Origin of the sequence: Pararhodonellum marinum (assembly GCF_015354735.1) — a bacterium.
Taxonomy (GTDB): Bacteria; Bacteroidota; Bacteroidia; order Cytophagales; family Cyclobacteriaceae; genus Pararhodonellum; species Pararhodonellum marinum.
In genome coordinates this window covers 461,372-519,042 of the sequence record NZ_JACEFJ010000001.1, presented here as the reverse complement: position 1 = coordinate 519,042, position 57,671 = coordinate 461,372, and the positions used below count along the sequence as shown (strand labels likewise).

Genomic DNA, 57,671 nt, shown 5'->3' with positions numbered 1-57,671 from the left:
TTCGTATGTGATGCTATCCAAAGTGGGTGGTTCCAACACAGTTCCACTACCTTCAAAAACATCCTCCTGGGTTTCCACTACCAATCTATAACGTTCACCTATTTTAGCCGTCTGATTGTTGAGCGGTAGATAAACTTTTCTCGGTTCAAAAAAAGCAAATTCTATTTCCTGACCTGTTTCTTCGTTGAAAATGGAAACCTTCGCATCTTCAATCTTGGTAAAAGCGGTGGTGTCATAATAATCCCTGGACTGGATAATCCTAACCTGATTCATGGAAGCATTGTCTGTCCAAGTGGCCTCTATCACCGTTATCGGATCTACCCTACTCAGGTCTAGGAAGACCTCTTCCTGACAGGCAGTTAAGGCAAGCAAGGCAATGATAAGGTATTTGAGGTGCTTTGACATGGCTTAAAAGGTAAAATTATAACTAACCGCAGGTACTATAGAAAACAAATAGGTCATCACTACGCCCGGTCTTCTGCTTTCCACAGGAATCCCCGCTGATTGGTCAAAATTGATCTGATCGTTAAGGATATCGGTAAACTGAAAACTGAAGGGATTTTTTCTTCCATAAAGATTGTACACACTGAGGTTCCAGCTTCCTTTCCACTTTCTTCCCTTCTCCCTGTTTTTCAGATTGACCGAGGCATCCATCCGGTGATAGTCAGGAAACCTGTCTTCATTTCTCAAAGGACCATAGACAGGCAGCTTTTGATTATCCACCTCATAGGTGCCCTTTGGAAAAGTCACCGCCACTCCAGTGGTATAGATGAAATTGACCGAAGCGGACAACCTTTTGTTGAATTCATGGGTGACCACAACAGCCACATCATGGGGTCTATCAAATCGGGGATTATAAGGCAAGCCCTCGCTGATGCCCTCGATCTTTCTGAATACCCGGCTGTAGGTATAACTCAGCCATCCGGTAGTTTTGCCCAAGTTTCTTCTCAGCAAAAATTCAGCCCCGTAAGCCCAGCCATCACCGGTAAGGATTTCAGTCTCCAGATTATCTGTAAAGAGCATATTCGCCCCCTGCCTAAGGTCAATCAAATTTCTGAAATCCTTGTAATAACCCTCCACTGAAAGTTCCCAGAGGTTGTTTTGAAAATTTTTGAAAAGCCCTGCCGAAAACTGGTCACTTCGGATGGGCTTGATATAAGTGCCAGCCGGCACCCAGCGATCAATGGGCAATCCTGCCGAACTGTTGGTGGCTACCTGCACATACTGAAAATTACGGTTGTATGCGGCCTTAAATGAAAAGTCCTCTCTAAACAGGTACCTCAGCGCAATCCTAGGCTCAAGGCCCTGGTAAAATTTCATGGTTTGGAATCGATTGAAACTCAGGGTATCGAGAATGGGCCCTCCCGGTTCAGGATTGTCGTTTTCGTAAATATAGTCAATGCCCCTACCGATTTGCTGGTATAGTCCCAACCGCAAGCCCGCTTCCATGGAAGTTTTGGAATTGAGATCAAAGGTGGCGGCGACGAAAAAATTGTTTTGAAACCCAGTCCTTGGATTGGACTCAATAGGTTCAATGGCGCTATTTGGATCCGGTCTGAAATCAATGGCTGCAAAATGATACAGTTGGGAATGGATACCCGTATTGATCCTCAGGTTTTCCCTTGGCATCAGGATGAGCTCTCCCCTGATTCCGGTTTCTGAAAGCGTATTGTCCCACCTGAATCCGGTATCCTCATCATCAAACCTCAGGTCATATTTGTACCTGCTGTGATAGGCACTTACATCCAGATAAGTCCGATCATTGATATTCCTTTTCCAAACCAAGGAGTTGACAAAATTCTGCCACCCGAAACCAAATTGCTCACTGAGACCGAGAAAATCCCTTCCGAAGTAAGTCGAAAAGGTGATTTTGTCCTTTTCACTGGGCCTAAACATAAACTTACTGCTCAGGTCATAAAAATAAAGGTTGTTCTGATTGAGGTCCTCATCTCCTGAAAGCCTCAGAAAAACATCGGCATAGGTTCGTCTCGCCGAAAGAAAATAAGAAGAATTGTCCGAAAGCGGCCCATCCAAGCTCAGCCTGCTGCTGATGGTGCCTATGCCCCCTTCCCCTCTCAACTTCTCGGTGTTACCTTCCTTGAAAGTGACATCGATAAGGGAAGAAAGTCTGCCACCGTATTGCGCAGGAATATTGCCTTTATATAGGTCCACATTTTCCAAAGCATCAGAATTGAACACTGAAAAGAATCCAAAAAAGTGTGAGGGGTTATACACTGGCGCACCATCGATCTGAAGGAGATTTTGGTCCGCAGAGCCACCACGAACAAATAAACCTGTGGTCCCCTCTCCGGCTGACTGAACACCGGGAAGCAATTGAAGCCCCCTCAGTAAATCCACTTCACCAAAAAGAGCCGGGATGGTTTTGAGGGTGGCGATGGGCAGTTTGTCCTTGCCGATTTCCATGCTTTTCACGTTTTGGTCCGGACTTCTTTCGGAGATGACGATCTCGTCCAGAGACATGGCCTCTGCAGACAGGAAAAATCGAAGTTCTTTGTTCAGGTCTTTTGGTCCAATGCTGCGGATTATCGTTTCAAAGCCAAGGTAGGTGATCGAGAGGTTTTGGGGCAGTCCTAATTCCGGACTGAGACTAAATCGGCCATCTACATCCGTCACGGTTCCTTTTTCCCTGTTGGCTTCCCAGAAAACATTGGCGCCAGGCAAAGGCAGACCGGATTCCCTTTCGATGACCACTCCGGTAACCATTGTCTGTTGCCCAAATACAGGCGGAATCTTGATCAGAATACCCAAGACCAAAAAAAAGACAGACAATTTCATGCGCATAAAAGGAAGGATTTCTTCATGGTATTACGGTAGCAACAGCCCTAAGTTTTCCATATTTTTAAAACTAACAGCAAAACAATCAGATTCGTTGTTCATCCACAAGAAATAAGCGAACATTAATCCCGACATTTTTAAATAATTCTTTTTTGTTAATTTCGTTTTCATTTAAAATCTCTAATTTCAAGCCATGATTTGGGCATATCCTGACGGAAAATTAATCAGTATCCTTGCAGTGGTTTTTACCCTGCTCTATTTTATCTATCTCTACCGGTTTTGGTTGATCAACCAAAAGCTTAAGGTCAAAAAACACCGGCTGATCATGAAAATGGTTTTGAGGACCATTTACTTTGCCTTGTTTTTGGTGGCCATGATGGGGCCTTCCATTGGTGGGGCGACCAAAGAAATCAAACAGGAAGGAAAGGACATTTTCATTGCGATAGACCTATCCCAATCGATGAACGCCACGGATATTGGACCAAGCAGATTGCAGAGAATCAAACTGGAACTTAAAAACCTGATCCGAAATTTTGCCACTGACCGGATCGGGCTGATCATCTTCAGTTCTGAGGCTTTTATCCAATGTCCCCTGACTTACGACCAAAATGTCATCAACCTGCACCTTGATGGGCTCAACAGCAACTTGGTACCCAACCAAGGAACAGACATTTCGGCCCCGCTTAATCTGGCCCTTCAGAAATTCCAAGCAGAAACCAATCAGGAACAAACCTCCAAATCCATTCTGCTGATCAGTGACGGGGAAGATTTTGGAGACAACATCTCGGGAATCATTGGCAGACTTACTGACGCGGGCGTCCGGGTATTTAGCTTGGGTGTGGGCACGGCAGAAGGGTCCACCATTCCCCGAGGCAACGGTTTGATCATTGATCCCCGAACCAACCAACCGGCCATTACTGTGCTGGATCCCTCCAACCTGAAATCCATCGCCACCCGCACTGACGGACAATATTTTGAACTGAGCGACCGGGATCAGCAAATTCCGGAATTGATCACTGCTCTTGAAAATTTAGAGGGCAGTGTGATGGGCACAAGGACTATTGAAGCATCCGCCAACAAATATTTCTACTTCCTTTTGGCCGGTTTGGTACTTGGGTTGCTGGATATGGTATTACCTTTGAAAACCATCAGCATGTAAGGCAAAAAAGACATTATGGCAAGTTTTAAAACTTTTCTATTTATTCTTCTTTTACTTCCAGCTTCCTGGACACAGATAGGAAACAGGAACAAGGCGATATCCCAAGCCGCTGAATATTACAATAAAACCGATTATGAAGCTTCGGTCAGGCAACACCTCGCACTGATTACCGAACATCAGGTAACCGGGCCAAGGGTAAATTACAATCTTGCCTTAAGCTACCATTACAACGGTCAGCAGGAAGAAGCTTCCAAACAATACACCTCCCTTGTTGCATCGGCGAATCCGGTTATCCCATCCTTTGCTTCCAATCAGTTGGGTACGATTCAGGGGTATGGCAACAAATACAAGGAGGCATTGGCTTCATTTAAGCAAGCACTGATCAAAAACCCAAACAATGAGGAGGCCAGATACAATTACGAATTGTTGGCCCGATGGCTGGAAGAAAACCCAGATCAGAAGGAAGAAAGCCAGGATAAGGATCAAAGTGAAAAACAAGAACCTTCTGACTATGCCAAAAGGATGAAAGCCCAAGCAGATGAGATGGTGGATCAGTTCAGGTTTGAGGAGGCATTTGACCTGATGAACAGGGCCTTGGAGATCGATGAAACTGTTTCCGCCTATCAGGAGTTTATCAATAACCTAGGAGATGTCTATGAAATCAACCGCAATTAAAATTTTTACATTCGCATGTATTTTGGGACTTTCCCTCGGGTTTTCTCATCTGGGAATGAGTCAGACCGCAGGGGATTACTTCAACCGATCTGCTAAACAGTATGTCAACAATGACCGGGCCGGAGCTGGTCAATTGCTTGCCGAAGGCCTGCAAAGGTACCCCAATGACCCCAAGCTGAATGCTTTGCTGGAAAAATTAAATGAAGAGGAAGAGCAGGATCAGCAAGATCAGCAACAGGAAGACCAACAGCAAGAGCAACAGGACCAAGAACAGCAGGATCAGGATAGCTCAGAAAGCAAAGACGGAGAAGGAGATGAGCAAACAGACGAAGATCAGGCCAGCAAGTCGGATGAGATGGAGGAAAAAAGCGGGGACCCGACCCAGGAGGAACTGGAAAACCCGGGAGATCTAGAAAGTGACCTGAGTGACCGTGAAAAAGCCATGGAGGAGCTTCGGCAAAAATTACAGGAAATGAACATTACTCCCGAACAGGCCACACAGATCCTGGATGCCATGGAGGATGCCGAGCGGCGTTTTATCCAACAAAACCAAAAGAAACCAACCAAAAGACAAGAAAGAGGATTGCCTGACTGGTAAGAAAAAACCTCTGATTGAACCATTTAACAGATAAACCCAATGAAAGAAGTCTATATTGTTTCCGCTGTAAGAACCCCTCTAGGCAGTTTTGGAGGAAATTTATCCAGCCTCACGGCCGTCGAACTTGGCAGTGTTGCCATCAAGGGGGCTTTGAAAAAAGCCAACATCCAAGCCGATCAGGTAGAAGAAGTCCTTATGGGCAACGTCATATCCGCCAATCTCGGTCAAGCGCCTGCCCGTCAGGCTGCCATCGGGGCAGGAATCGGCTATCAGGTCCCATGCACCACAGTCAATAAAGTATGCTCCTCGGGCATGAAAGCAGTCATGTTCGGCGCGCAATCCATCATGACAGGGCAGAACAGCATCATCGTAGCAGGTGGCATGGAAAGCATGTCCAATGTACCTTTCTATGTGCCAAAGGCCCGTTTTGGCTACAAATACGGCAATGCCGAGTTGATAGATGGGCTGGTCAAAGACGGGCTTTTTGAAGTCTACAACAAATTTCCCATGGGCAATTGTGCGGACCATACCGCCAAAGAAATGAACATTTCCAGAGAGGAACAGGATGCTTATGCCATCCAATCCTACACCCGGTCTGCGGAAGCCTGGAAAAACGGAGATTTCAAAGAAGAGGTCATTCCCGTAGAGATAAAGGGCAGAAAAGGAGACATCACCACCATAGCAGAAGATGAAGAATTTAAAAACGTCATCTTCGACAAGATACCATCACTCAGACCAGTATTTGACAAGGAGGGCACGGTGACCGCTGCCAATGCCTCCACCATGAACGATGGGGCATCTGCCTTGGTGCTGGTCAGCAAAGAAAAAGCCGAGGAGTTGGGATTGAAGCCTTTGGCGGTAATCCGGGGTTTTGCGGACGCGGCACAAGACCCACTTTGGTTTACAACTGCTCCTTCCCTTGCCATTCCCAAAGCATTGAAAAATGCTGGTGTAGATGCCTCTCAGGTAGATTTCTATGAAATCAACGAGGCATTTGCAGCCGTTGCCATCGCCAACCAAAGGAACTTGGATCTGGATCCTGAGAAATTGAATGTGTATGGGGGAGCCGTTTCTTTGGGACATCCCTTGGGTGCTTCAGGTGCCAGGATCATCACCACCCTACATTCTGTCCTTTCCCAGAAAAAGGGCAAAATAGGCGTTGCCGGCATCTGTAACGGAGGTGGTGGCGCCTCAGCGATTGTGATTGAAAAACTATAGACAACACAACTACCTGCCCTGAATCAGGGCAGGTCATAACCATTTACTATGCAGCAAAAGGCAGGTATACTAGGGATGCTGATGATGATGATCAGTCCTTTACTTTGGGGGCAGGATAAAGTAACCACCTACCATGATGCCGAGGAGACCATCGTCAAAGAAAGCTATTCCCGTGTAAACAATCAGCCACATGGCGAATATGCCCTTTATTACGAAGATGGCACCTTGGCCCAAACAGGCCGTTTTGTATCCGGAAAAAAAGAAGGTCGGTTTGTGGATTTCTTTCCAGCAAGTACTGATACTTTAAAAATCACCACCTACCAAAACAACCTGAAAGAAGGTCCTTCGCATACCTTTTTCCGCAATGGACAGGTTTCCCAAGAGGTCAACTATGTGGCCAACCAACTGCAAGGGTGGATTCGCCAATTTGATGAGGCAGGTAACCTGATCAAAGAGACTCAGTTTGAAGCTGATCAGCCCCATGGAGAGAGCATCAGTTACCATGAAAACGGTGAGATTCAGGAAAAATCCCAATATCAAAATGGGCTGCTCCACGGCAGTCTCAAGCGATACTTCGACTCAGGGAAACTGGAAGGGGAAGCCAATTATGAACAGGGGGAATTGGATGGGCTGTTTGTAACCTACTATCCCGACGGAAGCGTGGCGAGCCGACAGGAATATAAAAACGGCACCAAGGAAGGCCCCTTGGTGAGTTACCATGAAAATGGAGAACTTCAGAAAAAAGGACAATATAGAAAGGGCAGAGAAAATGGTGAATTCATTGAATACTACGACAACAAACAGGTTTTCAGAAAGGTAAATTTTAAAAACGGTACTGTACAGGGTAAGATCGAAACGTTTTATGCGAGCGGTAAGCCTCTTGAACAAATGCAATATGACAACAAAGGCCGTTTGATAAAGATTGAGACTTTTTATGAAAGTGGACAGCGCAAACAGTTTATTCCCTTTGTGGAAGGGAGGGAACATGGAGAGGCCATTTTTTACCATGAAAATGGAAAAATCAAAGAGAAAACCAGCTTTCAAAATGGACTGAAGTCCGGCCTAACGGAAAAGTTTGATGAATCTGGGATCAGAACCCACAGCCATGCCTACCGGGAGGGCATGCTTACCGGACCAACCATCACCTACTATCCCAACGGAAAACCGCAGAACAGTACTTATTTCGTAAGAGGAAAAAAAGAAGGCACTTATCAGGAATTTGATAGGGAAGGCAAAGTAATCCGCAGCGGCAAATACAGCAACAATCTTCAGGTGGGTGATTGGATCAGCTTTGATGGAGAAGGAGAAATCATCAACCGAGAGGTATACCGTTCCGGTGAGAAATTAGATAAATAAATCTCCTCAATGAAATGATAAACTATTCCTTTTCCTATTTTTGCCAGATACACTTACAATAATGGACACCGCCATCAAGGAAACACATTTCAACTTCCCCAATCAAAAAGGTTTTTACAAAGGTAAAGTGAGGGATGTTTATATTTTCGAGGACAAATTAGCCGTGGTGGCCACGGATAGGATCTCTGCATTTGATGTGGTGCTTCCACAGCCCATCCCTTTCAAAGGACAGGTACTCAATCTGATCGCAGCCAAATTTCTGCAGGAAACAGCCGATGTGGTACCCAATTGGGTAGAAAGCATCCCTGACCCCAATGTAACCATCGGTAAAAAATGTGATCCCTTCAAGGTGGAAATGGTTATCAGGGGATACTTGGCCGGACACGCCTTCAGGGAATACCAAGCTGGTAAGAGGTTCCTCTGTGGTGTGCCCTTGCCTGATGGATTGAAAGAAAATGACCGTCTCCCCGCTCCTATCATTACTCCGACCACCAAAGCGGATGAAGGACATGATGAGGACATTTCCAGAGAAGATATCCTAGAAAAAGGGATTGTCAGTGAAAATGACTATCTCATTCTGGAAAAATATACGCAGGCACTCTTCAAAAAAGGAACCCAACTTGCTGCGGAGAAAGGCTTGATCCTGGTAGATACGAAATATGAGTTTGGCAAATATGGAGACCAAATTCTTCTTATAGATGAAATACATACTCCGGATTCCTCCCGTTATTTTTATGCAGAAGGCTATGAAGACAAGCAGGCAGCGGGTCTTCCCCAAAAGCAGCTTTCAAAGGAATTTGTCCGCCAATGGCTGATTTCCAATGGCTTCCAAGGCAAAGAAGGGCAAAGCATCCCAGAAATGCATGCCCAAATCGTCGAAGAGATCTCTGAGCGATACTTGGAACTGTATGAAAAAATAACCGGAGAGTCCTTTAAAAAACCTGACAATTCACAGATGACGGCCAGGATAGAAAAAGCGATCTTGGACAAGCTTTAAAACCCGGCCGTTGAAAACAATTCTTTACTAATTATATTTATACATTAAGACCGTTATGAAATACACCGTAGATAAAAAAGAGCAATACGTCATATTCACACCAATGGAAGAGAAATTGGATTCTTCCCTTTCTCCCGTACTGAAATCTGAACTGTTGACCGTACTGGCAGAAGGATACCAGAACCTGATCTTGGACATGGCAAATGTGAAATATGCAGATTCCAGTGGGTTGAGTGCTTTACTGACCGGACATAGAGAATACAGCCGAAGTGGTGGTATTTTTATCATTTCCTCGGCACAGGATCATGTCAAAAAGTTGGTTCAGATATCTATGCTTGACAAGGTACTCAACATCGTCGATAACCTTGAAGAAGCCGCAGAGGCCATCTTTATCCACGAAATTGAAAACGGATCCGCGGAGGAGGAAGAAGAGGATTGATTTTGGATTTTGATGTGACCATCTTGGGTTCCAATTCGGCTGCCCCGGCCCACGACAGGAATCAGACCTCCCAGGTTGTCAATTTGGGCAGAAATTCCATCATGATCGATTGTGGCGAAGGTGCTCAGATTCAGATGAGGAGATTTCACCTCAAATCTTTCAAAATTTCCCACATATTTATCTCCCATCTTCATGCGGATCATTATTTGGGTTTGATGGGCATGCTGTTTACCTACCATCTGCATAAAAGAAAATCACCCTTGACCATCTTTGGTCCGAGAGGACTGGATGAAATCATCACGGTTCAACTGAAACATACGCAGACAGCGCTCAGCTATCCAGTCAATTTTGTGTGCACCCAGCATGAAAAATGGGATTTGGTTTTGGATCTTGATGGCTTTGAGGTGTTCAGTTTCCCGCTGAAACACAGACTGCCCTGCACCGGTTTTTACATCAAAGAAAAACAAAGACCCAATAACCTGATTAAGGAGAAATTACAGGAACATGACCTGAATCTCTCTCAAATCAATACCTTGAAATCCGGTAAACATGTGTTGGATGAGTCGGGTGATGTCCTTTTCAGCTTAGAGGAATTTACATATCCTCCACCTAACCGAAGGACCTATGCCTACTGTTCTGATACGGTGTATGATCCTGAATTGGTGGAAATCGTCAAAGGCGTGGACTTGCTTTACCATGAAGCCACATTCATGAATGTAGAGGAAAAAAGGGCCACTGAAACTTTGCATAGCACGGCTGCACAAGCTGCGACCATTGCCAAGCAAGCACAGGTCAAAAAACTGTTACTGGGACACTACTCTACCCGATACCACGACCTTAACCCGCTCCTGAATGAAGCAAAGGGAATATTTGATGAAAGTTATCTCAGCATAGAAGGGGAAACCTACCCCATCCATTAAATGTATGGCAAAAATATCGGCATTCCAGTCCAAAAAGACCAACCTCTTTATCATTTTGAGCGGTATTTTTCTTACCAATGCCATCCTCGCAGAAATCATTGGAGTAAAGATTTTCTCCGGAGAATTAACGCTGGGTTTGGAACCGGCCGGTTGGACCTTCTTTGGAGATTATGTGTTGGATTTTAACCTGACTGCAGGCGCGGTGATTTGGCCGGTGGTGTTTATCACTACAGACATCATCAATGAGTATTATGGCAAAAAAGGGGTTCGTAAAATCAGTTTTATCACGGCCTTTTTCATTGCTTATGTCTTTTTTGTCATTGCCTTTGTCACCCCACTCCCCCCTGCCCCGTTTTGGCTGGAGGTAAACACGCCGGATGCGGCAGGAAATCCCTTCAACATTGATTATGCTTTCAATATCATTTTCAGGCAGGGACTGGGCATCATCATCGGATCCCTGACTGCTTTCCTGATTGGCCAATTGGTGGATGTCTATGTCTTCCAAAAACTGCGGAAGATCACAGGCCCCAAAATGATTTGGTTACGTGCCACCGGTTCTACCTTGGTCTCCCAGTTCATTGATTCTTTTGTGGTGCTTGGGATTGCTTTTTACATTTTTGGCAACTGGTCCTGGGCACAAGTCGTCTCTGTGGGCATCATCAATTACATTTACAAATTTTCCATGGCCATTCTGCTTACCCCACTGCTTTACCTTGGCCACGCCCTGATCGATAATTACCTCGGCAAAGAAATTGCCCTCAAAATGACCGAGGAAGCTATGGAAGATACTTCGTTTTTATAGCGATCGTTTTCACAGGCCTTCAGCCATTCTAAATTCATTATTCGACATTCATCATTCTAAATTCCCAAATCGTAAATCAAAACTCGTAAATCGTATTTCCATTCGTTTCGGCAACAAAATTATCCTCCGATGGAGATCTGGGGCCGAAACGGGGAGAATGGGGGCTTTTTGTTCCAGGGTTGCGCTCCGCTTACCCAGGACTACCCATATTTTGCCCCTACGGGGCTGGTTTTAGGGCCATATTCGGTGATAGCTAAAAATGATGTCCAGTTGTCCGATTTTCCGAAAACACGAAGACTCTCTCCTTTGGCGGGCAGGCTTCGATCCGCTCAGAGTGAGGGTAAAAGGGCGGCAGTTTTCCAAATGGCGAAGATCTTTCTCATGTCCGATTTTCCCAACTTTCAGCTTCAGGCTTTGAGCTCCTTATGCTTTCACCTTTGAGCTTTTTCTTTGTTGTCCGCTTGTCACCTTGAAATACTGACCCTATTCTAAATTCATTATTCGATATTCGACATTCATCATTCTAAATTCACCATTCCCAACCCGTAAATCGTAAGTCCCAATTCGTAAATCATAAACCAATGTCATAGGAATTCAGCCATTCTAAATTCATTATTCGACATTCATCATTCTAAATTCCCAAATCGTAAATCAAAACTCGTAAATCGTATTTCCATTCGTTTCGGCAACAAAATTATCCTCCGATGGAGATCTGGGGCCGAAACGGGGAGAATGGGGGCTTTTTGTTCCGGGGTTGCGCTCCGCTTACCCAGGACTACCCATATTTTGCCCCTACGGGGCTGGTTTTAGGGCCATATTGGGTGATTGCTAAAAATGATGTCCAGTTGTCCGATTTTCCGAAAACACGAAGACTCTCCCCTTTGGCGGGCAGGCTTTCGCTCCGCTAAGAGTGACGGTAAAAGGGCGGCAGTTTTCCAAATGGCGAAGATCTTTCTCATGTCCGATTTTCCCAACTTTCAGCTTCAGGCTTTGAGCTCCTAATGCTTTCACCTTTGAGCTTCTAGCTTTGAGCTTTTTCTTTGTTGTCCGCTTGTCATCTTGAAATACTGATCCTATTTTAAACTCACAATTCGACATTCATCATTCATCATTCAAGACCCGTAAATCCCAAATCGTAACTCGTAACTCGTAAATCAAAAATCCTTCCTCATTCCCCATCGCTGCGCGATCGCACTTCCTACAATCAATTGCAACGCATGGTAAATCATCAAAGGCAACAAAATCACCCCGAGAACCACGGGATCAGGAAACATCACCCTGCCCATCACGGCACCTTGGACCAGTGATTTCTTGGAACCGCAAAAGACCAGCGTAATGAGATCCTCTCGCTTGAAAGCAAAGGCTTTGGCCAATAAATACATGACCATAAACATAAACAAGAACAATAGCAGCATCGAGAAGCCCAGTGAAATCAACTGAAAGGCACTTTGTCCTTCAAACATTTTCTGTTCAAAGGATTCCGAAAAAGCAGAGAATACGATCAACAGAATGATGGCTTGGTCAAAATTCTTAAGAGACCGGCTGTGTTTACCAACCCAACTCCCCAGGTATTGGTGAAAGTAAAGGCCAACCAAAACCGGAAGTAGAATCTGTAAAATCAGTTTGACAAAGGTAGGGCCCAAATCAAAGGCTACGGCACTCTCAGGCAACATCAAGTCCATCCAAACCGGTGTGATAAAGATGCCGATGATACTTGAAATACTGGCATTGAAGATGGCGGCAGGCATATTTCCACCTGCCATGGAGACCAAGACCACGGAAGAAGAAACCGTAGAAGGCAGGGCTGCCAGATAAAAAGTCCCCAACCACAAATAAGAAGTTTCATCTCCCCAAAGGGCATAAAGTAGCCATACCAATAATGGAAAAAGTAGAAAAGTAGTCGCCTGCACAGTGACATGCAATCTCCAGTTGGATAGCCCTGCGAGCAATTGCTTTGGGTCAAGTTTGACCCCATAAAAAAAGAAAATCACCGAAATGCCTATACCGGTAATCAACTTCAAGGGCAATACGCTTTGGTCAGAGCCCCATTCCGGAAACCAGTAAGCCAGAAAAATCATGGCAATAAGCAACAGGAAAAAGGTATTTAAACCTACCTTTTGTAGAGGCTTCGGAATGAGGTTCATAGCACCTGTGAATTGTATCTTTTCAGGTTGTCACAGATGATGGCCGTGGCGACAGCGACATTGAGTGATTCAGCCTGTCCATATCTGGGAATGGTGATCTTCTTCGAAATATAAGCTTCCAAGTGAGGAGAAATGCCATGCGATTCACTGCCCATCACCAGCAATCCACCAGATGGCAGCGAAAGGCCATGAATGGACTCACCCCCCAAAAATGCACCATAAATTTCTCCCGGAAAGTTTTTAAGATAAGCTGCCAATTCGGTATAAAACACCTTGACTCTGGTAAAACTACCCATGCTTGCCTGCAAGACCTTGGGATTGTAAAAATCTGCCGTCCCTTCCGAAAGGATCAGGTTTTGGATCCCATACCAGTCTGCGATCCGGATAATGGTGCCCAGATTGCCGGGATCTCTCACTTCATCCAATGCCAGTACCCATTCGGTATGAACATAAGGAGGATTTTCATTGGATTTGATTTGGGCCACTGCCAGTGCACTGTCATTGCTTTGAAATCCTCCGCAGCTCTCCAGCACTTTGGGGCTGACCAGGAATTGTTCTCCTCCAAATCTCACCAGCTCCTCAGACTGCTCCTTCTGAAATTTCTCCGTATACAAAAGATGTGTTACTTTGTAATCAGATCGCAATAATTCCGTTACATTCTTGGTCCCCTCCACAAAAAACGAATTTTCTTGCCTTCGGAATTTTTTCTGTTGCAAGGATTTAATAAACTTAAGCGTATTTTTGCTGGGCATTGATTTTAGGTTTGACAGTGAATAAAGCCAAATATATAAACTTTCTTATTTTCCTGCTTTTCATGACTGGCTGTTCTTTGACCAAGGGACTTAATGAGGATCAATATCTGGTGTACGATGTCAACATGGAAGGGGTGGAAAAAAGCAATCGGGAAGGCGTCCGAAACCTGATTATCCAAAAACCGAACACCAGAATCCCCGTCATCAATTTTTCCATTGGTACCTTCATTTACAATATCGGGGAAAGTGTATATGACAGCCTCAAACTGGCCAAAAGGCTGGAGGAATACAAGTCGGAAAAAGATGGGCTCGGACAAAGCATAGACCAAAGCCCCAACAGCAAAAAGCTCAGAAGACGAATCACCAAAGTAGAATCCAAAATCGAGGACCTGAACAAAAAACTGGAATATGGCAACTGGGCGATGAGAACCGGTAATCCCAAGGTGATTTATGACAGCCTAAAAACAATAGAGTCCGAAAACCAAATAGAATTCTACCTTAGAAACCAGGGATATTTTGACGCATTTGTGGAAACGGAAGTGGAAAGGCGTAACCAAAAAGCCTCCATCACTTATGTGATCAAAGAGAATGAACCCTACCTGATCGACTCCATGTACACCCGCTCAGAGAATCAGGAAATTTACCGGATACTGGAAGCGCATAATAACAACAGCCTGATCAAAAAAGGGAATCGGTACATTCAGGCTGAACTCACTAAGGAACGGCAGCGAATCGAAGACCTTTTAAAGGAAAATGGCTTCTACACCTTTTCCAAATCCTATATCGAGTACAATGTCTACAAGGACACTGTGACCAGAAGACTTGAGATCGAGCAGATCATCAACAGGCCTAGCCAAGGAGATGACCACCAAACTTACCGTCTGGATTCTATTTTTTTTACGATCAACTCCCCCAGTTCAGTCATTGAGGACGAGGAGGTGGGGGCCTATTTCGATGAAAAAAACTTTATTTTTTACAGAGATGTATATTCAGAAAGAATCATCAATTCCAGGATTTTTCTCCAACCTGGAGACCTCTATAACAAAACCAATATTTTGGAAACCCAAAGGCAGCTGGCCAATCTGGACCTTTTCAGATTTGTAAACATTACCTTTGATACCTTAGGCAATACCATCAAAACCAGGATATTTACCCAACCCAACCAAAAGTATCAGATCACCAACCTGCTGGGAGCAAGTATTACCGAACAGCTGCCGGGACCGTTTTTCAGTCACTCGCTGAAAAACAGAAACCTGTTCAGAGGGGCGGAGATCTTTGAATTGAATTTTAGAGCTGGATTGGAAGGGGTGGTTTCGGCCACATCCGAAGGAGGCGTATTTCGTAGCCGGGAGCTCAGCCTGTCTGGATCAGTGATTTTTCCCCAGTTTCTGATTCCCTTTTCCAGTGGTTCCCTGAAGCGCTTTGGCCGGTACAACCCACGGACCAGAACCCTGGTCGGTTACAATTACATCAACCGGCCTGAATACATCCGTGAAAGTGTCAATAGCCTGATCTCTTATAACTGGAACACGCGAAACCTCAGACAACAGTATACCTTTAACCTGCTGGATGCCAATTTTATCCGTTCCAATTTGGATCCTGCCTTTGAGGATCTGCTCACGGCACTGCAGGCACAGGGCAACAACCTGATCAATTCTTTCCTGCCTTCCTATGTGAGCAGCATATCGGGACAAGTGATCATCAATTTCAACCAATATGGCATGTTCCAGAAAAACAGGGCTTCCCTGCTTCGTTTGTTTCTGGAAAGCGGGGGAACTACCTTGGGTCTGTTGTCCACTGAATTTATAGAACAGAGGAGTTTGGCTTACTTTCAGTTTGTGAAAATGCAGGCGGATTACCGACGGTACATTCCCTTAGGCAAGAAAAACACCTTCGCACACCGACTCAACTTCGGCGTGGCCAGGCCTTACGGGGTAAGCAACGGGATTTTACCCTATGAAAAATACTTCTTTGCCGGAGGTAGTACAAGTATCAGGGCTTGGTTGCCCAGGCGACTGGGTCCGGGTTCTTTTACGCCGGCAGTCCGGGAAGACGGCACCTTTGATTATAGATTTGAGCAGCCGGGAGATATCCTTTTGGAGGCCATGTTTGAATACAGACAAAAACTCTTCGGCTATTTTGATGGGGCTGTTTTTGTGGATGCCGGTAACATTTGGACCTTTCCGGGTGGAACTTCCAGAGAAGGCGGGGAGTTCAGGGTAGACCGATTCTACAAAGAAATTGCCGTGGGTACCGGTGTGGGGGTCAGGATGGATTTTGAATTTCTGGTCATCAGGCTGGACATGGGTATCAAAGCCTATGACCCTGCGAGGCCTGAGGGAGAACGGTGGATTTTGGATAACTTATCCTTCAACAGACCATTGGGAGAGCGCGGGCAGACTGTTTTTAATGTGGGTATAGGCTATCCGTTTTAATAAAAGAGGATATCATCACAATTATTGTAACATGGACAAAAATCAGATCGCGGAAACCTTCAAAAACATACAGGACCACATTTGCCAGGCCTTGGAAAAAGCGGATGGAAAGGGGGTTTTTCAGGAAGACCTCTGGGATAGGGCTGAAGGAGGTGGAGGAAGAACCCGGATCTTGACCCATGGTCAGGTGATCGAAAAAGGAGGTGTGGCATTTTCGGCCGTGCATGGGCCTACTCCTGAAAAAATCCTGCAGAAACTGGGATTGAAAAAGGCTGATTTCTTTGCCACTGGCGTGTCCATAGTCATCCATCCCGAAAGCCCCATGGTGCCCATCATCCACATGAACATCCGCTATTTTGAAATGAGTGACGGAACCTATTGGTTTGGAGGGGGGATAGACCTTACGCCCCACTACATCGATGCGGAGGATGCGGCCCATTTTCACCAAGCTGTCAAAAACACCTGTGATGCCTTTGATCCGGCTTTTTACCCTAAATTCAAAAAATGGGCGGATGATTATTTTTATATCCGCCACCGCCAAGAAACCCGGGGAGTGGGAGGTATTTTCTTTGACCGGCTCGTAGCCACGGACGAGATGCCTTTTGAGCGCCTTTTCGAATTTGTCCAATCGATTGGTACCCTTTTTCCCAAAGTCTATACCCACCTGATGCAAAAGAACAAGGACCTGCCTTACGGAGAAAATGAAAAAGCCTGGCAGCAACTTAGAAGGGGTAGGTACGTGGAATTCAACCTGGTCTGGGATGCGGGGACCAAGTTTGGTCTAGACACCAATGGCCGTACGGAAAGCATCCTGATGAGCATGCCTCCACTGGCTAAGTGGACGTACATGCATGAGGCAGCGCCGGGAACAGCTGAAGCCTTTACCCTAGCGCATCTCAAAAAAGATATCAATTGGATCTAGCTTATGATCGAAACCTTAAAATCATGGGATGAGGACCTGTTTTTGTGGCTGAACAGCTTCCATTCGGAAAGCTTGGATGCCATCGTATTCCAGGCCACCCAAACCATCACCTGGGTTCCCCTGTATCTCTTCTTGGCTTACCTGATGGTGCGGCAATTTGGCCTCCAAAGCATCTGGCTGCTTCTGGGTCTGGCTTTGACCGTTTTGATCGCAGATCAGGGGACTTCGAGCTTTATGAAACCTTTTTTTGGCCGACTGAGGCCCTGTCAGGATGATCGGTGGATGGACCTGATTCATAATTATGGCCGCTGTGGGGGAATGTACGGTTTTGCCTCCTCCCATGCGGCCAATTCCTTTGGTGTGGCCACTTTTGTCTTTTTGGCCATCGGGCAGTTTTATGTGCAGCTAAAATGGCTATTTCTTTGGGCCCTCCTCTTCTCCTATACCCGCATTTACCTGGGTGTACATTATCCCGCCGATGTTTTCGTCGGTGCGCTCGTGGGGATTTTGGCAGGGTTTTTCGCCTTTTGGCTCCAACAGCTGGCGCAGGCGGCTTTCTATAAGTACCGAAGCCAAAATAAAAATTGATGAAATACCAAATAAATGCATATTTTTGTAGATGATGGTCATTTAATTTTATTTCGTAACAATTCTTTTGATTAAATCTGACTTTGCATGCACCTGAAAACCGAAGACATCACCCGATTGGAAATTGAGTTTGACTCTGGCACCGTTCCCCCACCCTACAGCCATCAGTTCAAGATCAAGATGAATTTTTCCAGAAATTTCATCAATACCCAGTTTGATATGCATTATACCTCAAGGGAGGAGCTTGAGGAGGAGGAAATCCTGGAAGAAGGATTTACGATGGATGACGATTATGCCTTTATCGGTGAATTACCCAACGTATGGGAACAGCCCATGAAGGACCTGTATGCCCGTTCCAAGTGGACCCTGAAAAAAAGCCTGGATGAGAACGGCGGCATCAAGATCCTGGCCAAGGATCTCCACGGCAAAATCGAAAGGAGCATCCCTTCCAATCAGAAAGAATGGGAAACCATGGCGCAGGAATTTATTCAGGCCATTTTTGAAATCAACAAAAAAGAGGCCCCTTTGAGCGTTAAATTCAGTCAAAATAGCTCAGAGGCTCAGGATCTGTACGAATTGACCATGAAATTCTCCCTGAGAAAAGCCGAACTGCAGGTCAACGGCAAACTAAAAATCGTGGATTGGGAGGAAGCCAAAGAACTGCTTAGCTTCGTTTATCTGCCGGATTATGACTATGATCAGGCCTCAGAAAAAACACCTACCAAACGAGGTGATTTTATCGATACCGGTGACGGCCTTTGGTACGAATTGGGAAAAGGGGTGGTCAACATTGACGACAGCTTTGATGCCCTGTCAAAAATCAGGTCTGGTTTTTCCAATCTGGCCACGTCTTAACCTTAAATTGCTTGCCTTAAATCATTTTTGTGTTGGCTGATGGGTAGGATTTTTTTCTCACTGATCAGGTTAATGCTTCATTCCTGTATTATCTGAAACCTTCAGCTCCCAACATTGGTATAGGTATTAACGTCAAGCCCAATTAATTTTAATACCATGTCACTGCGGCTATTTCTTTTATCATGGAGTGCATTTATTTTGATCGTTGCTGGTAGTCTTCCCGCGCAGGGGCAGGTCCTAGAGGGCCATGTCTACGATGAAAAAACGGAACAGCCCATCCCTTTTGTCAACCTTCAGGTCATCGGCCAAAATCCCACAAGGGGCACGGTGTCGGATATCCGGGGCTGGTACAGACTTGCCCTGAAAGAAGGGGATGAGCGCATCATCGTCTCTCATGTGAGTTTTGAAAAAAGGGTTTTTGAGATTAAACAGCTTCAAAATCGGCAGGACATCTACTTGGAGGCCACCTTGGTCAATCTGGGGGAGGTCACTGTGCTGCCCGGGGAAAATCCGGCCATCCCAATCATCAAAAAAACCATTGCCAACAAAGAGAAAAATGACCCCGATCAGTTGTCCTCCTATCAATACCAAACCTACAACAAAACGGTCATGACCCTGGATGGGGTGAATGAAAACCGGGATTATGAGGACACCACCTTCCATTTTCTGGAAGGGGGACATATTTTTATCGCCGAGAGTCACTCTGAAGTCCGCTACAAAAGGCCCGGAAGGAGAAACGAATCCATCAAAGCTTCCAAAATATCGGGCATTGAAAACCCCATGGTGGCCTTGGCTTCCAGCGGCTTTCAGCCCTTTTCCTTTTACACGCCCCACCTGTCCATTTTGGAAGTCCCCTTTGTCAACCCCTTATCCAACGATGGGCTTCGGAAATATGATTACTACCTGGAAGACAGCATCGTCAATGACACCCATACCACCTACATCATCCAATATCTCCCTAAACCGGGTAAGGTCCATCAGTTGCTGGAAGGCTTGATCTACATTTCAAACCAACAATATGCCATCGAAAACATGACGCTAAGGGGTGCGGACAAGACTTCTTCCCTACGGTTTGAATTGCAGCAAAAAAACGAATGGAACGGAATACACTGGTTTCCATCCCAACTCTACACCAGCATCCTCAGCACGGAAAACGATGTGGAAGGGTTTCTTATGCTGATCAAAAACCAGACTTTCCTGTCTCAGGTGCAGATAAACAACCTGGAAAACAAGGACAAGTTAAGCCCCATCAACATTTCGTTTGATATCAAGCACAAGGATGTGGATTGGGAAAAGTTAAGGCTGGATTCCCTCACCTTCAGGGAATATCGAACTTATGAAAGGTTTGATGAAATGGACGAAAAAGACAAAAGAAGGCTGAAGTGGGCCACGAGATTGGTCGGTCAAATGGTGATGGGCAGGTTTGCCATCGGACCCGTAGACTTGCTCCCCAACCGGCTGCTTCGGTTCAACCGCTACGAAAGGTTTGCTCTGGGGCTCGGCCTTTCGACCAACGAAAAGGTCTCGGAATTCTTTACCCTGGATGGCTATTTTCGCTATGGTTTTGGGGACAATGCCTGGAAGTACGGCGGGCAACTGGCTTTGCATCTGGAAAAAAAGTACGATACCGAACTAAGGTTTCAGTACAGTCAGGACCTTTCAGAACCCGGAACCACCCAGCTGAGGCTGCCCCAATCCTTCAGTACCGTGGGGGAAGGTTTCAGGAGGTTTCTGGCCAACCGGATGGACAGTGTGCAAAGGATGGCCGTAGAAATTGCCCACCGCCCGTTTTTGGGGGCTCAACTGGCGGTTTTCAGCTCCCGAGAAAATCGAAACACCATCCTGAACTTTGCCCAAGAAGTGCCTACGGATGACTTTCCGCTTGGCTTTGTGTCCTCCGAAGTCGGATTGCATTTCCGATGGGCAGGCAATGAAAACCTTTCCCGAATCGGCAAAGGAGTGATCAGCTGGTCGAGCAGCTATCCCGTCGTGGGCCTGAGGGTTTCCAGGGCCATTCCGGATTTCTTGGGAGGGGAAATGGATTATCTGAACTCTGAATTCAAATTTCACCACCTTTGGCACAAAGGCAATTCGTCCAATCAGTTTACCATGGCCCTGCACGGCATCTGGGGAAACAACCTGCCCCTATCCTACCTCAACACAGGCTATGGCATCAACCTGATCGGAAACAATCCCTTTGACTTTGGCTTTAGCTTTCCCGGATTTTTGCAGACCATGAACATCTATGAATTTCTATCAGACCGAAGTGCCTTCCTTAGCTACGCGCACCTCACCGGTCCGCTGTTCAATGCCAATTTGGGAAAAGTGGCCATCTTAAGCCCCCAATTGAAGTTTGTCCAAAGCTTCGCCATAGGCAGCCTCTCCGAACCCGAGCGGTATGATTTTGTGAGTTTTAATACGATGGAAAGGGGTTTTTGGGAAACGGGGGTGGAACTCACCAATCTGCTTAAGTTTAGGTCCGGATTTCAGCGGCAGGGATGGGGGATTGGATTGTATTATCGTTATGGCCCTTATGCCCACCCCAGGAATCAGGATAATTTTTCTATCACCTTGTCCAGTTCGGTTAGTTTTTAGGTTTCGATTTTTTTTAAACCATATAAAGAATATAAGGGCATAGTAGTTTTTGTATTTCGAACTTATTCAAAAATTCATCATTCAACATTCCCAACCCGTAAATCGTAAATCCCAAATCTTTCAGCTTTCGCCAAAAAAGATCCGCAGAAATGTCTCAAAAATCTAACTTATATATTCTTAAATCCCTTATATGGTTTTATATTTTTCACCATATAAAGAATATAAGGGCATAGGAGTTTTAGTCTTTCGAACTTATTCAAAAATTCATCATTCAACATTCCCAACCCGTAAACCGTAAATCCCAAATCTTTCAGCTTTAGCCAAAAAAGATCCGTAGAAATGCCTCAAAAATCTAACTTATAGATCCTTAAATCCCTTATATGGTTTTATATTTTTCACCATATAAGGGATATAAGGGCATAGGAGTTTTTGTATTTCGAACTTATTCAAAAATTCATCATTCAACATTCCCAACCCGTAAATCGTAAATCCCAAATCTTTCAGCTTTCGCCAAAACAGATCCGCAGAAATGCCTCAAAAATCTAACTTATAGATCCTTAAATCCCTTATATGGTTTTATATTTTTCACCATATAAGGGATATAAGGGCATAGTAGTTTTTGTATTTCGAACTTATTCAAAAATTCATCATTCAACATTCCCAACCCATAAATCGTAAATCCAAATCTTCCAGCTTTCGCCAAAAAAGATCCTCAGAAATGCCTCAAAAATCTAACTTAAATATTCTTAAATCCCTTATATGGTTTTAATTTTTATTACCATAAAAGGGATATTTGGGCATCTCTCCGGAACAACGAAGACGCTTCGCTCCCCTCAGAGTGACTATAAAAAGGGCATCTTCCATCTCCCGACTTCCCCTCCTAACTTCCGTCTTCTACAAAAAATTCAAACCTATTATCAGCCAACTTATACATTTTAATCAATCATTGATCTATTTTTTAACCAACTATATAAATTTTTACACTTTTTTCAATAAAAATGGTTTAAATTTAATGCATAGGAAATCTGATATACGATCATGAAAAATCTGAATAGAAGAAAATGGATCAAGTCCAGCCTGTTGGGGATGGGAGGACTGTCTTTGTTGACCAAAGGCTTTGCGGATTCCATGGAAACGGCCGCCCTGTCCAAAATAAGCAGCCAAAGCCGCTTGGTGGAACTTAATCCAGGGCACTTCAACAAAGTACCCATGCGGGCAAGGCTTTTGGCCAATGAAAATCCATTTGGTCCCTCCGAAAAAGCCCAAAAAGCCATCGCAGCTGCTGTGGCTGAAGGCAACCGGTATGGGCATGGGGATGCGGCCTATCTGATTGACCTGATCGCAGAGAAGGAAGGCGTAAGCAAAGATTGCATCATGCTGGGACCAGGTTCCACAGATCTGCTGGAAAAAACAGCCATCGCCCTCTGCAGAAAGGGTGGACAGGTGATCTCCGCCGATCCTTCCTACATGTCCCTTGTCAATACTGCGCAGGCCGTGGGGGCTACCTGGCAGGCAGTTCCTTTGTTGGAAGACCACAGCCATGACCTGCAGGGGATGAAAGCCGCCATCACCTCAGACACGAGGTTGATTTATGTCTGCAACCCCAACAACCCCATGGGTTCGGTCACAGATGCGGTGGCCTTAAGGAGTTTTTGTAAAAGCGCCTCCCAAAAATCACCTGTTTTTGTGGATGAGGCCTACCTGGAATTTATGGACAATCCCATGGAACAGTCCATGGTGGATTTGGTTGCCAAGGGGCATGATGTCATTGTGGCCCGGACTTTCTCCAAAATCCATGGCATGGCAGGCCTGAGGATTGGCTATATGGTGGCGACACCGGAAAGGGTTGCCTCGGTCACCCAATTGGTCAGAAGCACCATGGGGCTCTGTGTCACCTCGCTGAAAGGTGCCATTGCCAGTTATCAGGATGAGGCCTTTGTGGCCAACTGCCGAGAGTGGAACAGAACTTCCCGAGCCTACACCTCCGAACAACTGCATGCGCTGGGATTTCAGGAGATCCCTTCCCATACCAGTTTTATGATTTTCCCCATCCAAACAGCCGGGAAGGCCTTTGCCCAAACCATGATGGATCAGGGAGTCGGCATCAGGGTCTATGAGATCGATGATCAGGACTGGTGTAGGGTCAGCATGGGCACTCTGAAAGAGATGCAATATTTTATCGAAGCCCTTAAGACCACACAGGCCTAAAATTACCCGCCCAAAACTGCCTTTTGAACTTAATCAATGGAATCCCTATGCATATGGCCGTTCAAAAGACGCTTGCTTTACTTTTACTTTTGGTGATTGGATTGCTGTTGCGCAAAAAGCTCAGTGATCCCGCACAGCTCAAAGGGCTGAAAACCCTGATCCTGACCGTGGCCTTGCCTGCCATCATTTTTGTGGCCCTACTCAAGGCGGAGGTACATGACGACCTTTTCTATTTGCCGCTGATGGCCCTGGCTTTCAATGGCCTGCTGTACCTGATTCTCCGTTTAATCCTGCCCTTTTTTGGCTTAGAAAAGGACCATCCCAAGTACCGGACCTACCTTTTGCTCTTCCCCTCACTGGCTCCCGGGCTGTCCTGCTTTCCCTTTTTGATCGAATACCTGGGAGATGATGCTTTGGCCTGGGGGGCTTTGGCAGATATCGGCAACAAGGTCTTTGTCCTGATCATGGCCTACCTGCTTGCCATGAGTTGGTTTCTGAAAAACCACCCCGGACTAAAAACCGGAAAAACCGAAAAGATGAAATCCCTGATGCTCAGTCTGATCAACGAACCCATCAACCTGGTCATTTTCCTGGCTTTGGTCTTGCTGACTTTGGGGATCCATATGGATGACCTCCCTCCTTTTCTTTCTGCTGCCATCCTAAACCTAAGTTATCTGATGACCCCTTTGGTACTGATTTATATCGGCTTGGCGGTGGTGTTCAACTGGAAACAGATCGGGAAAATCACCGGTTTGCTGCTGGTTCGCTCCGGTTTGACCTTTTGGATCAGCGCGGCATTTATCCTGCTGATGCCCGGATTGCCGGCTGCCGGGATCTTGCTTTTGGTGGTCTTTCCTCAGAGTGCGATCAGCTTTTGGCCCTTTGCCCATATGTCGGCCATAGCCGGATTGGAAAAAAAGCTGGGCACTGCCAAAAACAAAAGCACCTTTGATCTGGAACTGGCGGTCAATATGCTGGCCGTTTCCCTGCCCTTTTCCACGCTGATCATGCTGTTGGTTTTTTCATTTGGCGAAACCTTTGCCTCTCCCACCCTGCTGGTGGGGGTGGGATTTGTGATGTTGTTGCTGGGCACTTTGTCCATTCTAATCAGATGGCTGCAATCGGGCATTCCCGAAGTCCTGCGCAGAGTAAATGGGCTTTAACCAAAATAGAGGCCTAAAAATCTTTCTTACATCTCCTTAAATCCCTTATATGGTTTTAATTTTTTTTACCATATAAGGGATATAAGGGCATAGGAGTTTTAAGGGATAAAATCAGGCATCTCTCCGAAATTTCGAAGACTCCCTCCTTTGGCGGGCAGGCTCCGCACAGAATGACGATAATAGGGCGGCAGTTTTCCACATTTCCAAGAATTGGATCAAAGACCGGATTTTTAATGGCTTTCTTGAATTGATTTTTGAATTCATGTTTCCTCTTACTTTTTGGCTTGACCCAAAAAGTAACAAAAAAGTCAAGCCGGGAAAAAACCTTCAGCCCACAAGGCCCAACGCACCCTCGGTTTTCCGGCGACCCACCGCGCAGTCTGAAGAACGATCTTTCTCTCGACCTAATTCATCATTCGTCATTCGTTGAGCCTACCAAAGCCCGCCTGTACATTCGGGCAGGCCCGCCTGACTTTCGGGCAGGCATCTCTCCGAAATTTCGGGCAGGCAACTCTCCGAAATTTCGAAGACTCCCTCCTTTGGCGGGCAGGCTCCGCTCAGAATGACGATAATAGGGCGGCAGTTTTCCACATTTCCAAGAATTGGATCAAAGACCGGATTTTTAATGGCTTTCTTGAATTGATTTTTGAATTCATGTTTCCTCTTACTTTTTGGCTTGACCCAAAAAGTAACAAAAAAGTCAAGCCGGGAAAAAACCTTCAGCCCACAAGGCCCAACGCACCCTCGGTTTTCCGGCGACCCACCGCGCAGTCTGTAGAACGATCTTTCTCTCGACCTAATTCATCATTCGTCACTCGTTGAGCCTACCAAAGCCCGCCTGTACATTCGGGCAGGCATCTCTCCGAAATTTCGTAGACTCCTGACTCCGGCAGGCAGGCTTCGCTCCGCTCAGAGTGACGGTAAAAGGGAGGCAGTTTTCCAAATGGCGAAGATCTTTCTCATGTCCGATTTTCCCAACTTTCAGCTTCAGGCTTTGAGCTCTTCTGGCTTTCACCTTTGAGGTTCGGGCTTTCAGCATTTTCTGTTCTTCTGTATTTCAGTGCTCTGTTTTCCCAACTCTACCTTCAACATCCTTATATCCCTTATATGGTTTATACTATTTCAACTTTACAATATCCCTCCTCAGTTCCACGATCATGTTGGAAATGTCTTCGAGGGTGACGGGGTTGATTTTGTCTTTTGGGTTGGGGAAGTCGGTGCTGATAAAGGCCTTGGCTTCCCAGATTTCCATGACCTCCTCACCCCTGATTTCATAGGGTTTGTACAGTTCGTTGTCAGAGACGAGGTAGAGCTTGCCGTTTTCGTCTAGGTAATTGAATACCCGCTTGTAGACCACCCCTTCCGAGGCGGTGACCAGGACATAGGTTTTTCCGCTTTTTATGGCTTTGAGCTGATCCACATAGGCGCCGATGATGATGGTACCCGCCACAAGGGGCAACATGCTGTCCCCCGAGATCTCAAACGCCCGATACGTGGCCGAGCGCGAGAGGTGGGGCAGGTTAAACTGCGGCAGGGACTCCATGTACTCCGGATCGGCAAAACCGTTGAGGTAACCTGCGGAGGCTTTTTGCTTGACAAAGGTGATGTTTTCCTCCCCCTCCTGATCCACCGAAACGGTCAGCACCCGGATGTCTTTGTCCTGCACCACCTTGCGGCCGGACTTTTCGATGTCATGGTGGAGGAGTTCGTCTATGCTAATGGAAAACAGCTGGCCCAACAGCTTCAGGGTGGAGAGCTTGGGTTCTGACCGGCCGTCCTCATAGGCCGAGATCATGGTCCGTTGCACGGCCAGCTGATCCGCAAGGTCCTGCTGGGTCCAGCCCTTTTGTTTTCTTAGGAATCGAAGATTATGGTCTAGAAACATGGCAGATGGCTTAAGCAGTGTAAAGGTAAAAATTATGGTCATCCTTCAGAGGAGTTTTCACCGAAAAGGGATTCAAGCCATGGTAAGCATGCATTCTTTTTTCCATCCTTTCCCTGATTTCCGAGATAATCTCCCCTACCGTTTTGGGTTCCTGCACGAGCAGGTACCCGTATTGGGGTCTTTGCTCGTCCTCCACAAAAAACTTCACCTGACAATTCCCTGACGGCAATTGCTTGGCACTTAACCTGATATTGATTTCCTTTTCCATAGCTGTTTTCTTAACGGAAATGAAGATACAAATGTTTATCAAATAAACCAATGGAAGTTGGTGAAATAAACATTATTGTGACGTAGGTTGTCGGAGTTTGTTCTTAGGTTGTAGTTTTTGTGGTGCAAATGAAGCATTTTTGCCAAGAATCTGTGGTAAAATGGTTAAAAAAGGCTGTCGCTTTTAGTTATTGTACTTTACTATGATAAAAATTTGACTTACTTTAGGTTTTGGGTAAGTCTGATTAAAAAAGGTAACTACACCAAATCGAGGGACGAGTACGGAAAGGAAATTGGTATTAAAACTACTCAAGTCGAGGTATCCGGCTCAAACCATTTTTCACGACCTGTATCTGAAAATGAATGAAAGTCAATTTTCCCAAATTGATCTGATTCTTGCCACTAAAGTTGGCCTAATTGTCTTTGAAGTAAAAAAATACAGCGGATGGATATATGGAACGGGATATCAGCCCAAATGGACACAGGTGTTGGCTTTCGGAAAAGAAAAATATCGATTTTACAATCCTGTTGTACAAAATAAAAAGCATATCCAAAATTTAAAGAAACTGTTGAGTCCTTATCAAATTCCTATTTTTTCCGTGGTCGTATTTTATGGAGATTGTGTGTTTAAAGACCTGAGTTTTATCCCCAGTGGAACATTTGTGGTCAAATCAGAGAGGATTCTGGACGTGCTTAAAAAAATAGAAACAGAAAATATCCCGGCACCCTATACGCAGCAGAATAAAAGTAAGATAGTTAGGGTATTAAAACTAGCTGTTCAAAACGGAGAAAGCAGAGAAATCCAAGCAAAGCATAAAGCCAACATCAAAGAAATGCTTGGAATGGAAAGGATCTTGAGGTAAACAAGATGCATAATCATAAATCCTTTTAAATTTATATGGTTCTTACCCATAAAACCCGATCAATTATCTTTAAAACAAAAAAATCGCCAGTTGAATTTATTAATTGATCCGAAAACACTATAATTGAAAGAATCAAAAAAATAGGATATGGAATCAGATATTTTTTTATTGATCATTTTTGCGGTCATCGGTTTCTTTTGGTTGTTGCCTGTATTGATCATCATCAGTTCAAGCAAGACAAGGGGTGGTGAAAAATTGGCCTGGGTCTTGGCCGTGATTTTTATTTCATGGTTTGCCTGGGTTTTTTACCTGTTGCTGGCACCGCTTAAAAAGTGACTTTATTGGAAGCCTCGATGGAAAGGAATTATTGGGTCCTATTCATAAATGAATTAAGTATTTATTCCGACCTATCTTGACCATCCTGTTCTGGTGATTTTGACCACCTGTTCCGATGATGTTGACCTACCCTTTTCAGTCCAAAATCATCTTCGACGGATAAAATTCCAGTGATCCTGAAACTGTCAATCCGGCCATCCTGACCGCCCCACCAAGTGGTCAACATGGCCAGAATGACAATCCTGACCACTTGTGTTTTTTTGGCATGGACAAAAAGAAGGATGCGGAGAACAGGCGTAATTTTATACGCATTTTGTGCGGATATTATTTTTCATTATGCTGTTTTACTTCAGAAGTTGAGGTAAATTCAATCATCAAAAAGGGAATAGACCATTTGTCTGAATTTCCAGTCAGTGGATTCTGAACCGCCTAAGGTTTGTTTCATCAGAATCCCTATCACCTTTTCCTGTGGATCGGCAAAATACTGGGTGTTGAATGCTCCGCCCCATTCAAAGGTGCCGGCGCTGCCAAGGCCCCCTATGGCAGCAGTTTTATCCGTGCTGACCGCAAATCCCAGTCCATGGTATTTTCCTTCGTTGGCATCCAATTCGACCATTTGGTATCCCATCATGGTTTCTATGGTTTTCCTGCTCAAGATCCGGATGCCATTGTATTCGCCCCCATTGAGGTACATCTGCAAAAACTTCGCATAGTCCATCGCAGTGCCGCTCAGTCCTCCTCCTCCGGAATAATGGGTTTTTGCCCCCGTTATTGCATAGTTGATGTCCCAACCTATATTGGGAGTGGATTTGACCCAAGCGCCGTTTTCCGGGAGATGGAGGGCTACCATCCGGGAAGCTTTATGGTCAGGCAAGTAAAAATAGGTGTCACCCATGCCCAAAGGTTTGAAGATCCTTTCCTGAAAAAAGCTGTCCAACGACATCCCGGATACGATTTCCACCAGGTAACCCAACACATCGATACTCATGGAATAGATAAAGCTCCCTCCCGGATCCTGATGGAGCGGCATTTTTGCCAGATTCCTGATGTTCCGCTCATTGTTCATCCCCTCGGTGTCGAAGGCTTCCACAATTCCTGCCTTGAGGTAAATCATCCTCATGCGCTCATCCCTGTCAATCCCCCCGTACCCGATGCCTGCACTATGGGTAAGCAAATGTCTGATGCTGATCTCCCGTTTGGCAGGAACTGTGGTATAGGTGGTGTCAGCGAACCGGAAGTTCTGGAGCACCTGAGGGTTTTTGAATTCGGGGATATATTTGGAAATGGGGTCGTCCAAGGTGAATTTGCCCTCCTCCCATAGCATCATGACCGCGGTGGAAGTGATGGCTTTGGTCTGGGAAGCGATTCTGAAGATGGCGTCCTTGGACATGTTCTTCCCGCTTTCCACATCCGCTTTTCCTTTGGCAGCGTGGTACACCACTTTACCGTTTCGCACAATCAGGGCTACCGCACCCGGAATTTCACCCGATGCAACCGATTCCTCCAACATGGCATCGAGTTTTTTCAGTCTGTCAGGAGAGATGCCCACGCTTTGGGGACTGGCTTCGGACAAGGGTGGTGATTTTTTTTGGGAGGGGGTTTGGGCAAAGGTTAAATTGATCAGTAAAAGCAGGATGGTGGAAAAACAAACTCGGATCATTTGTACTTGGAAAGATAGGTGGACACTATTTTTTTTCCAATGAATTTAAATAAAAATATTGTCAATTCCTTCCTCAAAATGAGGGGAAGTGAAAACGGGGAAAAAATGGGGGAATCTGATCACTCACATTGGAAAAAATATAACTTCACCCATAAATAAACAGGTTAAACTATTTTTTCAACCAAGCGACTTTTTGTTCTGATTGGTGGGATTTCCCGATAATGTCTCCGTACAGTTCAGGTCTACGGGCTTTGAGATACCGGCTACCACCTGCTTCAGTAAGTTTGAAAGGAAACAGTTCTGCCGTGACGAAAGAATCTTCAAAACTCCTGCATTCTGCCAAAATGTCCCCAAAAGGATCAATGATCATGGAGCAACCGTTTTTGAGCTGATCATCATCCATTCCGATCGGGTTGGAAAATATGGCATAAACGGCATTGTCATAGGCCCGTGAAGGGAGCCATTTCATCAACCAATCCCTTCCCTTCATGCCATCAAACTCCAACCGGAGTGCAGTGGGATCCTGCTGCCTGTTTTCCCATAGCTTAGGGTCAACAAATCCCGCTCCCGGTCTGCTGGAAGGGGTACACATGGTCACATGGGGCATAAAAATGATGTCAGCACCCATCAACTTGGTGGCCCTGACATTCTCGATGATGTTGTTGTCGTAACAAATCAAGATCCCGCACTTCCATCCAAAAAGCTCAAATACACAATAGGCATTCCCGGGAAGAATATGGGGGTTGATAAAGGGATGAAGCTTTCGGTATTTGGCTATCAGACCTTCTTTGCCGACACAGACATAGGCTTTGTAAATATGGTCTGATTCATCTTTTTCAAACAATCCCGCCAGAATAACGATGTCATATTGCTTTGAAATGGCTATCAATCTTTGGATGCTCTCCCCATCGGGAATTGATTCAGCTATTCCTAACAATTCTTCACCGGACAGTTTCCGGGCAAATGAATACCCCGTAATCGAGCATTCGTGGAAAGAGATTACCTGAGACCCTTCTGCTGCCGCCTTTGCGGCCAACTTTTCAATCACCCCAAGGTTGTGATTTTTATCCCCACTGTGGTTCTCAAACTGCGCGGAAGAAACTTTGATAGGTTGCATGGATTTTAATTTTTACCCAAGATATTCATTAGGATGGGGTAAGCAAAGCAGGAATGCTTTTAACGGTAAGATTTCCGTATTGACCCATTTCAACAACCGAAGCTATCCCAAATTTGACAGGATAATCAAAGCCGCTTGCTATTGACTTTCCATAAATCAAAAAAAGCTCGCTGCCGAGGCAACAAGCTTTTATACAAATCGGTAAAACATTTAAACTACCTTAACATGATGCTTTTGATGTTTACGAATTCTTTCAATCCGAAGCCGCCGTGTTCACGGCCATAGCCCGAATTTTTTACTCCACCGAAGGGCATGGCAGGATCAGCAAGTCCAAAGGTATTGATAAACACCATTCCGGTATCAAAGTGTTGCTCTGCCATTTTGATGGTGCCTTCCTCATCTTTGGAAAAGATGCCTCCACCCAGTCCGTACCGGCTGTCATTGGCGATGCGCATGGCATCTTCGTTGTCCTTGGCTTTGATCAAGGAAGCTACCGGGCCAAAAAATTCATCCTCATAGGCAGGCTGTCCGGGCTGCACATTTTCCAAAACCGTGGCGGGATAGAAAAACCCTTCCCCTTCGGGAATTTTCCCTCCGCAAGCGATCCTCGCGCCCTTCTCCACGCTTTGTACTACCTGCTCGTGCAAGTCATCGCGAAGGGTTTTGCGTGCCAGAGGACCCAATTCAGTACTTTCGTCATTGGGATCGCCCATTTTTACTGCACACATCGCCTTCACAAATTTCTCCCGATACGCGTCGTACACTTTCTCAGTCACTATAAATCGCTTTGCAGCAATGCAGGTTTCGCCATTGTTGTAGATGCGGCCTTTTACAGAGGTTTCTACAGCCAAATCAATGTCCGCATCTTCAAAAACCAGGTAAGCATCATTGCTACCCAACTCCAAAACCGATTTTTTCAACTCAGCGCCAGCCAACTGTCCTATATGCCTTCCTATATCGGGACCTCCAGTGAAAGTAACTGCCCTTACCAGTTTGTGTTTGATCACCTCATCGGACTGCTCATGACTGATCACCAATACTGTAAACAAGCCTTCCGAGAGACCGGCCTTTTGGTAAATGCGCTCCAACATCTTACCCGAACCGGTTACATTGGAGCCGTGCTTCAATAAAACCGCATTGCCTGCCATCAGACTTGCTATGGAGTATCTTACCACCTGATAGCTCGGATAATTCCAGGGCTGAATGCCATAAATTACTCCGAGGGGAGCGTATGAAACCCGGCCTCTTACGCCATTGACCATTTCCCTTTCCTCGGTTTTCAAATCCTTCGGTCCCATCTCAGCGGTGTATTCGCAGATGGCCACACACAAATCCACCTCTTGCCTGCTTTGCACCAGGGTCTTCCCCATCTCATCGGTCATCAATTGAGACAACTCTTCTTTGGCTTTAAGCATTTCTTTTCCAATGGCTCTGATTTTTTCAGCCCGATCTTCCAGAGATACTTCCCTCCATGACTGAAAGGCTTGATGGCATTTTGATATGGCCTCCTGCATTTCTTCGTTGGTCATGTATTCAAAGTGGTCGAGACTTTTACCTGTTGTGGGATTGATGGTCTCTATGGTTTCTTTGGTTCCTACTTCGCTCATTTTATTGCTGTTTTTAGGGTACTTACTAATTATTTTTGTTCTGTTGGCATGAGGTACACATCATTGATATTTACCCGGTCGTGCTGGTTTAAGGCAAAGAAAATGGCGTCGGCGACATCCTCTGCCTCAAGCGTGGTCATTTCCTTCATTCCTGCAAGTTTCTTTTTGACATCATCATCGGTGATTGTTTCAAACAAGCTGGTGTCCACGGCACCAGGCTCTATGGAGGTCACGTTGATTCCGTAGGTCGGCGCCAACTCCTGTCTCAGCCCATCAGAAAACATTTTTACGGCTACCTTGGTGGCACTGTACACGGCCCCTCCAGGAAAGTATCGGTGGGCTGCCGAAGAAGATATGTTTATGATGTGACCGCTTTTATTCTTGCGCATCGTGGGCAATACCGCTGCCACCCCGTTGAGTACGCCTTTGATGTTGACGTCGACCATTTTCTCCCATTCATCGGTCTTGAGTTTTTCGATGTAAGAAAGGGGCATAAGTCCGGCATTGTTAATCAAGGCATCGATGGACCCGAATTGATCCAGAGTTTGAGAAACGGCTTTTTCAAGATCAGCGGGTTTGGTCACGTCCGTTTTTACGACCAGTGCTTTTCCGCCATTTTTTTCAATTTTTTCCTTCAATTGATTCAGTTCATCTTCACTTCTTGCGCACAATACTACCGAGGCACCTTCCTTGGCAAGTTTTACCGCCGTTGCTTTCCCTATTCCGCTGGATGCTCCAGTAATGATCACCACTTTGTTTTTTAAGTTCATCTTTTGTTGATTTTAAAAATGTTGTAAGCTTTATGTAAACCTATTGATAACAGAGACAGTATCCATTATACATTATGGGCAGATGTTTGTAAAAATTCAAGCAATATCCAAATCTAAAAAGGGGTGCTTGGCTGATTCGTTAGAAAAGAAGATTAAATGGGACCTTTGCCAAAGTAAGATCAATCCAAACCTAATGATCACGGCAACATTCACGCGAGTTCAAACAAAAAAAAATGCCGGATAAAATCCGGCACTTATTGTTAACCAAGGAATAAGCAAGAGCGTTATTCAAAAAGCTGAAAAAATTAAGGTAAAGAAGGTGGAAGTGTGTTGGTTAACGTCACTTCATTGCCATCTACCGATAGCACCAATCTTGGGGCAAGGGTTCCTCCAAAGTGTCTACGGTCCCAATCTTCTCCCAATGCACCAAAGTCTCCGACTTCCAGTCCAGGCTGTATGTTGTAGTAATTGGTATTACTTAATACCGTATTGTCCTGCAATACATGCCAAGAGAAAGTTGCGTAAGGATCTTCTACTGGATTTGCTGCGACAAGTGCACTTCCGTTGAGGGGCTCATAGGGTCCAAGAAAATCATCAGCGACAAATCCATACATTCCTTCGGGGGAATTGACCCTATCCATGACTTCCGGAGAGAATTTTTCTATGTGAGTAGAAAAATACAAATAATACCTGTTTTCGTAAAGGATAAAGTGAGGTCTTTCCAGTTCGGAATTGATGTCTGTCACCACTAAAGGAGGGAGTAGTCTCCAATTGGTCAGATCATTGTCCACCGCTTCAGCCAAGCCTACGGCACCGTTGTAAGTGGTGATATCACCTGCCTCACGGGCCGTAAAAGTCATGTAAAACTTGTTGGTCTCAGGATCTCTGTACACAAAGGGATCCCGCATGGCAAATACGGTTCCTGTTTCATCTATGCCTGTGGCCTCTTGGTAAATTTGTCCATCAGCTTCCAGAATGACGCTGTGTTGGCTGTAATTTTCAAAGTTTACAGTTCCCGCTTCACCACTTACCTGTGCAGTGGCTAGAGCTATCCTTTGATCGTAGGAAAGATCACCGGGATTTGGATCACTGCTTAACCTTCCTTCCATGTTTTCACCTTTGTCACCTGTGGCCGTGTAATAGAAATACACCTGGCCTTGGTCATAATAAGCTGCTCCAGCCCATTGTCGGGAACCGATGATTTCGTCTTCCGTAAACACCATTCCTTTGTCTTCCCAGTTGACCCCATCTGAAGAAATCGCATAGCGATGCCTTACGATATCGTGCCGCTTACCCGAAAGTACAGTATCCGGCGCCGTCAAAACGATCATCACACGGTATCCGTTGATGTTTGCAATCGATCCATCCAAATTCAGGATAGGCCAGTAATCCCACTGATGATAGCCAGGCATGACATCCACACCCTCATCAAAATCCACCCTAGGGATGGTATTTCCCGAATTTCGGGAAATCATGCGGACTTGCTCGGCAGTCCACTCAACCGTCTGTACCCCTGCCGGATCTGTTGGTTCTGTTGGGTCACCAACAACAGGCGTATCATCTACATCACAGGAAGCGAATAAGAGAAATCCTCCGGCTACTAAAAAGGGAAGCCATGCATTTCTTTTCATAATCTTAAAGTTTAATTTATTTATAAAATAGTTATATACTATACCTAACGACATTATATTTGTTTAGTTCTTTTGTAAAAATTTACAATTTAAATTTAAAATTGAGGATAAAACAACATCTGCATTGAGTTTCATGGTTTGAGGCATATGGTGAGGGGTTTATAGCCAAATAGGCACTTTTGATAAGATGGAATAGGCTTGTCGATGTCAAGGATATATGTAAACCTTTCTAGGAATTTCACAAAAAATAACGGGGTGGATGGAACGAATTTGGATTTTTGATTTTTGATTTACGATTTTTGATTTACGAGTTTTGAATGATGAATGATGAACGTCGAATGTCGAATAATGAATTGGGAGAACTGGAAAGGCATTTGAATTTCCGATTCAAATCCGTTCAAAAAGCAGCCCTGAAAGGGCTGAACTTTTCAATAACCTCAGGTAAGTGAAGCGCAACTCGGGGATAGAAAGGCCAACCATAAACGTTTCGGCCTCGATTCTTCTTCTGAGAATGATCTAAATGCCGAAACGATTGAATAACCGGGTTCTGGAATACAGGAAAATGGCGTGTTTTGAATGATGAATGATGAACGTCGAATCATGAATTTAGAATTGTTTCAGCTTAAGAAGACAACCCGACAACAGCGCATCGGACAACTGGACAACTGATATGGGAATAAATACCCAGCACTATCTGTACATTTTTTGAATCTTTTTGAAGTTTAGAGTTAATTTAACATATTGAAACAAAGACATGCCCGCTCCTACCCTAACCCATCAAAAGCCTTTTAAAGCAATCGATCTATGAAAAAAATACTGCTATTTGTTTTCATTTGCTTTCCTGCCATATTTTCCTGTGGTCAACTGAAACAAAGTCAGGCTATTGACAGCCTCTTTTCGGATTGGGATCAACCCAACACACCCGGGGCTGCTTTAGGCATCATGCAACGGGGTGAATTGATCTATGCCAAAGGTTATGGTTTGGCCAATATGGAATATGATATCCCAATCGGTGCTTCTTCTGTATTTAGAATCGGTTCCACGTCAAAGCAATTTACAGCAGCCTGCATAATCCTACTTGTCGAGCAGGGGAAATTGAGCCTTGATGATACTTTACATGATATTTTCCCTGATTTTCCTGAATATGCCCAACGGATTACCATCAGGCATTTGCTGAATCATACCAGTGGCATCAGAGACTATTTACAGATTGCTTACTTGAAAGGTTTCGGTGATGATGACTATTATGAAGATGCGGCCATAATGCAATGGCTGATCAATCAGTCCGATCTAAATTTTAGCCCGGGAGAAGAATACCTTTACAGTAATTCCGGGTATTGGCTCCTAGGCCAAATTGTAAATAAAGTGTCCGGAATGAATATGGCGGAATTTGCCAGGCAGGAAATATTTGAACCGCTTGGTATGACAGACACCCATTTTCACAATGACCACACCCGAATAGTCAAAAACAGAGCAAGCGGCTATATGCCAAGGGGAAATGGCCAATACAAGATCAGCATGACCACTTTGAATATGATCGGAGACGGAGGCATCTTTACCAACATCGATGACATCCGGTTATGGGACAAGGCATTTTACAATTCCACCGTCTTAGGGGAGGAATTTTGGAATAAAATGACTGAAAGGGGTGTTTTAAACAACGGAGAGGTGATTCCATATGCATCCGGCTTGATGATTGGTGAATACAAGGGACTAAAAACGATCAGGCATGGGGGTGCATTTGTGGGGTATAGAGCAGAATTGCTGCGCTTTCCTGAACAAGGGCTTTCTATCGCCATTTTCGCCAATAGAGGCGACGCCAATCCATCCCTGAAAGCCAATCAAGTAGCTGATGTCATGCTAAAAGATCTCCTAACTGAATCACCTGATAAAATTGCGGAAAAGCCGAAAACTGAAACGCCTGCCAAGGAATATCTACCCAATCAATTGGTCGGAAATTATGAAATACAACCTGGCATCATACTTCAATTGACCCTCAAAAATGACTCCTTGCATGTGCTTCAGACATGGAACAAGCAAGGCTACAACATTATTAAAACCAAGGGAAACACCTATGAGATTCCTGGAGAAAAAAGCCTGAGTTTTACTTTCTCTGACCTAAAGGAGGACCAAGCACAGACACTTTCAGTTTTACAAGGCGGGACAGAAACAAAAGCCAAAAGGAAAAATGAATTTGATGCTTCAGGTATTGACTTAATCGATTATACTGGAAGTTATTATAGCCAAGAGTTGGATGTAACCTATCATATTGAGTTGGAAAATGGTGTTTTGATGGCTAGGATAGGCAACAACCCCTCCACGATGGCCTGCAGCATTAGCGAAATTGATCAATTTACTCTGGGGCTGGGATTGCTGAGGTTCGAAAGAACAGCTGGGGTCATCTCCGGATTTTTGTTGGACTCAGGCAGGGTGAAAAACCTAAAATTTGAAAAATCAAAGTAGCTTATTGGAAAACAGTTAGGAGATGGAAGCTGAAAGCAAGGAAATAGGTCAGACGTGAAAGGTAAAAGGTTGAATGGGATTTGGATTTAAGATTTACGGGTTTTGATTTACGGGTTATGAATTTTGAATTGGGTCAGCAACTCAAGAGGATAACTGGACAACTGATAAAAAGCTGAAAGCTAGAAGCTCAAAGGTGAAAGCAATAGGAGCCCAAAACCTGAACAAATGATAAAAAAATCCCGGAGGGATTAAACACCGAAAGGTTATTAGCCCCGGGTGGCAACCCGGGTAACTAGGAATGTAAAAGAATAAAACCCTGAAGGGGTTTAATGGATATCGATAAAAATAAAAGTGTAAAGCAAATTCAAGACGAGAAAATGGGATTTGGATTTACGATTTTAGATTTACGGGTTTTGAATGATGAATGTCGAATTTAGAATTGGGTCAGCAACTCAAGAGGATAACTGGACAACTGACAAAAAGCTGAAAGCTAGAAGCTCAAAGGTGAAAGCAATAGGAGCCCAAAACCTGAACAAATGATAAAAAAATCCCGGAGGGATTAAACACCGAAAGGTTATTAGCCCCGGGTGGCAACCCGGGTAACTGGTAATGTAAAAGAATAAAACCCTGAAGGGGTTTAAAGGATATCGGTAAAAATAAAAGTGTCAAGCAAATTCAATACGAGAAAATGGGATTTGGATTTACGATTTACGATTTTTGATTTACGGGTTTTGAATGATGAATGTCGGATTATGAATTTAGAACTGGGTCAGGATATCCAGAGGACTACTGGACAACTGATAAAAAGCTGAAAGCTAGAAGCTCAAAGGTGAAAGAAGGAGCTTAAAGCCTGAAGCTGAAAGCTGAAAGGAAAAAGAGTAAGAATGTTACATGAAATACACCGTGGGTCGCCGGAAAACCGAGGGTGTTTCCTGCTGGCCATCAGACGGGTTGGGTAAAAGCCTGACCTGGCATTCTTCACATCATCAGAAAAGTTTACCTTTTGTTTTTTTATCAAACCTTATGACAAATATTCGATTCCGTAAAGCAAATCTATCCATTAAACATATCGGACCACAAAGATTTTGGATTGGCTTAAGTTCAGGGGTTTTTTCTGCCATTTCGATTTCATTGTTTTTCAACCACTCCAGAGAAGTACTCCGCTATTTTACAAGTTTGACCGCTGACCTGTTGATTTTGACTGAAAGTGAACATCAATTCTACAATTTCTTTTTTTCTTTTCTTTCATCGGTCCTGGGCCTTTCCATTACCCTTTGGATCTGGATGAGTAATTCCAGCCACAACAGCAGAAAATATTACATCCGAAAACAGCTTTCCAAGACAAATTCGCTTTTGATTTTTTGGATCACTTTATTGGTGGTTGCGCGTTATGGTTCGGTTTTACATCTTGTCTTATACAGTTCTCCCGGTTATGACGACCATTTAAACCTTATTGAAAATTTTTGGATAATTTTCCTGCTCTTTCCCTGGATGGTATTTCTCCAAAGCTGGTCAACTGTCAGACTGGTTTACCGTTCCGGAAAATGGATGTTCTTTTCATTTCTTGTTTGACTTTTGACGACTTTTTTTCTCCAATTGAACACCACTGTAAAACAAGAAAAAATCAATGCAACTTACCAGCATAGGTTTGTAAGGGATTATGAATTTATTGATCAAGAAATCAAAAGTGCTGCTGAAGCACATGGAGTTGAATTTGACCCAAAAACCATTGGCATTTTGAAAAAGTGGCAAACAGAAAGTTCATTTGAGCAAGTAAAGCGTGTGAAGGAGGCTTTTTCAAAAAACACCCCTGTATCCATGGATACCATCATCCTTCAAAGGATAATCATTAGAAACTTTAAGCAGAGAGAAGGTTTTGGGTTAAAAAAGGATGAGATAGAAAATTGGCCTTATGCGTTGCCAATGGACATTTTAAGACAAATCTATAAGTTTGAAGTAAATGCTAAAGAAACCAAAGCACTTTTCGGGATTTTAAAAGAACAAATTGACTTGGTAAATACGCCTTATTTAGATAGGGAAGCATATGATCAGCACACAGAAACAGAAAGAAGAAGAAGTGTGGGGGCAAGATACCAGATCCCAAAACCTTTGCTTGATCAACTCAACGATGTAAAGAGAATTTTATTAGCTGAATTCCAGTATGCAGCTTATGCCAAAGACTTGCATGAAATTCGAGATAAGGATTGAAAGAAAATGGTCAGGCGCTTACAATTTACCCTATGTTTTTTTGAAATTGGAAATTGAGCCATCCTTAATTATCTTACAAAAGTTGGTTGAACCAATTAAGGCCTGTGGTGTTGAAGGTCCTTCAACAGATCCACCATTAGGCTTCTTTAAGTAAAGTATGAGGGCCTTGTGCTTGCTTTTCCAATATGTATATTGTCTTCCTATATAAGTCACTAACGGTTTTTGTAAAAAAAATTAAATACCAAAATGGCCTACACTTTCCATGTCTTATTGACCATATCACTGGCCTTGGCTTTCGATTATCCCGTTTCAAATGAATCCTTCCCTCAAGCGGTCAAACTGAAATGTGATAACCGGATTAATCCCATCAATATTGATATCGAGGCGCCCTTACTATCATGGCAGGTTGGTGATAAACGGAGAGGTGCGGCCCAAACTGCCTATCAGATTTTGGTTGCGGATGATAGCTCACTTCTTGACCGAGAGGAGGGCAATATGTGGAACAGCGGTAAGGTATCCTCCTCTCAATCCATTCACATCCCATATAAAGGAGAGCCGCTTCATTCCAATAAAAAATATTTCTGGAAAGTGAAGATCTGGGATCATTTGAGTCAGCCTGCTGAATGGAGTGAGGTACACTATTGGGAAACTTCATTGATGGATTATGGAGAATGGCAAGCAGCATGGATAGGACTTGACCTTAACCAAAATGATAAAGATCCTACCTATATTGCCAACTGGATATGGCATCCCGACGAGACGTCTGTTTGGAAAATGATGTATTTCGAAAAAGCTTTTGAAACGGAGGCCAAACAGATTTCCACTGCGTTCATAGATGTAACAGCTGACAATGCCTACGAACTTTTCCTTAACGGATCTTCACTGGGCAGCCATCGGGAATGGACGCCACTACAGGGCACCAGATTTTTCAGGTATGACCTCAAGGAGCTTGTCACAAAGGGACTTAATAAAGTCCGTATTGCCGCTGTTCGTACCAAAGAGGAAAGAAAGGCCGGAACCATGGCCCAAATTGAGATCACTTATACCGACGGCACCAAATCGATATTGTTAACCGATAATTCTTGGGATGTCTATGAGGCCAATGCATTTGGGTGGCTTCCAAATAAAGAAAGTGATAGTAAACCGGTCAAAGCTGCTGTTGTTGAAAAATATGGTGGCGAACACTGGGGTAAAACCAAAGCACCCTACAAAGGACCCCGTTCCATACTGGTCAGGAAAGAAGATGTCCTGCAAAAAACAATCAGCAAGGCAAAAGTATATGTCACAGGACTCGGTGGATTTTATTTGTATGTCAATGGCAAAAAAATTGGAAATGACGTCCTTGCTCCGGGTTGGACACATTATCGCAAAAGGGTTCAATACCAAACTTACGACGTAACAGAAGCTTTAAAATCCGGGACCAATTGTTTTGCGGCCCAATTGGGAAATCTTTGGTGGAGTGGGGATGTAGGCTATCGAGGGCTGCCGCAATTTAGCGAAGGCCCATTAAGGTTCATCATGCAATTGCATGTCACTTATGAAGACGGAACAAGCGAGATATTTAAAACAGATGAAACCTGGAAGGCACATCTTTCGCCAATCTTAGCAAATAGCATTTATGACGGTGAGACCTATGATGCCCGTTTGGAGGTGGATGGGTGGAATCTTCCGGGCCTTAACGATTCGGATTGGCTGCAGGTAGAGGAGTTGAAGGAAAGCAAAGACAAGTTACTTGCTGATCAACTCGAGCCGATTCAAATTACACGAACAATCAAACCTGTTTCTGTGAAAGAAATAGAACCCGGCAAGTATATTTTTGACATGGGACAAAATATGGCTGGCTGGGTAAAACTCAAGGTGAATGGGCCTGAAGGAACCGAAGTGACTTTGAGGTTTGCGGAAATACTTAAAGAAGACGGCAGCCTCAATACAGAACCCTTGCGAACCGCAAAAGCCACGGATCGATATATCCCTAAAGGGGAAGGACAGGAGGAATGGGAGCCTGCCTTTACCTACCATGGATTTCAATTTGTAGAGGTAACGGGATTTCCTGGAACACCTACAAGGGAAAGCATAACTGGAAAAGTTTTTCATACAAATGCACCTGTAATTGGCCAAATCGAAACATCCAATGAAATGCTCAACCAACTGGTCCAAAACATTTACTGGAGTCAAATAGGCAACATGCATAGTGTAGTGACTGATTGCCCGCAAAGAGACGAACGATTGGGATGGACCGGCGATGCACAGATTTTTGCCGCCACGGCTTTTTACAACATGGACATGTCCCTCATGTTCAGAAAGTACCTGAGGGATATCCGCGACAGCCAAATGCCTGACGGAGAGGTGACCGACTACGCACCGCATGCCTTTTCTACCTATGGAGCAGGACCTGGATGGGCAGATGCTATCGTTATAGTACCTTGGAAGACCTTCTTATTTCATGGAGACACGACCATCATCTCAGAAAACTTTGACAATATGCTTGCCTGGCACAAAACCCTGATGGCCAAGAGTGAAAAAAATTTATTGGAATTGGGGGGATTTGGAGACTGGGTGGCTGTGGAGCAGACCCCCAGTGAACCCATTGGATCCGCTTACTATTTTTACAGCACCAAACTTTTGGCCCAAATGGCCGAAGTCCTTGACAAAAAAGATGAAGCTGAAAGGTTGTATGAACTTTCCGAAAAAATAAGAATTGCATTCAATGAAAAGCACCTCAACAAAGACAAACAGTATTGGGCGGACACACAAACTGCTCATGTTTTGCCTTTGTCCTTTGGAATAGCACCTCTTGAAGATACTCCTGAAATAATCGAGAACTTGACCGACAATATTTATGCAAGAGATGTACAGGTAACCACAGGTTTTCTTGGAACCCAATACATTTTACCTGTTTTGAGCCAAAACAACCACCATGAATTGGCCTATCAGCTTGTCGACAAGAGAAGTTACCCCTCTTGGGGCTACATGATAGCGCAAGGAGCTACCACCATTTGGGAACTTTGGAACAGCGACAAGCAGGGAGCGGAAATGAATTCACGGAATCATTATGCTTATGGTACAGTTGGAGAGTGGCTTTATGCTTATTTGGGAGGCATCAGGATAAACGAAAACAGTCCGGGTTTTAAAAAATTCGACATAGCTCCCCTACCGGCTGGTGATCTGGAATGGGTTAAAACCTCCTACGATTCTCCCTATGGTAAAATTACATCCAACTGGATTAAAAAGGACAGTCAGTTTATAGTAGAGGTAACTGTTCCAGCCAATACCACAGGTACTGTGTCCATACCAACAAAAAACCTCGATGAGTTGAGAGAAGCAGGTGAACCTGTCTCTGAAAATCCGGATTTCAGCAATTTTGTTTTCAATGATGGCTTGGCTCAATTTGAGGTAAAGTCTGGATCCTATATATTTACCTCAAAATTGTACTAGAGTTAAATCGGTATATGAATCCCATCGGGAGGCAAGCTCGGGGAACTGAATTTAAGGTTGGGGGAAGTAGGGGGAGGAAAGAAAGCGTCTTCGCCACTTTCTTTCCTCCCCTACCAGATTTACCGAAAACCTGACTATGCGTGAAAAATACCGAATAGTCAGAAAATTTTATTTATCCTGAAGACCATACAATGAAAGACAGAGAAAATATTATCGAAAACTATATAGCAGGGTACAACAACTTCGACGTTTCTAAAATGGTCACTGATTTTGCCAATGATATGGTCTTTCAAAATATTCAAAGCGGAACAGTGACCATGACGATCGAGGGTATAGAAGCATTTAAAGCACAGGCAGAAACCGCAAAAGGTTTTTTTTCTGAGAGAAAGCAAACCATCAAATCTTTTCGGCATGAAGGTGAAAAGACCGAAATTGATATCGATTATTTCGGTGTTTTAGCAACAGACCTCCCCAATGGAATGAAAAAAGGCCAGGAAATAAAACTCAGTGGCAAATCAGTTTTTGAGTTTAAAGACAATAACATCTCAAAACTAACTGACATTAGTTGACCTTAAAAATGCTTGGGTAAAAGAAAATTTGTACCACCTGGTATCCCATGGATCTATTGCATTTGCTTTTCAGGCTTACCAAGAACCACTAGTTCAATCTGATGGGTTCCTTCCCAGGGCAAGGTATTGTTCCCTTTCCACAAAAATTCTCCATTCCTTCCGGTAGTATGAGGCTATCCAAAACCAGCTCTCCGTCAAATCGGAGATCCCCTACGATATTTCCCAATCGAGTCGGATACCAGGCAGCTATTGCCAAGACTTTTGGCTTCGGGAAGTCCTACATTGAAAATGAGCAACCCCTATTTAGTATAGAAACTTGATTACCAGTAGGTTAATCCTAAAACGTAATTACGGATGCTTCTTACACCACCCGTTGGAAGGCTCGGAATTTTGAACTATATTCACTAAGCAGAGACACAAATGCTTCGTAGCTTGTATTGTACCGAAAGTGGAATACTTCAAAATCACCAATTTCCGACAGCGGTAAAAAGGTTAATCAGGATAAAACCAAATCAAGATACCCTATTCATGTAACCACAAACTCATCCATGCATGTCAGAAAAGGATATAAAAAAGGACTCAAAGGTTTTTCAAACCCCTGATTTTAGCCTTTCCGAAAAACAGGAAATCGAGAGTCTTCTTCAGGAACAAAACAAAAGGTTTCAGGTAATATGCAGTTCCAAAAATGATGCAATCATTACCTCTGATGAATCCAAAAAGATACTATTTTGGAATAAAGGGGCAGAATACATGTTTGGTTATTCTTCAGATGAGGCAATTGGTCAGCCTTTGACTTTGATCATTCCGGGTCATTTACATCAACGACATGATAAAGGCATGGAAAGGATGAATCAAGGGAAGAAACCCCGTGTTCTTGGAAAAGTGCTAGAAATGAAAGCCATAAAAAAGAGTGGGGAAGAATTTCCGATTGAACTCACGCTCGGAAGCTGGGATAACAATGGCAAAAGGTACTATAGTGGCATAATCAGAGACATTACAGAAAAGAAAAAGGCAGAATTGATCATTTTGAACGAAAAGAGAAAGTCAGATGAATTATTACTGAACATTTTGCCTAAACAGATAGCTGATGAACTCAAAAGAAGGGGAAAGGCCAGGGCGAAAAGATATGATAATGTGACCATTTTGTTTACGGATTTTAAGGATTTCACATTGATGACCGCTTCCATTTCTCCAAACAAGCTTGTAAAAGAATTGAATGAGATTTTTAGTCACTTTGATGACATCATGGAGATGTTTCATCTTGAAAAGATAAAAACCATTGGCGATGCCTATTTTGCGGCCTGTGGATCACCGGTAAAAAACAAAGACCACGCCACCCAATGCATAGAAGCGGCTAAGCAAATGTTCAGGTATTTGGAAGACCGCAATAAAAAAAACCAAATCCAATGGGATATGCGGGCGGGAATTCATTCTGGTCCAGTGGTGGCGGGGATAGTAGGTAAAAAGAAATACGTCTATGATCTTTTTGGAGATACCGTTAATACCGCAAGCAGAATGGAATATTACGGAGAAGTTGGAAAAATCAATGTCTCTGAAACTACCTATGAATTGATCAAAGGAAAATACAACTGCTTACCAAGAGGTCAGATTAATGCCAAAGGAAAAGGGGATTTAACTATGTATTTTGTTGAATAGACAGCCTGCAACTGTATCCGAAACGGTAAACCAAGCACAAAAAGATGCATACCATAATTTACATTTGCGGAATTTATAACATTGCCTTTGCATTTTTCCACTTTGGATTTTGGAAAATGTTTGATTGGGACGGTGATTTGAAAAAATTGAGTTTTGCGAATAAAGGGATCATGCAAATTTTAAACATTCAAATCTGCTATTATTTCATTTTTACGGCCTTTATCTGTTTCGCTTTCCCAACAGAGCTTTTGACCACTGAATTTGGCAATTGGTTTCTTATCGGGTCTTCCATGTTTTGGCTGATCAGAACAGTCCAGCAGTTTATTTTCTTGCGCGCGAATCACATTAAAATCCACTTGCTGACCTTCATATTTTTGATTGGTACAGTTTTGTTTTTGATTCCGGTGTTGTTTTAATATAAAATAGTCATATCTATCTCATTTTCAATTTGTAATGACAAAAGTAAGCAATGCTCTTTTTGTATACCTCAATCGAATTAAAGGAAAAGAAAGCCCTTGGCAGGAAAACTGTTTCTTCTCCCATACTTTAGCAATCGGGATAAAAAAAAAATGCTTAAAATTCACTAAATTACTACGGGTAATGGCAGTTAATGCCGGACCATTCGGGCTTATTGTTCCTCCGTCGTTTAACAAGTCTACTATTCCATTTATTACTTATAAACCTGAGTAGGATACAGACCACTTTTTTTGGAATCGAGTGAGCCGTATACTTTTAATTTTGAGTGATTTCAACCAAAACCAGACCGCTATGAAACGATTTCCCATATACCTCCTTTTACTTCTCAGTTTGACACACTGTACAGACAAGAAGCCAAGTTTTGAGGCACCACTTCTCAAAAACATTGGGGACTACAGTGTTGAGGTTACCACCGACTCTGATTACGCCCAACTATTTTTTGATCAAGGGGTAATCATGGCCAATGGATTTAACCATGCCGAAGCAGAACGGTCCTTTCGAGAATCCATCCGACAGGATTCCACTTTTGCCATGGGCTATTGGGGCATTGCTTATGTGCTTGGTCCCAATTATAATTCAGGCGGAGAAAATATGGGCACCGTCGATGACATCAGAAGTGCTGTAAAAAATGCGGTAAGGTTAGGCAGCAAGGCTACACGATGGGAAATGGCTGTCATCAAAGCCATACAAATCAAATTTCCCAATGACTCTCTTACCACCGACGATGAGGGTTAGGCCATCGCTATGAAAGCCGCTTATTCCGAATTTCCAGCCGATGATTTTGTGGCCACCTTGTATGCAGAATCCATCATGAACTTACATGCATGGGATTTTTTTGAAAGAAAAGGAAAAGAACCTAGGCCATGGACCCCTGAATTGCTGGAAGTTTTGGAGAAAGCCTTTGCCATCAATCCAAAAAATCCTTTGGCCAACCACCTCTATATCCATGCCGTCGAAGCAGGTCCTGATGTTGAAAAAGCTTTGCCGAGCGCAGAAAGATTAAAGACATTAGTGCCCTCAGCAGGACATTTGGTGCATATGCCTTCGCACATTTATATCAATACCGGAGACTACCATGAGGGTTCCATAGCCAATGAACAGGCCGTAATTGCGGACAGCATCTACATCGCAGAATGCAATTCGCAGGGGGTGTATCCTCAATTGTATTACCCGCACAATTACCACTTTTTGGCCGCCACGGCAGCGTTTGAGGGGCGAGGCTCAAGGTCTATTGAAGCCGCATTTAAAACAGAAAGTATTTTGGATAAAAAGTATTTTCATGAAGACGACTTTGAAACCGTTTTGCATTACGCAACCATTCCTATGCATGTTCTTGTGAAGTTTGAGCAGTGGGAAAAAATCCTGACCAGTCCTCAACCCGATGATGACCTCCCCTATCCCAAAGCCATCTGGCACTACGCAAGAGGCATGGCTTATGCCAACTTGAACAGGTCAGAAGAAGCCAAAAAGGAATTGGACCTCTTAAACAAATTAAGCGAATCTGAAGAGGTTAAGAAAATCATCATCTGGTCAATCAATCCGGCAGCGCAGGTCTGTCAAATTGCTTCCAATGTGTTGGAAGCCGAAATACTTACAAAAAATGGCGACTACAGTTCCGCAATTCCGCTTTTGCAGAAAGCCATTGACCTTGAAGATGGCTTAAACTACAATGAACCTCCAGATTGGTTTTTTTCAGTAAGGCATCTTTTGGGTGATGTACTTTTGAATTCCAAAGACTATATTGGGGCTGAAAAGGTCTACCTCCAAGATTTAAGCCATTGGCCAAAAAATGGCTTTGCACTTAATGGGCTTTATGAAAGTCTGAAAGGCCAAAATAAATTAAATGAAGCCGAGGCCATTCAAAAGCAATTTGAGCTGGCCTGGCAACATGCCGATTCAGAATTAAAAAACTCCCGCATTGACAAGGACAAAAGAAGGGATTTGACTTTACAAATTGACCGGAATTCTCCTAATTCATTGGTTTACCTTGCAAGAGCTATTTGTTTGGAGAAAGTGAATTGAAAGACTGACCCATGGAACCAACCAACTTTAACGAATGCCCCGAGAGACCTACCACAAAACTGGTAGCCTCTTCCAAAAAAATGAAGTACAATGAAAAAGATTCAAAGGCTGATGACCAATATCTGTTCTGACAGATTAACGGAAAGTAAGAATTTCTACACCAAACTGTTTGACTTTGAGGTGAATTATGATAGCGATTGGTTTGTACACCTCATTTCAAAGGACAAACAGCTTGAATTGGGTATCATCAAAAAAAACCACGAGGTGGTTCCCAAAGGGGTTCGAAATGATCCAGCGGGTTTTTATGTCACCTTTGTAGTCGAAAATGTCGATTTGGTGTTTAAAATCGCAAAAGCAGCAGGATTTGACATTTTGGAAGAACCAACGGATACTTTTTACGGACAAAGGCGATTTTTACTCAAAGACCCCAACGGGGCAATTGTAGATGTCTCTTCGCCAATTATAGAAGGGTAAAGCGCAAAGTATTTTCGAGAATTTGAATTGATTTCAGGATCAAAAAAATTTTGGTATTACATTGAATTTTAATTCCAAAATCACCAACTTCTAGCTCATTCTTGCAGAATTGTCTTTGTTAGCCATAAACCACCCGCAACAGCATGGAAAAAAAGAGAAAAAGTTTCGATAGAAGGGATTTTGTGAAATCAGCCGTACTGAGCGGTACCGGACTGATGATCGTTCCCCGCCATGTGTTGGGTGGAAAGGGCTTTGTTGCGCCTAGTGACCGGGTCAACCTTGGATTTATAGGCGCGGGAGGAAAGGGAAAGCAGAATGTACAGGAGTTTTTGGGTATGGACGATGTCAATATTTCCGCCATCGCCGACCCTGCCTACTACTGGAATCTGGCCGAATTTTATTATCGGTCCGAAGCAGGAAGAGGGCCCACCACTTCCATGGTAATAGACCATTATGGCAAGAGAGGAGAAAATAGAAAGGTCGCCCAATATGATGATTTCAGGAAAATGATGGAACAGGCCAAAGACTTGGATGCCATTGTTTGTTCCACCCCGGACCATACCCATGCTTACCTCACCTTGATGGCCCTGAAAATGGGAAAGCATGTGTATTGTGAAAAACCGCTGACCCATAATATCTGGGAAGCAAGGGAGGTGGCCAAAGTCACCAAAGAAACCGGTCTGATCACCCAGATGGGTAATTCTGGACATGCGGCTGATGGCATTCGGGAAACGGTGGAATATTTAAGGGCAGGAGTAATCGGAGAAGTCAAAAACTTCCATGCGTGGGTACCCGCCGGCCGTTGGCTACCTGGCTTACAGGGGCTTCCTCAAGGGAAAAGTACCATGCCCGTAGGCTTTGACTGGGAGCAGTGGATCGGTCCAAGAGAGCTGGTGCCCTTCCATCAGGATTATGTTCCTGTGACCTGGCGGGATTTTTGGGATTATGGCTGTGGGGCCTTGGGGGATTTTGGATGTCATGACCTCGATGCAGTGACTTGGGCTTTTGGGCTGAAAAATCCCGACCGAGTCCAGATTTTCCCAGCCGGATACTCTGATACCAAGATAGCTCCTTATGGGGAAATCGGTTATTTCCATTTTGCCGAACAAGGTGAACAAAAAGAAATGAAAATCACCTGGTATTCCGGAGGATTGAAACCGGATCTGCATCCTGCTTTGCCCAAGGGCTTCGTCTATCCCAGCAGGGCCTCCCTTTTTGTGGGAACAAAAGGAGTGATTCTAAATGATGGAGGCAACCGAAAGCCCCAGGTCTTTCCCGAAACCCTGAGTAAAAGCATCAAGGCACCTAAACCCAGCATCCCCCGCTCCACGGGTCACTTCAGAGAGTGGATCGATGCCATCAAGGCCAACCAATCTTCCGCAGCCAATTTTGAATACGGGGCCAGGTTGACAGAAATTACCTTACTGGGTGTTCTATCGCTAAGAATGGGTGGAAAGCTGATCGAGTGGGATCCTGCAGCGATGAAAGCCAAAGGTTTGCCCGATGCTGATCCCTTCATCAAGGAACCTGTCAGAAAAGGTTGGGAAATGTAATAGGGAGTTTCAAATCATCCAATTGCAACCTTAAATCACCTGAATTTTTGTTTTAGAAGCTCCAACTTGGCCGCCAAATCATCCGCAGATTCTTTTGCCCTAGGTTTAGGCTTTGGTTTTCCTTGGTTTGAAGGCTTTGGATTTTGCCTGGCTACATGCTTTGTGGGGCTTTTTTCTTTGGATTTTTCACTAAAAGGATCAGATTTCATGCTCAGACCTATGCGTTTTCTCGCCTTATCCACCTCCATGACGGTAACAGTCACCTTTTGGCTGACTTTGACCACTTCGTTGGGATCTGACACATACCGGTCTGCCAAATGGCTCAAATGGACAAGCCCATCCTGATGCACCCCTACGTCAACAAAAGCCCCGAATTTGGTGATGTTGGTCACCACTCCGGGTAACTGCATTCCTACTTTAAGGTCACTGATTTCATGAACTCCTTCCTCAAAAGAAAAGACTTCAAATCCTTCCCTCGGATCTCTTCCCGGCTTAGCCAATTCCTCCAAGATGTCCTGTAAGGTAGGCAGTCCTACCGTCTCTGAGACGTAGTTTTTCAGGATGATTTTGGATCGCAGTTCCTCACTGTCCAACAAGTCAGACACCTTGGCCCCCAGGTCTTTGGCCATTTTCTCCACCAATCCATACCGCTCAGGATGGACTGCACTGCCGTCTAAAGGATGTTTCGCGTTTTGGATGCGGAGAAATCCAGCTGCCTGTTCAAAAGCTTTTTCTCCTAGCCGTGGGACTTTTTTGATGGCTTCCCTGTCTTTAAACGGCCCATTTTCATTTCTGAATTGCACAATATTTTGTGCCAATACAGGTCCTAATCCAGAAACATACGCCAGCAATTGCCGGGAGGCGGTATTGAGCTCCACCCCCACTCCGTTGACACAGCTCATCACCGTATCATCCAACATGTTCTTCAAGGCATTTTGATCCACATCGTGTTGGTACTGCCCTACGCCAATGGATTTGGGATCCAGCTTGACCAATTCTGCCAGCGGGTCCATCAACCTGCGGCCGATGGAAACCGCGCCCCTGACCGTAAGGTCATGGTCCGGAAATTCTTCCCGTGCTACATCGGAAGCGGAATAGATGGAAGCCCCGCTTTCATTGACCATCATGATGATGATATCTTTGGGAAGGCCCAATCCCTTAATAAACGATTCTGTCTCCCGACTTGCAGTACCATTGCCAATGGCGATGGCTTGAACTTCATGCTTTTCTATCAGGTACTTGACCAATGCACCGGATTCTACCAGCTTCTTTTGGGGTTCATTGGGGAAAATGGTGTCATAATGAAGCAGCTGCCCCTGAGGTCCCAGACAGACCAATTTGCAGCCTGTTCTGAATCCGGGGTCAATGGCCATGACCGTCTTTTCACCAAGGGCCGGTGCCAGCAAAAGTTGTCTGAGGTTTTCGGCAAAAACCTTGATGGCCTCCTCGTCCGCATTCTTTTTGGAATAAAGCCTGATTTCTGTCTCCATAGAGGGTTTCAGAAGCCTTTTATAGGCATCTCTGATGGCCTGTTTGACTTGTTCTGTGGAGGTATTGGTCCGGGGTAGTAGGATCATTTTGTCCATCAATGCTATTGCTGCGCTTTCTTCCGGACTGGTGTCCAACAATAGAAATAGCTCTTTTTCTCCCCTTCTCATGGCCAGCACACGATGGGATGGTGCCGTTTTGATGGGTTCTGACCAATCAAAATAATCTTTGTATTTGATGGCTTCCGCCTCTTTGCCAGGAATGACTTTGGAAGTGAATCGGCCTTCTTTGATGAACAAATCCCGCATCTGTTTACGGAGTTCCGGGTTTTCATTGATCCACTCGGCCATGATGTCACGGACACCCTGCAAAGCTTCTTCTATGGTGTTTACTTCTTTTTCCGGGTCCAAAAATTTCTTGGCTTCCGCTTCCAGATCGATGCTATGCTGTTCAAAAACCATGGTAGCCAAAGGCTCTAGTCCTTTTTCTTTCGCAATGGTGGCTTTGGTTCTTCTTTTAGGCTTGTAAGGAAGATAAAGGTCTTCCAAGTTGGTCATGGTTTCCGCCGCATCGATTTTCTGTTTTAGATCAGGGCTGAGTTTACCCTGCTCTTCGATGGATTTGAGGATGGCTTCCCGCCGCTTGTCCAAATCTCTCAATTGCTGAATTCGGTCCCTTATGGCAGCTACCTGTACTTCGTCCAGACTTCCGGTAACTTCTTTGCGATATCTGGAGATAAATGGAACCGTAGCTCCCTCGTCCAAAAGGGAAAGGGTATCCATGACCTGTTTGGGTCGAATATTGAGTTCTGCTGCAATTTTGGAGGAATGTTGACTAGTCATATCAGGGTTGTGTTACTCAAATGGAGCCGCAATTTATGGCTTTCATGTCGCTAAATCCAATCATCCCTGCATATAATTACTTTGAGTGGTCTTAAGCCATTGAACATCTGTATTAGAAAAATCCGTCCAAAAGGATTTTTGGCCAATAAAGTCAAAAAAAACAATCCCCAGCTAAACCATATGCCGGGAATTGTGCTAAAAACTCAATTGAAGTCAGAGAAGGAATCCATGTTGGATAAGAAAGCCGCCCCGAAAATCATAAAGACCAGCATATAAAAAGCCATCAATATCGCCAGAAGGATCAGTGCCCCTTTGGCCCAATTGCTTTTGTTGATATTTACATTTCCTCCGAATCCCCAAACAAACAACATAATAAAACCTACAACAGGTATTGCGGCAATAAGCAAAGTAATGGCCCAATCCTTTACTGACATGACTTGCGTATGGGTGTTTTCCATGGTTTGTTTTTTTTTATTGAACATGAATTAAATTTAAATAATACAATTTTCTAAAACAAACACAAATTATCGAAATACATCGTTTCCAGAAAAAATACTAGTATAATAATTCAGTTTTTTCTGAATTTTTAGGTAAAAATTGGGATATACTTTAAAGAGGAGAAACTTTTGATCAATTTAAAATTATACTTATCCAATGATGCATTACGGTTTACATTTGGAAATCTGAGCATGAATACCAAAAAAAAAAGGCCCAAGAAAAGGACCGAAGTACCTATTTCTTAGGCTTAATAAATACAGTTGCGGAACAATTAATGTTGTCTCTACTCAGCTTATTTGCTTACCCTGATGATGGCTGCCCCTGTAAAGCCGAAAATTGCAAGCGGGGACCATCCACTCATACCCACCTGTGTTCCTCCTCCCGGACTCCACCATAGGTTGGCACCCACGTTGGTGATGGGTATCATCAGATTGGCTTGTAACCTCAACCCAAAACTGTCTGAAACAAAATATTTCACCCCCCCGTGGAATCCAACTGTAAACCGAGTGATGTTTGTGAAATTATTGAAAGGAGAGGCCAAGGTACCGGTACCTAATTTAATTCCACTGAACAACACCGTTTCTTCTGAAACCGGGAAAAGCCTGTTGACACCGATCAATGCCAAATGAACTTGAGTAGGTTCACTGATATTTTCATTCAATAAAGTGGAATTTGCGGTAGCAGTGGACCTTTGAAAACTATACATCAATTCCACCTCCATATATTCGGAAGCAACAAATGCCAACATCCCACCAAAGGTTTGACCATCCCCGAGACGAGCCCTTCCTCCGGAAATGTTAAATCCACTGGCGAAATTATACCCCGTAAACGGAGTGATTTCAATGTTTTGGGCATTTAGGTCAAAAATAAAGACCATCAAGAGCAACGGGAATGCCAGTAATTTTTTCATAAATTATGTGTTTGAGTTGAAAAGAATAAAGTTTCGAAATTTAGTCAATTTTGAAAAATATTACATATAACAAATGAAATAATACAAATAAAAATTATATTTTTTTAATCTTTTCCATTGCCGAGAAAAGGAATACTATTAAATATTACAATCTGAAACTGTGGTCTGTCATAGGTTGCAAATTCCTGAGCATCTTCAAAGCTTTGGATCATGTAGCCCAACTCCACCCTGAGATCTTTTTTCAATACATATCCCAAGGCCATGTAAAACCGGTTCCTATCAAAAAAATTCGGAGTGGTATTGATAAAGATTTCATTGTAAATAGAGAGATAATAGGCTTGTTTTTCCATTTCCTGCTTGTTCAGGGGGATGTTTAACGCCAAAAAATACCTCAACCTCAAGCGGAAATCATCGTTGAGAAATCGCTCCTCCACCCTGTACCTATGTTGAAAGAAAAACCTCCCTACCCTATCCCGCATGATAAACTGCTGATAGATCCTGTGTTCATTGAAAAGGGTTTTTTCGTCAGTCCCTTCAATGTAGGGATTGTTACGGATAAAGGCATATCCCAGATGGATATTGTGGTTGTTTTCAGAAAGATTGTAGCCAACTCCAGTCCTCAGCAAGAGTTGCTGAAGATCCCCAACAAAATTGTAATTGCGGTATTGAACTTCATTGTGCCAATTGAATTTTCCGGAGAAAGGCTGATTGCCAAAATAGATAAACCAATTGCCAACCGCATTATTTTGGGCAAATGAAGCATGTACTAGCCCTCCTGTTAATGTAAAAAAAAGGAATATGAGTTTGAATTTCATTGAATCAAATGGGTTGGCAAAATGAGAAAGTCAATTGAGAGAAATTTCCTTTAGTCAAAGGCATTTGCAACGATTTTGAATGGAGAGAAAGCCTTTTTCGCACTAAAATTAACTGCATTTGGGTCTAACCAACAGGAATGAAATTTATAAGCCGGTCATAATGTATTGATAAGTGTTTCGGATTTGATCCACATTTTTCAAAAACCTCAACAAGTTAAAAGAAAATCGCCATTGTTTAATCATTGTAAAAAAGATGTTGTGGAGAACTTTTCATATTGGGGGCTTTTAAAAGGAACTTGACACTAAAATATTGGGTTACTTCTTGAAATCGTACCTATTGAACTGGAAAAAAGAAATAAAAAGTTGGGGAATATGGCTTGCCGCTCTTGCCCTCCTCTATTTTACAGGCTGGATGACCCCTATCATGGGAGGCCTGCAAAATCTGGTTTTATCTACAGGACTTATCAAGCCCAATCTCACCCTAGTGGACAAATCCCAATTGGATTTTGATTATACGGGACAGTTTCTTACAATAAATGATCAAACCCTAAACCTGGAACAATACAGAGGAAAAACTGTATTTATCAACCTATGGGCCACCTGGTGCCCACCATGTCTGGCCGAAATGCCCCACATATCGGAGCTGTATAAAAAAGTAAAGGACCAGAAAGACCTCGAATTTTTAATGATTGCCCTGGACAAGGACTTTGAAAAGAGCAAATCTTACATCGAGAAAAAAGGATTTACCTTCCCCGTGGTTCATGCTGCTTATGGATTAAACGCATCCCTTCAAAGTGAATCCATTCCCACCACCTTGGTGGTAAGCCCCTCAGGAAAAATCATTTTTTATCAGGAAGGAATGAGTAACTTCAATACCGAAGCCTTTATTGAATTTCTTAAAGAAACAAATTAAATAATTGATTATCAATAAGATAATTAAATCAAAATTTTTATCTAAGAAATCGAACAGCCTAGTTATCAATATTGGATTCCGAAGTTAGCCTATTCAGGGAAATTACCCATTTGCAGAATTGGGAATAAATGAGGATTTTGTTGGGCAAAACCCATTAACCATGAAATCTTACTTTCACTTAGTGCTTTTTTTGGTCTCTTCCTTCTTTCTTTTTCAATCGACCCATGCCCAAAAAACACTCTGGTACGAACAGCCTGCAGTGAAGTGGGAAGAAGCATTGCCTTTGGGAAATGGTAGGCTGGGAGCCATGGTATTCGGCCAGCCGGATATGGAAAGAATACAGCTCAATGAGGATTCTCTCTGGCCGGGCAATTATGCGGACTGGGGACATGCCATAGGTGGTCCCGAAGACATTCAGGCCATCAGAGCGCTTTTGATCGCCGGGGAAAACAAGTTGGCTGATGACCTATTGGTGGAGAAATTTTCAAGGAAGGGCATCACCCGTTCCCATCAGACCTTAGGCGATCTTTGGTTGGATCTGGGTCACCAAGAAATCAACCAATACCGGCGGGAACTGGATCTGGAACAAGCGCTAGTAAAGGTCACTTACCTTGTCGAAGGACATAAATTCACCCAACAGGTGTTTGCTTCTGCTGCGGATGATGTGCTTGTCATCAAAATCACGTCAGCACATCCCAAAGGAATCAATGGTAAAATCAGTTTAAGCAGGCCTGAAGATGCAGAAGAGCCCACGGTTAAAGTTTTTACAGACCACAATCAACTGGTTATGGAGGGAGAAGTCACCCAAAGAAAAGGGATGATTGACTCCAAACCTACCCCTATCCTGCATGGGGTAAAATTTGAAACCCGATTGGAAATTCTCCAGGCAGATGGTGACCTCCTCGTCAGAGAGGATCATTTGATGTTTGAAGGGGTGAAATCAGCCACATTGGTTTTGGTTGCCAATACGGATTTTTATGAGCCAAATTTTGTAGGTAAAAACCTGGTAGAATTGCAGCGGATCAAAAAAATGGATTTCAACAGGCTTTTGGAAAGGCATGTGTGGGATTACCAAGACTTATTCAATCGGGTGCATCTTGACCTTGGAGGTGCAACAATGGAGCAGTATCCCACAGACCAGAGGATTCAAAGGGTAAAAGAAGGTGAGGTAGATACTGGTTTAGAAAGTCTGTTGTTTGATTATGGCCGATACCTTTTGATCAGCTGCTCCCGTCCAGGCACCAACCCTGCCAATCTTCAAGGATTGTGGAATCAGCATATTGCAGCACCCTGGAACGCAGATTACCACCTCAATATCAACTATCAGATGAATTATTGGCCAGCTGAGGTAACAAATCTGTCCGAGTTGCATGAGCCATTTTTTGATTTTACGGATGGATTGATCAGCAGTGGAAAAGAAACCGCAAGAGAAACTTTTGGGATCCGTGGTTCGGGAATGGGCCACACCACTGATCTCTGGCAGACCACTTACCTACAGGCTCAGACGGCCTACTGGGGGGGATGGATCGGTGCAGGGGGTTGGCTGATGCAACACTATTGGGAAAGGTACCTGTTCACCATGGATACTTCCTTTTTAAGAAAAAGGACATTGCCAGTTTTGACTGAGGTAGCCCGGTTTTATGCCGATTGGCTAATTCCTCATCCGATTGATAGCTTGTTGGTTTCAGCTCCCTCCACTTCGCCGGAAAACAGCTTTATCAATCTCAAAGGAGACAGTGTGGCCAGTACCATGGGGGCTGCCATGGATCAGCAAATTATTCAGGAGGTATTTGAGAATTACATTAAAACCTGTGAAACCCTTGAATTGGAAACAGAACTTCTGACTGAAGTTCGCGAAAAGCTGGCTAAGCTGAGACCAGGCATGGTCATCGGGGATGATGGCCGCATATTGGAATGGGATCGAGCCTATGAGGAACCTGAAAAGGGCCACCGCCACATGTCCCATCTCTATGCCTTTCATCCTGGCAACAAAGTAAGCGCCACTTCCTCTCCTGAATTGTTTGCTGCGGTTAGAAAGAGTTTGGATTACCGCTTGCAACATGGAGGTGCGGGAACAGGATGGAGCAGAGCCTGGCTGATCAATTTCTCTGCCCGATTGCTGGATGGAGAAATGGCCCACCAACATGTCCTTCGTTTGATCAAAGATTCCTTGTATCCCAATCTTTTCGATGCCCACCCTCCCTTTCAGATTGACGGGAATTTTGGGTATACTGCCGGAGTGGCGGAAATGCTGCTCCAATCCCATGAACCGAATACCATTCGGTTGTTGCCTGCTCTTCCGAAAGCCTGGTCAAGTGGGAAGGTCAGCGGATTGAAGGCAAGGGGAAATTACACTTTGGATATGGCATGGGAAAAGGGTCAGTTGACCAAACTTAAAATCACTGCCCAAAAAGGAGGAAACACCACCTTGCTATATGGCGCCTCAGAGATTGAAATCGAGTTGGGCAGGGGAGAAAGTTTTGTCATGGACATGACGGAGTAAGAAAGTCAATTGACAAGCGTTCTGGATTTTTAATTGGCTATAGACCTGTTTTTTTTGGAAAGGCAATGAGCTCAAAGCTCAAGGCTG

48 protein-coding genes (1 of these 48 cut by a window edge) are annotated in these 57,671 nt (G+C 44.1%); 30 read left to right on the top strand and 18 right to left on the bottom strand.

The genetic code is table 11. The annotated features are described in order from the left end of the window. Together H1A14_RS02180 and H1A14_RS02175 are read right to left on the bottom strand one after the other, a co-directional pair. On the bottom strand, positions 1 to 405 hold the start of the coding sequence (locus H1A14_RS02180) for a DUF4249 domain-containing protein (RefSeq protein WP_194774554.1). It extends 435 nt beyond the left edge of the window; only the first 405 of its 840 coding nucleotides appear in the window; it begins with the start codon at positions 403 to 405; the stop codon falls past the left edge of the window. 3 nt (positions 406 to 408) lie between these two features. Continuing rightward, on the bottom strand, positions 409 to 2,802 hold the full coding sequence (locus tag H1A14_RS02175) for a TonB-dependent receptor (protein WP_317174841.1): 2,394 nt from the start codon (positions 2,800 to 2,802) through the stop codon (positions 409 to 411). 187 nt (positions 2,803 to 2,989) lie between these two features. Here H1A14_RS02175 and H1A14_RS02170 point away from each other — a divergent pair, with 187 nt between their 5' ends. The 9 genes from H1A14_RS02170 (at position 2,990) to H1A14_RS02130 (ending at position 10,960) form a co-directional block, all read left to right on the top strand. Further along, entirely contained in the window at positions 2,990 to 3,955 is a 966-nt protein-coding gene (locus H1A14_RS02170) for a VWA domain-containing protein (protein WP_194774553.1), read from the top strand. 15 nt (positions 3,956 to 3,970) lie between these two features. After that, positions 3,971 to 4,630, top strand: coding sequence for a tetratricopeptide repeat protein (locus tag H1A14_RS02165; RefSeq protein ID WP_194774552.1), 660 nt, complete (start codon positions 3,971 to 3,973; stop codon positions 4,628 to 4,630). Beyond that, positions 4,611 to 5,228 (top strand): hypothetical protein, encoded by a 618-nt coding sequence (locus H1A14_RS02160; RefSeq protein ID WP_194774551.1) that lies wholly within the window; start codon positions 4,611 to 4,613, stop codon positions 5,226 to 5,228. The genes H1A14_RS02165 and H1A14_RS02160 overlap by 20 nt, the downstream gene beginning before the upstream one ends. Before the next feature lie 39 nt (positions 5,229 to 5,267). Beyond that, a complete protein-coding gene (locus tag H1A14_RS02155; RefSeq protein WP_194774550.1) occupies positions 5,268 to 6,446 on the top strand; it encodes an acetyl-CoA C-acyltransferase in 1,179 nt (392 codons plus the stop codon). Positions 6,447 to 6,494: 48 nt separating this feature from the next. After that, positions 6,495 to 7,802 (top strand): toxin-antitoxin system YwqK family antitoxin, encoded by a 1,308-nt coding sequence (locus H1A14_RS02150; protein WP_194774549.1) that lies wholly within the window; start codon positions 6,495 to 6,497, stop codon positions 7,800 to 7,802. Positions 7,803 to 7,863: 61 nt separating this feature from the next. Next, on the top strand, positions 7,864 to 8,799 hold the full coding sequence (locus H1A14_RS02145; RefSeq protein WP_194774548.1) for a phosphoribosylaminoimidazolesuccinocarboxamide synthase: 936 nt from the start codon (positions 7,864 to 7,866) through the stop codon (positions 8,797 to 8,799). Between the two features lie 55 nt (positions 8,800 to 8,854). Next, a complete protein-coding gene (locus tag H1A14_RS02140; protein WP_194774547.1) occupies positions 8,855 to 9,238 on the top strand; it encodes an STAS domain-containing protein in 384 nt (127 codons plus the stop codon). Positions 9,239 to 9,240: 2 nt separating this feature from the next. After that, entirely contained in the window at positions 9,241 to 10,158 is a 918-nt protein-coding gene (locus H1A14_RS02135) for a ribonuclease Z (RefSeq protein ID WP_194774546.1), read from the top strand. A 4-nt stretch (positions 10,159 to 10,162) separates the two neighbouring features. Beyond that, complete coding sequence (locus tag H1A14_RS02130) at positions 10,163 to 10,960, top strand: queuosine precursor transporter (RefSeq protein WP_194774545.1); 798 nt, start codon at positions 10,163 to 10,165, stop codon at positions 10,958 to 10,960. A gap of 1,154 nt (positions 10,961 to 12,114) precedes the next feature. On the opposite strand, the gene H1A14_RS02125 is transcribed toward H1A14_RS02130, so the two are convergent. Together H1A14_RS02125 and H1A14_RS02120 are read right to left on the bottom strand one after the other, a co-directional pair. Beyond that, entirely contained in the window at positions 12,115 to 13,104 is a 990-nt protein-coding gene (locus H1A14_RS02125; protein WP_194774544.1) for a bile acid:sodium symporter family protein, read from the bottom strand. After that, positions 13,101 to 13,856 carry an RNA methyltransferase gene (locus H1A14_RS02120; protein WP_194774543.1) on the bottom strand — a complete coding sequence of 252 codons (756 nt, stop codon included), beginning with the start codon at positions 13,854 to 13,856 and terminating at the stop codon, positions 13,101 to 13,103. Before H1A14_RS02120 ends, H1A14_RS02125 begins: the two co-directional genes overlap by 4 nt. Before the next feature lie 17 nt (positions 13,857 to 13,873). On the opposite strand from H1A14_RS02120, the gene tamL reads away from it, so the two are divergent. The 7 genes from tamL to H1A14_RS02085 all read left to right on the top strand — a co-directional run bounded on the left by tamL (position 13,874) and on the right by H1A14_RS02085 (position 24,622). Then, on the top strand, positions 13,874 to 16,291 hold the full coding sequence (tamL, locus tag H1A14_RS02115; protein WP_449406493.1) for a translocation and assembly module lipoprotein TamL: 2,418 nt from the start codon (positions 13,874 to 13,876) through the stop codon (positions 16,289 to 16,291). Between the two features lie 31 nt (positions 16,292 to 16,322). Beyond that, the gene (gene hemF / locus H1A14_RS02110) at positions 16,323 to 17,213 is read left to right on the top strand and encodes an oxygen-dependent coproporphyrinogen oxidase (RefSeq protein ID WP_194774541.1); all 891 of its coding nucleotides are present in this window, start codon (positions 16,323 to 16,325) and stop codon (positions 17,211 to 17,213) included. Positions 17,214 to 17,216: 3 nt separating this feature from the next. Next, the gene (locus H1A14_RS02105; protein WP_194774540.1) at positions 17,217 to 17,801 is read left to right on the top strand and encodes a phosphatase PAP2 family protein; all 585 of its coding nucleotides are present in this window, start codon (positions 17,217 to 17,219) and stop codon (positions 17,799 to 17,801) included. A gap of 87 nt (positions 17,802 to 17,888) precedes the next feature. Continuing rightward, the gene (locus H1A14_RS02100; RefSeq protein ID WP_194774539.1) at positions 17,889 to 18,656 is read left to right on the top strand and encodes a hypothetical protein; all 768 of its coding nucleotides are present in this window, start codon (positions 17,889 to 17,891) and stop codon (positions 18,654 to 18,656) included. Positions 18,657 to 18,812: 156 nt separating this feature from the next. Next, positions 18,813 to 21,251: a DUF5686 and carboxypeptidase-like regulatory domain-containing protein gene (locus H1A14_RS02095; RefSeq protein ID WP_194774538.1), complete on the top strand. Its 2,439-nt coding sequence runs from the start codon at positions 18,813 to 18,815 to the stop codon at positions 21,249 to 21,251. A gap of 1,038 nt (positions 21,252 to 22,289) precedes the next feature. Beyond that, complete coding sequence (locus H1A14_RS02090; protein WP_194774537.1) at positions 22,290 to 23,459, top strand: pyridoxal phosphate-dependent aminotransferase; 1,170 nt, start codon at positions 22,290 to 22,292, stop codon at positions 23,457 to 23,459. Positions 23,460 to 23,512: 53 nt separating this feature from the next. After that, complete coding sequence (locus tag H1A14_RS02085) at positions 23,513 to 24,622, top strand: AEC family transporter (protein WP_228527500.1); 1,110 nt, start codon at positions 23,513 to 23,515, stop codon at positions 24,620 to 24,622. Between the two features lie 811 nt (positions 24,623 to 25,433). Here H1A14_RS02085 and H1A14_RS02080 read toward each other — a convergent pair. From H1A14_RS02080 to H1A14_RS02070, 3 genes are all read right to left on the bottom strand, one after another. Further along, a complete protein-coding gene (locus H1A14_RS02080; protein WP_194774536.1) occupies positions 25,434 to 25,661 on the bottom strand; it encodes a hypothetical protein in 228 nt (75 codons plus the stop codon). Positions 25,662 to 25,739: 78 nt separating this feature from the next. Beyond that, positions 25,740 to 26,507, bottom strand: coding sequence for an XRE family transcriptional regulator (locus tag H1A14_RS02075; RefSeq protein WP_194774862.1), 768 nt, complete (start codon positions 26,505 to 26,507; stop codon positions 25,740 to 25,742). Between the two features lie 10 nt (positions 26,508 to 26,517). Beyond that, positions 26,518 to 26,775, bottom strand: a complete 258-nt coding sequence (locus H1A14_RS02070) for a hypothetical protein (RefSeq protein ID WP_194774535.1) — start codon at positions 26,773 to 26,775, stop codon at positions 26,518 to 26,520. A gap of 292 nt (positions 26,776 to 27,067) precedes the next feature. Between H1A14_RS02070 and H1A14_RS02065 the strand changes: the two genes are divergently transcribed. Both H1A14_RS02065 and H1A14_RS02060 read left to right on the top strand, forming a co-directional pair. Then, positions 27,068 to 27,637, top strand: a complete 570-nt coding sequence (locus H1A14_RS02065; RefSeq protein WP_194774534.1) for a nuclease-related domain-containing protein — start codon at positions 27,068 to 27,070, stop codon at positions 27,635 to 27,637. A gap of 147 nt (positions 27,638 to 27,784) precedes the next feature. Continuing rightward, entirely contained in the window at positions 27,785 to 27,973 is a 189-nt protein-coding gene (locus H1A14_RS02060; protein ID WP_194774533.1) for a hypothetical protein, read from the top strand. Between the two features lie 61 nt (positions 27,974 to 28,034). Here the strand turns inward: H1A14_RS02060 and H1A14_RS02055 are convergent, their stop codons facing one another. The 6 genes from H1A14_RS02055 to H1A14_RS02030 form a co-directional block, all read right to left on the bottom strand. Then, positions 28,035 to 28,223, bottom strand: a complete 189-nt coding sequence (locus H1A14_RS02055) for a hypothetical protein (protein ID WP_194774532.1) — start codon at positions 28,221 to 28,223, stop codon at positions 28,035 to 28,037. Positions 28,224 to 28,340: 117 nt separating this feature from the next. Then, positions 28,341 to 29,633 carry a serine hydrolase domain-containing protein gene (locus H1A14_RS02050; protein WP_194774531.1) on the bottom strand — a complete coding sequence of 431 codons (1,293 nt, stop codon included), beginning with the start codon at positions 29,631 to 29,633 and terminating at the stop codon, positions 28,341 to 28,343. 169 nt (positions 29,634 to 29,802) lie between these two features. Further along, on the bottom strand, positions 29,803 to 30,750 hold the full coding sequence (locus H1A14_RS02045; RefSeq protein ID WP_194774530.1) for a nitrilase family protein: 948 nt from the start codon (positions 30,748 to 30,750) through the stop codon (positions 29,803 to 29,805). A 215-nt stretch (positions 30,751 to 30,965) separates the two neighbouring features. Beyond that, positions 30,966 to 32,357 carry an NAD-dependent succinate-semialdehyde dehydrogenase gene (locus H1A14_RS02040; RefSeq protein WP_194774529.1) on the bottom strand — a complete coding sequence of 464 codons (1,392 nt, stop codon included), beginning with the start codon at positions 32,355 to 32,357 and terminating at the stop codon, positions 30,966 to 30,968. Positions 32,358 to 32,386: 29 nt separating this feature from the next. Further along, on the bottom strand, positions 32,387 to 33,127 hold the full coding sequence (locus tag H1A14_RS02035; protein WP_194774528.1) for an SDR family oxidoreductase: 741 nt from the start codon (positions 33,125 to 33,127) through the stop codon (positions 32,387 to 32,389). A 305-nt stretch (positions 33,128 to 33,432) separates the two neighbouring features. Beyond that, positions 33,433 to 34,758, bottom strand: a complete 1,326-nt coding sequence (locus H1A14_RS02030) for a glycoside hydrolase family 68 protein (RefSeq protein WP_194774527.1) — start codon at positions 34,756 to 34,758, stop codon at positions 33,433 to 33,435. Between the two features lie 804 nt (positions 34,759 to 35,562). Between H1A14_RS02030 and H1A14_RS02025 the strand changes: the two genes are divergently transcribed. The 6 genes from H1A14_RS02025 (at position 35,563) to H1A14_RS02000 (ending at position 45,089) form a co-directional block, all read left to right on the top strand. Then, positions 35,563 to 37,221 carry a serine hydrolase domain-containing protein gene (locus tag H1A14_RS02025; RefSeq protein ID WP_194774526.1) on the top strand — a complete coding sequence of 553 codons (1,659 nt, stop codon included), beginning with the start codon at positions 35,563 to 35,565 and terminating at the stop codon, positions 37,219 to 37,221. 1,023 nt (positions 37,222 to 38,244) lie between these two features. Next, a complete protein-coding gene (locus tag H1A14_RS02020; RefSeq protein WP_194774525.1) occupies positions 38,245 to 38,793 on the top strand; it encodes a hypothetical protein in 549 nt (182 codons plus the stop codon). A 3-nt stretch (positions 38,794 to 38,796) separates the two neighbouring features. Beyond that, positions 38,797 to 39,429 carry a hypothetical protein gene (locus H1A14_RS02015; protein WP_194774524.1) on the top strand — a complete coding sequence of 211 codons (633 nt, stop codon included), beginning with the start codon at positions 38,797 to 38,799 and terminating at the stop codon, positions 39,427 to 39,429. Between the two features lie 246 nt (positions 39,430 to 39,675). After that, complete coding sequence (locus H1A14_RS02010) at positions 39,676 to 42,864, top strand: glycoside hydrolase family 78 protein (protein WP_194774523.1); 3,189 nt, start codon at positions 39,676 to 39,678, stop codon at positions 42,862 to 42,864. Positions 42,865 to 43,055: 191 nt separating this feature from the next. Continuing rightward, entirely contained in the window at positions 43,056 to 43,433 is a 378-nt protein-coding gene (locus H1A14_RS02005; protein ID WP_194774522.1) for a nuclear transport factor 2 family protein, read from the top strand. A 552-nt stretch (positions 43,434 to 43,985) separates the two neighbouring features. Beyond that, the gene (locus H1A14_RS02000; RefSeq protein ID WP_194774521.1) at positions 43,986 to 45,089 is read left to right on the top strand and encodes an adenylate/guanylate cyclase domain-containing protein; all 1,104 of its coding nucleotides are present in this window, start codon (positions 43,986 to 43,988) and stop codon (positions 45,087 to 45,089) included. Positions 45,090 to 45,268: 179 nt separating this feature from the next. On the opposite strand, the gene H1A14_RS01995 is transcribed toward H1A14_RS02000, so the two are convergent. After that, positions 45,269 to 45,445: a hypothetical protein gene (locus H1A14_RS01995; protein WP_194774520.1), complete on the bottom strand. Its 177-nt coding sequence runs from the start codon at positions 45,443 to 45,445 to the stop codon at positions 45,269 to 45,271. 412 nt (positions 45,446 to 45,857) lie between these two features. Here H1A14_RS01995 and H1A14_RS01990 point away from each other — a divergent pair, with 412 nt between their 5' ends. The 4 genes from H1A14_RS01990 to H1A14_RS01975 all read left to right on the top strand — a co-directional run bounded on the left by H1A14_RS01990 (position 45,858) and on the right by H1A14_RS01975 (position 49,615). Beyond that, positions 45,858 to 46,301 carry a hypothetical protein gene (locus tag H1A14_RS01990; protein WP_194774519.1) on the top strand — a complete coding sequence of 148 codons (444 nt, stop codon included), beginning with the start codon at positions 45,858 to 45,860 and terminating at the stop codon, positions 46,299 to 46,301. Between the two features lie 9 nt (positions 46,302 to 46,310). After that, positions 46,311 to 47,588, top strand: coding sequence for a tetratricopeptide repeat protein (locus tag H1A14_RS01985; RefSeq protein ID WP_194774518.1), 1,278 nt, complete (start codon positions 46,311 to 46,313; stop codon positions 47,586 to 47,588). A 90-nt stretch (positions 47,589 to 47,678) separates the two neighbouring features. Next, on the top strand, positions 47,679 to 48,062 hold the full coding sequence (locus H1A14_RS01980) for a VOC family protein (RefSeq protein ID WP_194774517.1): 384 nt from the start codon (positions 47,679 to 47,681) through the stop codon (positions 48,060 to 48,062). Between the two features lie 143 nt (positions 48,063 to 48,205). Further along, positions 48,206 to 49,615: a Gfo/Idh/MocA family protein gene (locus H1A14_RS01975; protein WP_194774516.1), complete on the top strand. Its 1,410-nt coding sequence runs from the start codon at positions 48,206 to 48,208 to the stop codon at positions 49,613 to 49,615. A 35-nt stretch (positions 49,616 to 49,650) separates the two neighbouring features. Here H1A14_RS01975 and H1A14_RS01970 read toward each other — a convergent pair whose 3' ends face one another. The 4 genes from H1A14_RS01970 to H1A14_RS01955 all read right to left on the bottom strand — a co-directional run bounded on the left by H1A14_RS01970 (position 49,651) and on the right by H1A14_RS01955 (position 54,168). Then, complete coding sequence (locus H1A14_RS01970) at positions 49,651 to 51,945, bottom strand: Tex family protein (protein ID WP_194774515.1); 2,295 nt, start codon at positions 51,943 to 51,945, stop codon at positions 49,651 to 49,653. 203 nt (positions 51,946 to 52,148) lie between these two features. Then, positions 52,149 to 52,427 carry a hypothetical protein gene (locus H1A14_RS01965; RefSeq protein ID WP_228527499.1) on the bottom strand — a complete coding sequence of 93 codons (279 nt, stop codon included), beginning with the start codon at positions 52,425 to 52,427 and terminating at the stop codon, positions 52,149 to 52,151. Positions 52,428 to 52,735: 308 nt separating this feature from the next. After that, positions 52,736 to 53,353: a hypothetical protein gene (locus H1A14_RS01960; protein WP_194774514.1), complete on the bottom strand. Its 618-nt coding sequence runs from the start codon at positions 53,351 to 53,353 to the stop codon at positions 52,736 to 52,738. Positions 53,354 to 53,457: 104 nt separating this feature from the next. Further along, positions 53,458 to 54,168: a DUF2490 domain-containing protein gene (locus H1A14_RS01955; RefSeq protein ID WP_194774513.1), complete on the bottom strand. Its 711-nt coding sequence runs from the start codon at positions 54,166 to 54,168 to the stop codon at positions 53,458 to 53,460. A gap of 337 nt (positions 54,169 to 54,505) precedes the next feature. On the opposite strand from H1A14_RS01955, the gene H1A14_RS01950 reads away from it, so the two are divergent. Beyond that, positions 54,506 to 55,081 (top strand): TlpA family protein disulfide reductase, encoded by a 576-nt coding sequence (locus H1A14_RS01950; RefSeq protein WP_194774512.1) that lies wholly within the window; start codon positions 54,506 to 54,508, stop codon positions 55,079 to 55,081. Positions 55,082 to 55,241: 160 nt separating this feature from the next. Then, positions 55,242 to 57,584: a glycoside hydrolase family 95 protein gene (locus H1A14_RS01945; RefSeq protein ID WP_194774511.1), complete on the top strand. Its 2,343-nt coding sequence runs from the start codon at positions 55,242 to 55,244 to the stop codon at positions 57,582 to 57,584. The last annotated feature ends 87 nt before the right edge of the window (positions 57,585 to 57,671 follow it).

Excerpts from the sequence above, each read along its gene's own strand:
- H1A14_RS02175 (WP_317174841.1), bottom strand. The coding sequence starts at position 2,802 with ATGCGCATGAAATTGTCTGTCTTTTTTTTGGTCTTGGGTATTCTGATC.
- H1A14_RS02170 (WP_194774553.1), top strand. The coding sequence starts at position 2,990 with ATGATTTGGGCATATCCTGACGGAAAATTAATCAGTATCCTTGCAGTG.
- H1A14_RS02165 (WP_194774552.1), top strand. The coding sequence starts at position 3,971 with ATGGCAAGTTTTAAAACTTTTCTATTTATTCTTCTTTTACTTCCAGCT.
- H1A14_RS02160 (WP_194774551.1), top strand. The coding sequence starts at position 4,611 with ATGAAATCAACCGCAATTAAAATTTTTACATTCGCATGTATTTTGGGA.
- H1A14_RS02155 (WP_194774550.1), top strand. The coding sequence starts at position 5,268 with ATGAAAGAAGTCTATATTGTTTCCGCTGTAAGAACCCCTCTAGGCAGT.
- H1A14_RS02150 (WP_194774549.1), top strand. The coding sequence starts at position 6,495 with ATGCAGCAAAAGGCAGGTATACTAGGGATGCTGATGATGATGATCAGT.
- H1A14_RS02145 (WP_194774548.1), top strand. The coding sequence starts at position 7,864 with ATGGACACCGCCATCAAGGAAACACATTTCAACTTCCCCAATCAAAAA.
- H1A14_RS02140 (WP_194774547.1), top strand. The coding sequence starts at position 8,855 with ATGAAATACACCGTAGATAAAAAAGAGCAATACGTCATATTCACACCA.
- H1A14_RS02130 (WP_194774545.1), top strand. The coding sequence starts at position 10,163 with ATGGCAAAAATATCGGCATTCCAGTCCAAAAAGACCAACCTCTTTATC.
- H1A14_RS02125 (WP_194774544.1), bottom strand. The coding sequence starts at position 13,104 with ATGAACCTCATTCCGAAGCCTCTACAAAAGGTAGGTTTAAATACCTTT.
- H1A14_RS02120 (WP_194774543.1), bottom strand. The coding sequence starts at position 13,856 with ATGCCCAGCAAAAATACGCTTAAGTTTATTAAATCCTTGCAACAGAAA.
- hemF (WP_194774541.1), top strand. The coding sequence starts at position 16,323 with ATGGACAAAAATCAGATCGCGGAAACCTTCAAAAACATACAGGACCAC.
- H1A14_RS02105 (WP_194774540.1), top strand. The coding sequence starts at position 17,217 with ATGATCGAAACCTTAAAATCATGGGATGAGGACCTGTTTTTGTGGCTG.
- H1A14_RS02100 (WP_194774539.1), top strand. The coding sequence starts at position 17,889 with ATGCACCTGAAAACCGAAGACATCACCCGATTGGAAATTGAGTTTGAC.
- H1A14_RS02095 (WP_194774538.1), top strand. The coding sequence starts at position 18,813 with ATGTCACTGCGGCTATTTCTTTTATCATGGAGTGCATTTATTTTGATC.
- H1A14_RS02090 (WP_194774537.1), top strand. The coding sequence starts at position 22,290 with ATGAAAAATCTGAATAGAAGAAAATGGATCAAGTCCAGCCTGTTGGGG.
- H1A14_RS02085 (WP_228527500.1), top strand. The coding sequence starts at position 23,513 with ATGGCCGTTCAAAAGACGCTTGCTTTACTTTTACTTTTGGTGATTGGA.
- H1A14_RS02080 (WP_194774536.1), bottom strand. The coding sequence starts at position 25,661 with ATGCTGAAAGCCCGAACCTCAAAGGTGAAAGCCAGAAGAGCTCAAAGC.
- H1A14_RS02075 (WP_194774862.1), bottom strand. The coding sequence starts at position 26,507 with ATGTTTCTAGACCATAATCTTCGATTCCTAAGAAAACAAAAGGGCTGG.
- H1A14_RS02070 (WP_194774535.1), bottom strand. The coding sequence starts at position 26,775 with ATGGAAAAGGAAATCAATATCAGGTTAAGTGCCAAGCAATTGCCGTCA.
- H1A14_RS02060 (WP_194774533.1), top strand. The coding sequence starts at position 27,785 with ATGGAATCAGATATTTTTTTATTGATCATTTTTGCGGTCATCGGTTTC.
- H1A14_RS02050 (WP_194774531.1), bottom strand. The coding sequence starts at position 29,633 with ATGATCCGAGTTTGTTTTTCCACCATCCTGCTTTTACTGATCAATTTA.
- H1A14_RS02045 (WP_194774530.1), bottom strand. The coding sequence starts at position 30,750 with ATGCAACCTATCAAAGTTTCTTCCGCGCAGTTTGAGAACCACAGTGGG.
- H1A14_RS02040 (WP_194774529.1), bottom strand. The coding sequence starts at position 32,357 with ATGAGCGAAGTAGGAACCAAAGAAACCATAGAGACCATCAATCCCACA.
- H1A14_RS02035 (WP_194774528.1), bottom strand. The coding sequence starts at position 33,127 with ATGAACTTAAAAAACAAAGTGGTGATCATTACTGGAGCATCCAGCGGA.
- H1A14_RS02030 (WP_194774527.1), bottom strand. The coding sequence starts at position 34,758 with ATGAAAAGAAATGCATGGCTTCCCTTTTTAGTAGCCGGAGGATTTCTC.
- H1A14_RS02025 (WP_194774526.1), top strand. The coding sequence starts at position 35,563 with ATGAAAAAAATACTGCTATTTGTTTTCATTTGCTTTCCTGCCATATTT.
- H1A14_RS02020 (WP_194774525.1), top strand. The coding sequence starts at position 38,245 with ATGACAAATATTCGATTCCGTAAAGCAAATCTATCCATTAAACATATC.
- H1A14_RS02010 (WP_194774523.1), top strand. The coding sequence starts at position 39,676 with ATGGCCTACACTTTCCATGTCTTATTGACCATATCACTGGCCTTGGCT.
- H1A14_RS02005 (WP_194774522.1), top strand. The coding sequence starts at position 43,056 with ATGAAAGACAGAGAAAATATTATCGAAAACTATATAGCAGGGTACAAC.
- H1A14_RS02000 (WP_194774521.1), top strand. The coding sequence starts at position 43,986 with ATGTCAGAAAAGGATATAAAAAAGGACTCAAAGGTTTTTCAAACCCCT.
- H1A14_RS01990 (WP_194774519.1), top strand. The coding sequence starts at position 45,858 with ATGAAACGATTTCCCATATACCTCCTTTTACTTCTCAGTTTGACACAC.
- H1A14_RS01985 (WP_194774518.1), top strand. The coding sequence starts at position 46,311 with ATGAAAGCCGCTTATTCCGAATTTCCAGCCGATGATTTTGTGGCCACC.
- H1A14_RS01980 (WP_194774517.1), top strand. The coding sequence starts at position 47,679 with ATGAAAAAGATTCAAAGGCTGATGACCAATATCTGTTCTGACAGATTA.
- H1A14_RS01975 (WP_194774516.1), top strand. The coding sequence starts at position 48,206 with ATGGAAAAAAAGAGAAAAAGTTTCGATAGAAGGGATTTTGTGAAATCA.
- H1A14_RS01970 (WP_194774515.1), bottom strand. The coding sequence starts at position 51,945 with ATGACTAGTCAACATTCCTCCAAAATTGCAGCAGAACTCAATATTCGA.
- H1A14_RS01965 (WP_228527499.1), bottom strand. The coding sequence starts at position 52,427 with ATGTTCAATAAAAAAAAACAAACCATGGAAAACACCCATACGCAAGTC.
- H1A14_RS01960 (WP_194774514.1), bottom strand. The coding sequence starts at position 53,353 with ATGAAAAAATTACTGGCATTCCCGTTGCTCTTGATGGTCTTTATTTTT.
- H1A14_RS01955 (WP_194774513.1), bottom strand. The coding sequence starts at position 54,168 with ATGAAATTCAAACTCATATTCCTTTTTTTTACATTAACAGGAGGGCTA.
- H1A14_RS01945 (WP_194774511.1), top strand. The coding sequence starts at position 55,242 with ATGAAATCTTACTTTCACTTAGTGCTTTTTTTGGTCTCTTCCTTCTTT.